The organism is Prevotella heparinolytica (genome assembly GCF_004342845.1).
In the GTDB taxonomy this organism is placed as follows: domain Bacteria; phylum Bacteroidota; class Bacteroidia; order Bacteroidales; family Bacteroidaceae; genus Bacteroides; species Bacteroides heparinolyticus.
In genome coordinates, this window is the sequence record NZ_SLXB01000018.1 from 1 (window position 1) to 57,671 (window position 57,671).

Consider the following 57,671-nt stretch of genomic DNA (forward strand, 5'->3'; position numbering starts at 1 on the left):
GTTCCACCTCTTTCCATTCCGAACAGAGAAGTTAAGCCCGGTCACGCCGATGGTACTGCGTAACAGTGGGAGAGTAGGTAGCCGCCGTCTTTTTTGAAGAGGCCCCCCGTCCGGAAACGGACGGGGGCTTTCCGCTTTTGTGCCTTTGGGTTTCTGGACTTTTTGCTGTTTTTTTAAAAAACGACAAACTTTTCATCCTTTCTTACCATCTAATATTGAATTGATTTTCGTATTTTTGGCAGCAATCTAATAAAAAGGAAAATATACGTATTTAATATTGTAATATAAATCAAATAATACTCCTGTAAATATGGAAAACAAGATTCAAGAGCTGACCGATAAAATCTACCGTGAAGGGGTAGAAAAAGGAAACGAAGAAGCTCAGAGGCTTATCGCGAAGGCTCAGGAAGAAGCAAAAAAAATAGTAGAGGATGCTCGTAAGGAAGCCGACTCTATTGTGACTGCCGCCCATAAGTCTGCCGACGAATTGGCAGAGAATACAAAATCAGAATTAAAATTGTTCGCCGGTCAGGCTGTTAATGCACTGAAATCCGAAATTGCTACTTTAGTGACGGATAAGATTGTGAATGCCGATGTAAAAGCATTTGCCGAGAATAAAGAATTCCTTCATTCTTTCATCGTTGCATTGGCCTCTAAATGGTCTGCAAATGAGGCGATTGTCATCTCTACTGCTGATGCAGAAGGTTTGACGAAGTATTTTGTGGCGAAAGCCAAAACCTTGCTGGGTAATGGAGTGAAGATTGAACAAGTGAACGGTATCAAGTCTTTGTTCTCCGTATCGCCTGCCGACGGTTCGTACAAAGTGAACTTCGGCGAAGAAGAATTTATGAACTACTTCAAGGAATTCCTGCGTCCGCAGTTAGTGGAAATGCTCTTTTAACCCCTGAATTATGAGTAAATACTATTACTTGGTAGCCGGTTTGCCCGAACTTTCTTTGGAAGATAGCAAGCTGAGCTATACAGTAGCAGATTTCAGGACGGAATTCTATCCCTATTTGTCGGGTGAGGATAAAAAACTGATGGATTTGTTTTATCTGAAATTCGACAATGCCAATGTCTTGAAGCTGTTGAAGGATAAGGATGCCTCCATTGATTTGCGTGGAAATTTTTCGGCAGAGGAATTGATGGGCTATATTTCCCGGATGAAAGAGGGAGATGAGGTGTCCGAAAGCGTATTCCCTTCTTATTTGTCTGCTTTTATCTCTGAATATTTCAGTATGTCTGCCGGCGATGATGTCTTATATGAGAACCGTTTGACAGCACTTTATTATGCTTATGCAATGAAGTGCAAGAATCGTTTTGTGTCTTCATGGTTTGCTTTCAATCTTACCGCGAACAATATATTGGCAGCGCTTACGGCGCGAAAGTTCAAGATGGAGGTTGCCCCGCTTATTGTGGGTGATACGGAGGTGTGCGAGATATTGAGAACATCTAATGCGCGTGATTTTGGCTTGGGCAGTGAGGTGGAATACTTGGAGCAGCTGGTGAAAATCAGTGAAACGAGTGAGTTGCTGGATCGGGAGAAGAAAATTGACCAACTTCGTTGGGAGTGGATGGAAGAAGCTACTTTTTTCGACTATTTCACGGTAGAACGTCTGTTTGTATTCCTGCAACAATTGGAGATGATTGAGCGATGGATTTCATTGGATAAAGAAAAGGGGAGCCAAATGTTTCGCAGCATGATCGCTGCTTTGAAAGACGAGGTGCAGATACCCGCAGAATTCAGATAAAACAAATAACATAATTATATGGCAACAAAAGGAACTGTAAGTGGCGTAATAGCCAACATGGTGACCCTCGTCGTTGACGGCCCGGTGGCGCAAAACGAGATTTGTTATATCTCGACCGGTGGAGACAAGTTGATGGCGGAGGTGATTAAGGTGGTAGGCACCCGGGTCTATGTACAGGTGTTTGAGAGCACCCGCGGACTGAAGGTGGGAGCCGAAGCCGAGTTTACCGGACACATGCTCGAAGTGACGCTGGGACCGGGTATGCTTTCAAAAAACTACGATGGTCTGCAAAACGACCTCGACAAGATGGATGGCGTTTTCTTGAAACGCGGACAATACACCTATCCGTTGGATAAGGGAAGCAAATGGCATTTTGCTCCTTTGGTGAAGGTGGGCGACAAGGTAGAAGCCGCTGCTTGGCTGGGACAAGTGGATGAGAATTTCCAGTCGTTGAAAATCATGGTGCCTTTTGTACAAAAAGGCGTATGTACCGTGAAGTCCATTGCAGCAGAAGGCGACTACACCATCGAAGATACTATTGCAGTGCTGACCGATGAAGAAGGCAACGACATCCATGTGAACATGATACAGAAATGGCCCGTGAAGCGTGCCATGACGAACTATAAGGAAAAGCCCCGTCCTTTCAAATTGCTGGAAACCGGAGTACGTGTCATCGATACGGTCAATCCGATTGTAGAAGGGGGCACGGGATTTATTCCCGGTCCGTTCGGTACAGGCAAGACGGTGCTTCAGCATGCCATTTCCAAGCAGGCGGAGGCAGATATCGTAATCATTGCAGCTTGCGGTGAGCGTGCCAACGAGGTGGTGGAAATCTTTACGGAGTTTCCCGAACTGGTAGACCCGCATACCGGACGTAAGCTGATGGAACGTACCATTATCATTGCCAATACTTCGAACATGCCGGTTGCCGCGCGTGAAGCGTCGGTCTACACGGCTATGACGATTGCCGAATATTATCGCAGCATGGGTTTGAAGGTGTTGCTGATGGCCGACTCCACTTCGCGTTGGGCACAGGCATTGCGCGAGATGTCCAACCGTATGGAAGAGCTTCCCGGACCGGATGCCTTCCCGATGGATTTGTCATCCATCATATCCAACTTCTACGGTCGTGCCGGCTATGTGAAGCTGAATAACGGTGAGACGGGCTCCATTACATTCATCGGTACGGTATCTCCCGCCGGTGGTAACTTGAAAGAGCCGGTAACCGAAAACACGAAGAAAGTGGCCCGTTGTTTCTATGCCCTTGAGCAAGATCGTGCCGACAAAAAACGCTATCCGGCCGTTAATCCGATTGATTCTTATTCCAAATACATCGAATATCCCGAATTTGCCGACTACATAGGCAAGCGCATCAACGGCGAGTGGATTGGAAAGGTAAATGAAGTCAAAACCCGTTTGCAGCGCGGTAAGGAGATTGCAGAGCAAATCAACATTCTGGGTGATGACGGTGTGCCCGTAGAGTATCACGTGACGTTCTGAAAATCAGAGCTGATAGACTTCGTTATCTTGCAGCAAGATGCTTTCGACGAGATTGATGCCGTGACTCCGATGGACCGCCAGGAAGAAATTCTGAACATGGTGATAAACATCTGTCATACAGAATTTAAGTTTGATAACTTCAATGAGGTGATGGAATATTTCAAGAGGATGATTAACATCTGCAAGCAGATGAACTACTCGAAGTTCAGGTCCGAAGCGTACGATGGCTTTTACAAACAGTTGTCGGAACTGATAGAGGAGCGTAGAGCCTGAAAGAGTTTGCTGTTTTGATGTTCATGACTTTCTGTCCGGGCTTTGCCGATGCAGGTTTGCGGCAGAAGAGGCGGACGGGGAAATAGCGAGAAGAACAACGAGAGATTTAAAATGGTAAATAGTAAATTGTCAAATAGAAAATAAATAGATGGCAACAAAAGCATTTCAGAAAATATATACCAAGATAACTCAGATTACGAAAGCCACGTGTTCGCTCAAGGCAACCGGGGTGGGGTATGACGAGTTGGCGACTGTGAACGGCAAATTGGCCCAAGTGGTAAAGATTGCCGGCGACGAAGTGACTTTGCAGGTGTTTGAGGGTACGGAAGGCATTCCTACCAATGCAGAGGTAGTATTCTTGGGCAAGGCTCCTACAATCAAAGTGAGCGAACAACTTGCCGGACGCTTCTTCAACGCATTTGGCGACCCCATCGACGGCGGTCCCGCCATTGAAGGCGAAGAGGTGGAAATCGGCGGTCCGTCCGTGAATCCGGTGCGCCGTAAACAGCCTTCGGAGCTGATTGCAACCGGTATTGCCGGCATCGACTTGAACAACACGCTGGTGTCCGGACAGAAGATTCCGTTTTTTGCCGACCCCGACCAACCTTTCAATCAGGTGATGGCCAATGTGGCGCTGCGTGCCGAGACAGACAAGATTATTCTGGGCGGAATGGGTATGACGAATGACGACTACCTCTACTTCAAGAACGTGTTCTCCAATGCGGGTGCGCTCGACCGTATCGTCAGTTTCATGAACACCACCGAGAATCCTCCGGTGGAACGTCTGCTGATTCCGGACATGGCTCTGACGGCTGCCGAATATTTCGCTGTGAACAACAACGAGAAGGTGCTGGTGCTGCTGACTGACATGACCTCTTATGCCGATGCCTTGGCCATCGTGTCTAACCGTATGGATCAGATTCCTTCCAAGGATTCCATGCCCGGCTCCCTCTATTCGGATTTGGCAAAGATATACGAGAAGGCGGTGCAGTTCCCAAGCGGCGGTTCCATAACGATTATTGCGGTGACTACCCTGTCGGGTGGCGATATCACGCACGCCGTGCCCGACAATACGGGGTATATCACGGAAGGGCAGTTGTTCCTCCGCCGCGACAGCGACATCGGTAAGGTGATTGTAGACCCGTTCCGTTCCTTGTCGCGTCTGAAGCAGTTGGTTACGGGCAAGAAGACGCGTAAAGACCATCCGCAGGTGATGAATGCCGCCGTGCGTCTGTATGCCGATGCCGCCAACGCCAAAACCAAGCTTGAAAACGGTTTCGACCTGACGAACTACGACGAACGTACGCTTGCTTTTGCGAAAGACTACTCCAACCAACTGTTGGCCATCGACGTCAACCTCGATACCACAGAGATGCTCGATGTGGCATGGAGTTTATTCGGCAAGTATTTCCGTCCGGAAGAGGTGAATATCAAGAAAGAACTGGTAGACGAATTCTGGCCGGAAACAAATAACTAATCGCTAATTAACTAATCACTAAAAGAAGTGGCTATCAAGTTTCAATATAACAAGACCTCCCTCCAGCAGTTGGAAAAGCAACTGAAGGTGCGCGTGCGTACACTCCCCATCATTAAGAACAAGGAGAGTGCCCTGCGCATGGAAGTGAAGCGCTGCAAAACCGATGCTGCCGCGCTGGATGCGAGGTTGGAAAAGGAAATCCAAGCTTACGAAGCCATGTTCGCCCTTTGGAATGAGTTCGATACTTCATTGATAAAGGTCAGCGATGTTCATCTTGGCGTGAAGAAGATTGCCGGCGTGAGAGTGCCGTTGCTCGAAAATGTGGATTTCGAGATACGCCCGTACAGCTTGTTCAGTGCTCCCAAATGGTATGCAGACGGGTTGCACTTGCTCAAGTTGCTGGCGCATACGGCCATCGAGCGCGAATTTACCGTTGCCAAGCTGAACTTGCTGGAACATGCGCGTAAAAAGACCACCCAGAAGGTGAATCTTTTTGAAAAAGTACAGATTCCGGGCTATCAGGATGCGCTGCGCAAAATCAAACGATTCATGGAGGACGAAGAAAACCTCTCCAAGTCGTCGCAGAAAATCATGAAGTCCCATCAAGACAACAGAAAGGAGGAAGAGTTATGATTACGAAGATGAAAAAACTCACTTTCTTGGTTTACCATAAGGAGTACGAACCGTTCTTGGATCGCTTGCGCGAACTCGGTGTGGTACACATCGTGGAGAAGCAACGGGGCGAACCTGACGAGGCGTTGCATGCCTCTTTGGCAAAGCGCACTGTTTATCGCAACCTGCTTGCCGATATGCGTAAACTTGCCGATATGTACCCCTCTCCCGAGAGTGGTGTGTCTGCCGGCAAGGAGCAAGCGGTGCAAGCTTCATCGGCAGTGCAACACATGTTCGGGGCCATGCAGCCGGCAGCCGATGCGGAAACGCTGCGTTCCTGCTACGAACGGTTGCAGGATAACATACAGAAGAGTGCGCAGCGTGTGCAGTCGCTCGAGCGCGATGCCGCCCAGCTGGAAGTGTGGGGCGATTTCGATTGGCAGGCGGTGCATCGTTTGCAGGAAGCCGGTTGGAATATGCTGTTCTACACTTGCCAGAACAAGGATTATGTTCCCGAATGGGAAGAACAGTACGACATAGTCAAAGTAGCAGAGCGAGGCGGTTATGTTTATTTCGTGGTAGTGGCGCAAGGTGCTGTCGAACTTTTTGCCGAGGCTGTTCGCCTGCCTTCCGTTCGCTTGTCGGAGTTGAAGGCTCGGAAAGTCGAGGCCGAAAGCCGGCTGGCACAAGCCAAGTATGAATTGTCGGCATTCTGTCGTACCCATTGCGAAGCGATGGAAGCACATTGCGACGCTTTGCAGGACGACATCGACTTGATGACCGTGAAGCTCAACGGTGAGCGCATTCTCGAAGGTGCTGCCGTGCTGCTTGAGGGGTGGATTCCTGTCGATAGCGAAGCCGAAGTGCGCAACGAGTTGGATGCTTCGGGTGTGTACTACGAGCTGAAGTCGGCTTCGAAAGCCGATCCGGCTCCCATCAAGTTGAAGAACAATGCGTTCACCCGTATGTACGAAGTGCTGACGCGCATGTATGGCATGCCCGAATATGCCGAATTCGACCCCACGCCGATGATTGCCCCGTTTTTCACCCTGTTCTTTGCTTACTGCATGGGCGATGCGGGTTACGGCATCATCCTCATTCTGCTGGGCTTCTACCTGAAACGCAAACTGTCTGCCTCGATGCGGGGAATGATGAACCTTGTCATTACCCTCGGTGTGGCCACCATGTTGCTCGGAGCGGTGTTCGGAACATTCTTCGGCGCGAATCTATTCGACATGAATCTGCCCGAAGAACTGAAACAATTCATGATTACAGGTAAGGTAGGAGCCACGAACTACGACAAAACCATGCTGCTGGCATTGATTATCGGCGTGGTGCACGTCATCGTGGGTATGACGGTGAAAGCTATCGTGTCAACCATACGTTTCGGCTTCAAGGATTCGCTCAGTGCATGGGCATGGCTGCTGTTGGTAGTGGGCTTCATTGCCACCGGTGCGCTGACTTCGTTGCAGCTCATTCCACAGCACGTGTCTACGTGGGCATTCCTGCTCATCGGCGGCGTTTCTGCCGTGGGCATATACTTGCTCAACAACTTGCGGCGCAATGTTTTTGTCAACATTGGTGCAGGATTGTGGGACACGTATAACATGGCTACGGGACTTATGGGCGACATTCTTTCCTACATCCGTCTCTATGCCCTTGGTCTGGCAGGTGGCATGCTGGGAGGCGTCTTCAACCAGCTTGCCTTTATGGTGAACGACGCGGCCGGGCCGGTTCTGGGCTGGTTTTTCTGCCTGTTGATTCTCGTCTTCGGTCATACCTTGAACATAGGCATGTCTTGCTTGAGTGCATTCGTGCATCCGCTGCGTCTGACTTTCGTCGAGTATTTCAAGAACTCCGGCTATGAGGGGCGTGGCGAGGCCTATAAACCGTTTGGTTTTGTAAAAAAGTAAACAATAAATAATCAATTATTAAATAACAAATAAAAAACAAGAACACTATGAATGAATTATTAGGTTACATCGGTTTGGGCTTGATGTTGGCTCTTGCCGGAATTGGAAGTTGCTACGGAACGACTATCGCAGGAAATGCAGCCGAAGGGGCTCTGAAGAAAGACCCCTCTAAGTCGTCGGGCTACATGATTTTGGCGGCTCTTCCCGCTACACAGGGATTGTACGGATTTGTTGCTTTCCTCATGTGGTTGGGCAAGGATTTTGCTACGGAAGGTCCTCTTATGCTAGGTGTAGGTGCTGCCGTAGGCTTCGTGTGTCTTATTTCGTCCATCCGTCAGGCGCAAGTTTGTGCAAACGGTATCGTGGGTATGTCTCAAGGACATGATGTGCAGACCAACACCATGATTTATGCTGCTCTTCCTGAGTTTTACGCCATCTTGGCATTGGTTGCCGCATTGATGGTATAAACCTTGATTTTAAGTAGGGCATAAGGGCGTCAAGAAACGCATGCTGCCTTTATCACATTTTTTTCAGGCGCAGATTACGCTTACCCTCACGGGTCTCGATTCTCCGAAACCGTGCTTGTCAGTGAAATCTGCGCCTGATGCTGTTTTCATGATCTGCTGCCTTTCTTGTTTCCCCACACTTCGTCCTCCTTATACAGCCACTTCGCCCTCTTTCTTCCCTCATTTCGTCAGGCTTCAAGTGCGGCATTGGGAGTGCTGAAGTGCGGCATCGGGAGTGCTGAAGTGTGGCATCGAATTCAAACAAACGGGGCGGGAGATAACCGTCGCTGCTTGCTTGGGCGGGCATAAAGGTGTGGACAGTATCCATGCGTCCTCTCCTTCTTTCGTCCCATGCAAACGTTTTTTATATTAGTTTTATCGATTAAAAGGCTTTTTTTCAAAGAATAATGCGTAATTTTGCCCTATATTATTTTTAGAAAAGAGATTGTAACGTAAATATGATTAAAGAACTACTTACCCCCGACTATATCTTCGAAGCAAGTTGGGAAGTATGTAATAAAGTAGGCGGTATCTATACAGTTTTGTCCACCAAAGCAAGTACTTTGCAGACAAAGTTTCGCGACAAGCTGTTTTATATCGGGCCGGATGTTTGGCAAGGAAAAGAAAACCCTTTGTTTATCGAGTCCGACACTCTTTGGGCAGCATGGAGAAAGCATGCAGCCGAGAAAGAAAACCTTTCTGTCCGTGTCGGGCGATGGAATATTCCGGGCGAGCCTATCGTTATCTTGGTTGATTTCAATTCGTTTTTTGCGCAGAAAAACGAAATCTATACCGATATGTGGAACCGCTATCAAGTGGATTCGTTGCATGCCTACGGCGATTATGACGAAGCGTCCATGTTTGCTTATGCCGCCGGAAGGGTGACTGAAAGCTTCTACCGTTATAATCTGCTGGAGACGGACAGCGTTGTGTTTCAGGCGCATGAGTGGATGACCGGTATGGCCGCGCTCTATCTTCAGGCCGCAGTGCCGGAAATAGCAACCATCTTTACTACCCACGCCACCTCCATAGGCCGTTCCATTGCAGGTAACGGCAAACCTTTGTACGACTATCTTTTTGCATACAACGGCGACCAGATGGCTCGGGAACTGAACATGGAGTCGAAGCACTCTATCGAGAAACAGACCGCCCATTATGCGGATTGCTTCACCACCGTGAGCGAAATTACGAACAACGAGTGCAAGGAGCTGCTCGACAAGTCGGCCGACGTGGTGCTGATGAACGGATTTGAGGACGATTTCGTGCCGAAGGGCGCTACTTTTACAGGCAAGCGCAAGCGTGCTCGTTCAGCCATGTTGCGGGTGGCAAACTGTCTGCTGGGCGAGGATTTGGATGATGACACGCTGATTGTAGGCACCAGCGGGCGATATGAGTTCAAGAACAAAGGCATCAATCTTTTCCTCGAAGCATTGAACCGGCTGAACCGCGACAGAAACCTGAAGAAAAAAGTGCTGGCTTTCGTCAATGTGCCCGGCTGGGTAGGGGAGCCCCGCGAAGATTTGCGGCAGCGCCTCAAGAGCAAAGACAAATTTTCCACTGCCTTGGAATGTCCTTTCATCACCCATTGGTTGCACAACATGACGCACGACCAAGTGCTCGACATGCTGAAGTATCTGGGCATGGGCAACACGCGCGAAGACAAGGTGAAGGTGGTTTTCGTGCCCTGCTACCTCGATGGCAAGGACGGCATCTTCAACAAACACTACTACGACATCATTTTAGGTCAAGACCTCAGCGTTTATCCATCCTATTATGAGCCGTGGGGATATACTCCGCTGGAAAGCGTGGCCTTTCGTGTGCCTACCATCACCACCGACCTTGCCGGCTTCGGGCTTTGGGTGAACAGCCTGAAAAACCGGCACGGCATAGACGATGGCGTAGAGGTGTTGCATCGCTCGGACTACAACGATTCTGAAGTGGCCGACGGCATCAAGGACACCATTTCCCTGTTCTCTGCCAAAACAGAAACAGAAGTCAAAGAAATACGCAAGCGTGCAGCCCGAGTGGCCGAGCAGGCTTTGTGGAAACATTTCATACAATATTATTATGAAGCGTATGACATTGCATTGCGCAATGCAATGAAGCGCCGGTTAATTTGAAAGATATATTAATCAATTAGTAAATCATACAATGAAGATTAAAGTTAGTAATGTAAACACTCCGAACTGGAAAGACGTGAATGTCAAGTCGCACATTCCTGCCGAATTGGAAAAACTGTCGGAACTTGCACGCAACATTTGGTGGGCATGGAATTATGAGGCCACCGAACTGTTCAGTGACCTTGACCCTGCTCTTTGGAAAGAAGTGGGACAGAATCCGGTACTTCTGTTGGAACGTATGAGTTTTGCCAAACTCGAAGCACTTGCCAAAGATAAAGTCATTCTGCGCAGAATGGAAGATGTTTATTCCAAATTCCGCACATACATGGATGTGGCTCCCGACAGCAAACGCCCTTCCGTGGCATATTTCAGTATGGAATATGGGTTGAACCATGTACTCAAAACATACTCCGGCGGCTTGGGTGTGCTTGCCGGCGACTACCTGAAAGAAGCATCCGACAGCAACGTCGATATGTGTGCGGTAGGTTTTCTGTATCGTTACGGCTATTTCACTCAAACATTGTCTATGGACGGGCAGCAGGTGGCCAACTACGAAGCGCAGAACTTCGGCCAGTTGCCCATCGACCGTGTGTTGGACGAGAACGGCCGGCAAGTGGTGGTGGATGTGCCTTATATGGACTACTACGTGCATGCCTATGTGTGGAGAGTGAACGTAGGACGCATCGCCCTCTATCTGCTCGACACGGATAACGAAATGAACAGCGAGTTCGACCGCCCCATCACGCATCAGCTTTATGGCGGCGACTGGGAAAACCGCTTGAAGCAAGAGATTCTGCTTGGCATCGGAGGTATGCTGACCTTGAAGAAACTGGGCATCAAGAAAGATATTTATCATTGCAACGAAGGGCATGCCGCCTTGATAAACGTGCAGCGCATTTGCGACTACGTGGCCGAAGGATTGACCTACGATCAGGCCATCGAGCTGGTGCGCGCCTCCTCGCTTTACACGGTACACACACCGGTGCCGGCAGGTCACGACTACTTTGACGAAGGCCTGTTCGGGAAGTACATGGGAGGCTATCCTTCTAAGATGGGCATCAGTTGGGACGACTTGATGGACCTCGGACGTAATAATCCGGGCGACAAGAACGAACGTTTCTGCATGTCGGTGTTTGCATGCAACACTTCGCAGGAGGTGAACGGCGTGAGCTGGCTGCACGGAAAGGTTTCGCAGGAGATGTTCGCCTCCATCTGGAAGGGCTATTTCCCCGAAGAGAGTCACGTGGGCTATGTCACCAACGGCGTTCACTTCCCCACATGGAGCGCAACGGAGTGGAAGCATCTCTACGCCTCGCATTTCGATGAGAACTTCCGGTACGACCAGTCCAATCCCAAGATCTGGGAAGCTATATACAATGTTTCCGACGAAGAAATCTGGAAGACGCGCATGGTGATGAAGAATAAACTGATTGACTACGTGCGCAAGCAATACCGTGAAAGCTGGCTGAAGAATCAGGGCGATCCTTCGCGCATCGTTTCTTTGCTGGACAAGATTAATCCGAACGCGTTGATGATAGGTTTCGGCCGTCGTTTCGCCACCTATAAGCGTGCACACCTGCTGTTTACCGACTTGGAGCGTCTGTCCAAGATTGTGAACAACCCCGATTATCCGGTACAATTCCTGTTCACCGGCAAGGCTCATCCGCACGATGGCGCAGGCCAGGGATTGATTAAGCGCATCATTGAAATCTCCCGTCGTCCCGAATTCCTCGGCAAGATTATCTTCTTGGAGAACTACGATATGCAGCTGGCACGCCGCCTGGTTTCCGGTGTGGATATCTGGCTGAACACGCCGACCCGTCCGCTCGAAGCATCCGGAACTTCCGGCGAGAAAGCGCTGATGAACGGCGTGCTGAACTTCTCCGTACTCGATGGCTGGTGGCTGGAAGGCTACCGCGAAGGTGCAGGCTGGGCATTGACCGAGAAGCGCACTTATCAAAATCAGGAGCATCAGGACCAACTGGATGCCGCCACCATTTACAGCATCCTCGAACAGGAAATCCTGCCTCTGTATTATGCGCGCAACAAGAAAGGTTATTCCGAAGGATGGGTGAAAACCATCAAGAACTCCATCGCCCGGATTGCTCCTCATTACACCATGAAGCGCCAGTTGGACGATTACTTCAGCAAGTTCTACAACAAGCAGGCCGAGCGTTTCAGGACACTGGCCGCCGATGGTTATGCCAAAGCCAAAGAGATTGCGGCTTGGAAGGAAGAAGTGGCCGGGAAGTGGGACAGCATCGAAGTGGTGTCTTCCGAAATGACGGAAGATTTGATGAAGGGTTCCATCGAGAGCGGTAAGGAATATACCATTACTTACGTCATCGACGAGAAGGGATTGAACGATGCCATCGGCCTGGAACTGGTAACTACTTATATGGCTCACGACGGCCGGCAGCACGTTTACTCCGTAGAGCCGTTCGAGGTGGTGAAGAAGGAGGGCGACTTATATACCTTCAGGGTGAAGCACAAGCTGGAGAATGCCGGCAGCTTCAAGGTATCCTACCGTATGTTCCCGAAGAATGCCGACCTGCCTCACCGTCAGGATTTCTGCTACGTTCGCTGGTTCATTTGAGCTTGAGCACGCGATGCTGAAAGAAGAAGGCTGTCCTCGGATAGAAACGGGACAGCCTTCTTTCGCTTCTGTAAAGTTAACCCGAAAAACATCATTCACCTGTGTGATTCAAAAGAGAAACCGTTTTTCTGAACGTACTCTTCGGACGGTATGACAAAAGTGCTGATTACACGGTTTTGATGCGATGCCCTCAAACAAAGCCACAAAAATGTCTTTACGACATCCTTGCGGCTTCATTTTTTGTGCCGAAACGTTCGGGGAAATTATGCACTTGTCATACTCTTGTTTTTGCGTGCACAATAACGTTCGCACTGGGCACAGATATCATAACCCAACATGGCTCCGAGAATGAAGTCTTCTTCGGGTGTCAGTTGATTCAGCGGGCGGGTCACCATGCAACGGATAGCGTGTATGCACTCCGGTCTTCCGAAGAATAGGTTAATTTTATTTTTGTCTACCGGCTGTATAAGGTACTCTATCTTCTGATTTCTCAGACGGGCTGTGGCAAATTCTTCGTATTTGCGGTTGACAGTATAGAGCACCATCTGGCGAACTCCTTTCTTGAACTCATAGACGTGGTTCAGAAAGACTTTCAGGTCTGCGGGCAGAATGTCGGCGGATGATATCGTCATATAATAAACACATGCAAAGAAAAAATCAAAAGGATATTTTGAACAAGCCTTAAAGCTTGCTCTTCAGTTCGGCCGTCCAAGCATCGATACGCCCGGCGGTTTTGTGGCTTTCGTTCACTTCGTCGAGGGCAAGCCCTACGAAAGCGCCGTTCACCACAGCGATGGATGAAGAGAAAGAATAATCGTCCGGACTGACTTTATTGCCCAAGAACGTGCATCCGGAGTCTTTCAGGTCTTCATAAAGTATTCCGATACCGTCGCAGAATGTGTCGCAGTAGGATTCTGAATCTCCACATCCGAACAGAGCGACAAACTTCATGGAAAGATCTGCGCTTTTCAGCACTTTCATACCGTCGTACCAGTCGTCTTGCAATTCGCCGTCACCCCACGTCGAAGTTCCCAATACCAATACCTCGTATTCCTGAACCAGTTCGGCGGTCATCTTGTCCACACTGTGTACGTCAGCGGAGGAAACGCCTAATTTCCCGGCTATCTGAGTAGCCAACTCTTCGCAGGTTCCGGTGCTGGAACCATAAAAAACACCTGTTTTCTTCATCGTGAATAAAATAATTAATTTGTCTGCTGCAAAGTAAAGCCTTTGCCGGAGAATGTGAAATACCTACTTGTGGGGCTTTTCACGGTGTGCAGCTCCCTATTTTTGGTTAGCTTGTTTTGTGTAGAGATGTTTCTCGGCCTACCTATTAATGGGGATGCTGTATGCCCTTTACACATTTTCGGGTGACGGAGCGCAATGAGGAGGACGCGGGCTGATGGAAATAATTATTGCTGATAACAAGCGACTTACGCTTGTACAAGTGAGAGGCCACACTTGTACAAGCATCGCTTTTTATTTGTACAAGTGCAGCCTTTCACTTGTAGGAGTGTAAGCTATCACTTGTACAAGTGTGCGTTGTCGGTAGGTGCAAGTGTTGAAGAGGTATGGATTGTTCCGCTTTGCCCTTCCTGAAAGCAGAAAATAGACCGAAAATAAACTTAAAGCAAGCCGGGTAAAAAACTTTTCTGTGAGAATTTAAACAGGAACTAAGGTTATTTCAAGACAGCTTCTAAATCTTGGGATTATAGTTGTAGGTCACGGTTTCGTTCCTTTTCAGCGAAGCCTGCACGTCTATCAGACGCTGGTTGCGGCTTCCCCGGAAGTAGAGCTCTTCATCCCGCAGCTCTTCTTTGAATTTTCCGTCCACCAGCACGTCGATGTATTCCAGCAGCTTGGCTTGGCGCGGATTGTTCAGCAGCTTTTCAAAAGTATATCCCGTATAGCACCAGATGTTTTTCCGGCTCTGTTTTTTGATGGCGTATGCCAGTTGGGCGAAGCCTTCGGGCTGAAACATGGGGTCGCCGCCACTGAAGGTGACGTCTGCAAAATTGTCGGCAAGCACTTTTTCCAGAATCTCGTCGACGCTCATCCGGCGTCCTCGGTTGATGTCCCACGAACCGGGATTGTGGCATCCGGGACATCGGTTGGGGCATCCGGCGGCATAAATGGCGGTCCGGAATCCCGGACCGTCCACTGTGGTATCTTCTAATATATCAAGAATGGAAAGCATGGCTGTATTTACTCGTGTATCGTTCTATCGTTCAGTTCGGCCAGTTTGGCATTGTTCCACCTGTCGGTGGTGCCTACCAGATAGCCGGTGATGCGCTGCAGCTTGTCTATGTGCTTGCTTCCGCATTTGGGACATACTTCCAGATTCGGAACGGAGTTTTCGTAACCGCAATCCAGACAACGGTTGCGGTTGTGGTTCACCGAGCCGTACCCGATGTTGTAGCAGTCCATCATGTCCACCACGCGCATGATAACTTCCGGATTGTGGGTGGCGTCGCCGTCAATCTCCACATAGAAGATGTGGCCGCCCCGGGTGAGGTCGTGATAGGGGGCTTCGACTTCGGCCTTGTGGCGGGCGCTGCATTTGTAATACACGGGCACGTGATTGGAGTTGGTGTAATATTCGCGGTCGGTGATGCCCGGCAACATTCCGAACTTCTTGCGGTCTATGCGGGTGAACTTGCCCGACAATCCTTCGGCCGGGGTGGCCAGAATGCTGTAATTGTGCTGATATTGGTCGGAGAACTGATTGGCCCGGTCGCGCATGTAGGTCACGATTTTCAGTCCAAGTTCCTGTGCTTCCTCCGATTCGCCGTGGTGCTTTCCGAGGAGAGCCACGAGACACTCGGCCAATCCGATGAAGCCGATGCCCAGCGTTCCCTGATTGATGACGGGGGCAATGGTGTCATTGGGCTTCAGTTTGTCGCTGCCTATCCACAAGGCGGACATCAGCAACGGGAATTGCTTGGCGAAAGCTGTCTTTTGAAATTCCATGCGCTCGTGCAGTTGGCGTGCGGTGACTTCGAGCATGTAGTCCAGCCGGGAAAAGAAACGGGCGATGCGTTGTTCTTTATTTTCTATCTCTATGCACTCGATGCCCAGACGGACAATGTTGATGGTGGAGAAGGAGAGGTTTCCTCGTCCGATGGACGTCTTCGGGCCGAAACGGTTCTCGAAGACACGGGTGCGGCATCCCATTGTGGCAACCTCGTGCTGATAGCGCTTCGGGTCGTTGGCTTTCCACTCTTCGCTTTGGTTGAAGGTGGCGTCCAGATTCAGGAAGTTGGGGAAGAAACGGCGTGCCGTGACTTTGCAGGCCAACTGGTAGAGGTCGTGGTTGCGGTCTTCCGGCAGGTAGCTGATGCCCCGTTTTTTCTTCCATATCTGTATGGGGAAGATGGCGGTTTCGCCGTTTCCCACGCCCTGATAGGTGCTTTTCAGCAGTTCGCGGATGATGCAGCGCCCCTCTGCCGAAGTGTCCGTGCCGTAGTTGATGGAGCTGAACACCACCTGATTACCGCCGCGCGAGTGGATGGTGTTCATGTTGTGTATAAATGCTTCCATGGCCTGATGCACGCGTGCCACCGTGTTGTTGACGGCATGCTGCACGATGCGTTTCTCGTCAGTCAGCCCGTCCAGAGGCTGCTGCAAATAATCGGTCAGTTCCTTTTGGTAGAGGTGTGAATAATCCTTGCAGTTAAGCTCTTCCAGATTCTTGATTTCCTCGATGTAGCTGTTTCGGACGTAGGGCGCCAGATAGAAGTCGAATGCAGGAATGGCTTGTCCGCCGTGCATCTCGTTTTGGGCCGTTTCCAGCGAAATGCAGCCAAGGATGCTGGCGGTTTCGATGCGTTTGGCCGGGCGCGATTCTCCGTGTCCGGCAGAGAAACCGTATTTCAGAATATGGTCCAGCGGATGCTGCACGCAGGTCAGGCTCTTGGTGGGGTAGTAATCCTTGTCGTGGATGTGCAGGTAGTTGTGGCTGACGGCTTCCAGCGCTTCTTCGCTCAGCAAATAGTCGTCGACAAACGGTTTGGTGGTTTCGCTGGCAAACTTCATCATCATGCCGGCCGGGGTGTCGGCATTCATGTTGGCGTTCTCGCGCGTGATGTCGTTGGATTTGATATTGATGATTTCCAGAAACATGTCGCGCGTCTTTGCTTTGCGGGCGATGCTTCGCTGGTTGCGGTATGCTATGTACTTTTGGGCCACGTCTTTGCGGCTGCTCTTCATCAGTTCCAGTTCCACCATGTCCTGAATGGCTTCCACTGTCATCTGAGAGTCTCCTTTGAAGGAGATGTGGTCTGTAATCTGGTGTATCAGCTGTAAATCTTCACCCTTATCGGTGTGCAGCATGGCCTTACGGATGGCCGTGGCTATCTTTTCTTCGTTGAAGCCGACGATGCGTCCATCACGCTTTAGTACTGTTTGTATCATAACTTTTTATGCTTAAAACGGGATTGGTTATTTAGAGTAATTGTGGAAACAAAGTTATCATTCTTATTTGTAAGTTTATGTTTTTGGGAAACTTTTATCACTTTAAAAAGTGTTAATCGGTTGATTGTTAATTGTTTTCGTTTAGAAATGTGGAAACTTCTGGCGAAATAAAGTTTTCTAAAATGTTTGTTGTTGTGCGCCGAACTCTTTTTTGACGGCTGATGAATTTCGAAATGTCAAATGAAGATAAATATTTTGATGAGATGGTGTATTTTCAAATTCTTTGGTTATATTTGCGGCTAATCGGTTTTTTTTGAGAGTTCTCTTTCACGGATGTGTGGCTTTGCTTCCTGTGAAATCCGGGCAAAGCGCCGTTCGTTTTTTACAATAATCAAAAAAAGGATGAATATGGCCAATGTGTCTCTTCCACTCAAGATTGATATAGCCGGGGCGTTCTGTGTGCCCTCTGTGCTGAAGGATGCCCGCAAACAGTATTACGAAGGAAAAATGGGCCGGCAAACTTTGCAGGCGGTTGAGGACGCGGAAGTGCGTCGTCTCGTGGAGCGTCTGAAGCAGGGAGGCATGAAAGTGGTGTCTGATGGCGGTTTTCGCACCCGCGATTTTTTGGAAAGTTGGGAAGGCATCCGCTCAAAGGACAATCGTCTTTTCTCCGAAGGCTCTCTTTTGGAGATTACAGGAAGGCTCGGCCTGCTTCGGCATCCCGTTCTGGAGGAATTTGCCTTTTTGGTGTCCGTAGCGGGAGAGGATGTGATGAAGAAGCAGCACGTTCCTTCGCCGGCCGAAGTCATGACACAGATTCTTCAACGGGTGGAGCGGTCTCAATTGGAAATGGTATATCCCGACATCCGGCTGCTGACGGACGACATTGCTTCTTGCTACAAAAGTCTGCTCACCTTGCTTTATGATGCCGGTTGCCGCTATATTCAGTTCGACGGCGTGCATTCCGTCATCATGGAGGAGACCGTCCGGCTGAACAACCGTGTGTTGCGCGAACGGCCTGCCGGAATGTATGTTGCTTTTCATGCACCCACCGACATGCTGGTGCAGTTGCATGGCGCCGATGCTTATTTTTTGAACTACGACTGCGGAGCCTGCGACCGCAACCGCCTGCTTTGGTTCATACACGAGAAAGAGGCCGTCTTCGGTTTTGTCCTCTCTCATTATCCGCATGAAGACGAATTGGACGAATTGCAGGCCAAGACGGAAAGCGTGTTGAATTATATTCCCCTGAAACGTTTCACATTGTGTCTGCCGGACGCCAATGCGCTTCTTTCCCCGTCGCTTGCCGATGAAGAGAAGCAGTGGGAAACCGTGCGGCTTGGGATGATAATGGTAGAACGTATTTTTTCTTGAAACCGGAGGCAAGACGGAGGGTGGGGCATGGTGAACTCCTTCCTCCGCACTTCATCGGTCGCAATACCTCACTTCATCGGTCGCAATACCTCACTTCATCGGTCGCAATACCTCACTTCATCGGTCGTAATACCTCACTTTGTCGGTCGTAATCCCACACTTTACGGACTTCAATCCCGCACTTTGTTGGCTGTAACCCAGCACTTTACGGCTTGCAATCCCGCACATTTCATCCGTCGCGTTGCGTCATGATGTACAACAGGCGCAGATTTCGCGAATCGACACGGTTTTTATGAATTGAAAAATCCGTGAAATCCGCGCAATCCGCGCCTGAAAATATCTGTCCAAACCGCAGTCCTTATTCTCGGACAGCGGAGTGGGAGGGGCTTTTATTTCAATACCTCGGCCAGTTTTTTCTGAATTTCGTCGCCATGCAGTCCGCGTGCAAGGATGGTTCCTTCACCGTCAATCAGTACGGTGTGGGGGATGCTGCTTACGGCATAGAGTTGAGCGCCTTCGCAGTTCCAGTATTTCAGGTCGGACATTTGCGGCCAAGTGATGTTCAGCTTCTTGATAGCGTCTTTCCATGCATCGGCGCTTTGGTCCAAAGACACGCCCACGATTTCGAAGTTCTTCTTCTTGTATTTGGCATAAGCGTCTACCAGGTTGGGCATTTCGCGGCGGCATGGTCCGCACCAGCTTGCCCAGAAATCAACGAGCACTACTTTGCCTTTGCCCACGTAGTCGGACAGCTTCACGGTTTTGCCTTCCGGAGTCTGCATTTCGAAGTCCGTAAACTTCTGGCCTACGGCCGTGGCTTTCATTTTCTTTACGTTATTCTTGATTTTGACGATGGTTTCGTCGTTGTCGAAAGCGGCGGGAATCTGCGGCATAAGCGGGTCAAGCTCTTCCACGCTCATGTAGTAATAGTTCTGCTTGAGCATCTGCACGCCTACGGGGTTGGCGATATTCTTGTTGATTCCGGCTTTGATGGCTTCTATCATCTTCTCCTCCAAGCTTTCCATCTCCTTGTTGTTGGCTTCGCGCTGTTCATCGGTCAGGGTGGTGTCCGACATGGATTCGTAGATGGTCATCATCTGTTTGCTCAGCCCGTTGACTTGCGTCCTGATTTCCTGATAGGTGTCATTGTTTACCGTACCCGTGGCCGAGTTGTTTCCTTCGGACAGCTTGATGTTGATTTTGCCGTTTTCGAGGAAGAAGTCGATGGTTGCTCCTTCTTTGCCTTCTGCCTTATAAGAGATGTAGCGGTTTACGGCAGTGTCTTGCTTACCTTTGAAGGTAAACGTTCCGCCTTTGATGGTGGTAGAGTCCAGTTTCACGAATTGGCGTCCTTCCACACTTCCCAGATACACGGTGTCGCCGTCGGCTGCACCATCTACGGTTCCGGTTACGGTGTAACCTTTGTTTTCGCCGTTACAAGCTGCAAACACAGCGGCAGCAGCCAGTAGATAAGTAAACTTTTTCATGCTATTCTTTTTTTGAAAAATAATATAGCGACAAAGATAATAAATAAAAATCCTCTCCGACATGAACCGGAGAGGATTTTATCGTTTTAATCCTATTTTAGAATAAACTTTTGCTTATTATTCAGCAGCAGTTTCTTCAGCAGCAGTTTCTTCAGCAGGGGCTTCTTCGGCTGCGGGAGCCTCTTCTGCGGGTGCTTCGGCTGCGGCTTTGGCAGCTTCTTCGGCAGCTTTCTTTTCGGCCAATGCTTTGGCTTTTTCTTCGTTTATTTTCTTCTCGGCTGCCAGACGGGCTTTTGCATCAGCTTTCTTGGCTTCGTCTTCTTTTGCTTTCAGGGCAGCCAGACCGCTTTGTTTGTTGTTCTTCCAAGCTTCGAATTTAGCTTCGGCTTCGGCTTCGCCGAATGCGCCTTTAGCCACACCGCCAAGGAGGTGTTTCTTCATGTAGACGCCTTCACGGGACAGGATGTTGCGAACGGTGTCGGTGGGTTGTGCACCTTTCAGCACCCAGTCGAGTGCGCGGTCGAATTTCAAATCTACTGTGGCAGGATTGGTGTTAGGATTATAAGTACCAATCTTTTCAATAAATTTACCATCACGTGGTGCTCTTACATCTGCAATCACGATGGAGTAGAAAGCGTAGCTTTTGCGTCCATGTCTTTGCAATCTGATTTTTGTTGCCATTTAATTAATAATGTTTTGGTTAATGATTTGAATTATGCTACTATCTCGTAATAGCGGCGCAAAGGTACGCTTTTTCTTTTGATTTGCAAAGGTATGCCTCCGTTTTTTTCTTCGGACTGTTTTCCGGAGTATTTTTACAACGTCACACCCGTCTTGAAAATGGCTATTTCCTTGTACCCGTTTTTTTCGTTGTTCACGAATTCGCCGCTTGCCACCCGGATGATGTAGTCGATGAAGTGTTCGCAGGTTTTCTCCATCGGCTCGTTTTCGACGATTACTCCGGCGTTGAAATCAATCCATCCCGGCTTGTTCTTTGCCAGTGTGGAGTTGGTGGAAATCTTCATGGTGGGCACGTAGGTTCCGAACGGTGTGCCTCGTCCGGTGGTGAACAGCACCATGTGGCAACCGCACGAGGCGAGGGCGGTGGCGGCCACCAAATCGTTGCCCGGAGCGGACAGCAGGTTCAACCCTCTGACCTTTAAGCGTTCGCCGTACGGAAGCACTCCTTCCACGTAACTTTTTCCGCATTTCTGCGTGCATCCCAGCGCTTTGTCCTCCAGCGTGGAGATGCCTCCCGCCTTATTGCCCGGCGAAGGGTTTTCGCCTACCGGTTCGCCGTGCGATAGAAAATATTCCTTGAAGTCGTTGATAAGCTTCACGGTCTCTTCAAATAATTCTTTGGTGCGGCAGCGATTCATCAGTATGGTTTCCGCGCCGAACATTTCGGGTACTTCCGTCAGCACGCTTGTACCGCCTTGAGCCACCAGAAAATCGGAGAACATGCCCAGTAGCGGATTGGCCGTGATGCCGGAGAACCCGTCCGACCCGCCGCACTTCAAACCCACCCGCAGCTCGCTCAACGAGATGTCTTCGCGTTGGTCCCGACAGGCTTTGGCATAGAGTTCGCGCAGCAGCTTCATACCTTCCTCGTACTCGTCGCCCACTTTTTGGGTCACCATGAATTTTACGCGCTCCGGGTCAAAATCTCCCAAAAACTCGCGGAACACGTCCGGCTGGTTGTTCTCGCATCCTAACCCCACCACGAGCACGGCTCCCGCATTGGGGTGCAACACCATGTCGCGCAGGATTTTCTTGGTGTTTTCGTGGTCTTCGCCCAACTGCGAACAGCCGTAGTTGTGCGGATAGACCATGATTGCGTCCACTCCTTTGCCACCCGTTTCGCGGCGCAAGCCTTCGGCAAGTCGGTTGATGATGCCGTTTACGCAACCCACCGTGGGGATAATCCATAGCTCGTTTCGCACGCCCACATCGCCGTTCTTGCGTCGGTAGCCTTTGAAAGTCAGGTGCTTCTTCGGGATGTCCAAATCCGCATTTACGGGTCGGTAGGTATATTCCAGCAGTCCGGCGAGATTGGTCTTGATGTTGTGCTCGTTCATCCAGTCGCCCTTTCTTTGCGCTTTCGTCGCATGTCCTATGGGATAACCGTATTTGATGATGTCTTCGCCTGCTGCAAAATCTTTCAATGCAAATTTGTGTCCGGCAGGAATGTCTTCGTTCAGTGCGATTGTCATACCGTCCACGGTGATTGCTTCGCCTGACGACAGGGCAGAGATGGCTACCGCCACATTGTCGGCCGGGTTGATTTTCAAGTACTTTGTTTCCAACATGTCAGTCATTTTCTTTTTTTGCGTTTCACCACTTACAACGTGCCGTTTGTCTGTGTGCTGTGCATCCGTTTTTTATTCGTGCGGCCGAATCGTACGTTGTCGGTTTGTAAATTCGGTTTATTTGTTATAGTAAAATTCGATATTCTCTTTGGTCAGCAGGTCGATGGGCATGAAGTGCTCTCTTGCAATTTCTTTTTTCAGGATGAGATGCTCGCACAGCGCCCTGATGCCGTCGAACCCTTGCAGCGTGGGCTGCTGTGCAATGAGGAAGAAGATGCTTCCCTGCTTCAGGCAGTCTACATTGCGTTGCAGCAAGTCATAACCCATGAGGTTGAAGTCCTGCTTGTGTTTCTTCAGCAGATATTCGCCGATGATGTAGGCTTTGGAGTTGAAAGTGATTCCGTTCTTCACGGTGGGATGCTTCACGAAAAACTCGTCCAGCATCTGCGTATCCTCGCTGTCGCGTTTGGCGTGCAGGTCCAGCTCCCGGATGCGGCAGGCGGGATGATGTTTCTGCATGTACTCTCTGAATCCTATCTCGCGGCGTTCCTGTTGGTTAGACCCCACGATACCTTCGTTGATCTTGCGGAAAATGACCACCTCCCCCGCATCTTCGCCGGCCAATAGCATCAGCATGCGGGCTGCGAAATAGCCGCTTTGGTGCGAGTCTTGCCCGAAGAAAGAGAGGGCTGGCTCTTCCTTGATATTGGAGTCTATATATATATAAGGTATACCTTGCAGGTTCAAATCCTCGGTGAAGGGCTTTGTATATTGCGGAATGGTGGGGGCAAACATCACACCGTCCGGTTTCTGTTCCATGATTCGTCCCGATGCTTCTGCAAACGAATGATAGTCATACGGGTCGTAGTAGGATATCTGCACGGCAACGTTGAAGTCCGAATAAGTCTCCACCGCATTGTATATTCCGGTTTCCACATCCGTCCAGTACTCTCCTTTTTCGTGCTGTGGCAGCAGGCAGGCGAAGGCATACTTCTTGTTCGAGGCCAATGCGCTGGCATACATGTTGGGCTGATAATCCTGCTGCTTCAATATTTCCTCCACCCGTTTGCGGCTGGCTTCGGAAACGCCGCTACGCCCGTGAATCACACGGTCTACGGTTCCCACCGATACGTCCGCCAGTTTGGCTATATCTTTTATTCTGATTCTTTCCATCTGTTTCCTCGTTTTCTGTTTGATGGTTTGGTATTTGTGTCCGCGCACAATAATAATTTTGATATTTTGGAGACAAATATATGATAATTTTTTGTATTTCAAAAATTGTTGTATCTTTGTGCTCGCACACGAAAGGCGTGTGCGGCAAGTCTTACTCTTGGTTTATTCTTCATGTTTACAGTAGTTTAAGGCATTATATGGCTTTGGAATGATAATTTGAAAGGAAATGAAATAAATTCATATTAAAATAAAAACATAAAAAGATTATGGGAAAGAAAGTAGTTACATTGGGTGAAATCATGTTGAGACTGTCTACTCCGGGCAACACCCGTTTCGTGCAGTCCGATTCTTTTGATGTGGTATATGGCGGAGGTGAGGCCAACGTGGCTGTCAGTTGTGCCAACTACGGACATGACGCTTATTTTGTAACCAAGTTGCCGAAACATGAAATCGGTCAGTCGGCCGTGAATGCGTTGCGCAAGTATGGCGTGAAGACGGACTTCATTGCACGCGGCGGCGACCGTGTGGGCATCTATTATCTTGAAACCGGAGCTTCCATGCGTCCCAGCAAGGTGATATACGACCGTGCCCACTCTGCCATTGCCGAAGCCGAGGCGACGGATTTTGATTTCGACGCCATCATGGAAGGCGCCGACTGGTTTCACTGGTCGGGCATCACACCCGCCATTTCCGACAAAGCAGCCGAACTGACCCGTTTGGCTTGCGAAGCCGCCAAGCGCCACGGTGTCACGGTTTCTGTCGACCTCAATTTCCGCAAAAAACTCTGGACGAAAGAAAAGGCTCAATCCATCATGAGACCCCTGATGCGATATGTAGACGTTTGCATCGGTAATGAAGAAGATGCCGAACTCTGCCTCGGTTTCAAGCCCGATGCCGATGTAGAGGGTGGAAAGACGGACGCCGAAGGCTATAAAGGCATCTTCAAGGCGATGGCCAAGGAGTTTGGTTTCAAGTATGTCATCTCCACCTTGCGTGAGTCGTTCTCGGCCACACACAACGGTTGGAAAGCAATGATATATAATGGCGAAGAATTTTATGAATCGAAACGGTATGATATCGACCCCATTATCGACCGTGTGGGCGGCGGCGACTCTTTCTCCGGCGGAATCATCCACGGGCTGCTGACGAAGTCCAATCAGGGTGAGGCCCTCGAATTTGCTGTGGCCGCTTCGGCCTTGAAGCATACCATCAACGGAGACTTCAACCTTGTTTCCGTAGAGGAGGTAGAGGCGTTGGCCGGTGGCGATGCAAGCGGGCGCGTACAGAGATAAAATGCCGGCAGTCAGACAGTTTGCTGTTTGATTGCCGGGAAAATCGTCACTCGGAAATCAAGCACACAGTAAAAAGTTTGAAGAACGCATACCCCGAACATTTAAAATATAGAAAGTTGTAAATTCGTCAAATAGTAAATAAAGTAAGATGGCAAAATTTGATAAAATAGCAGTGTTGAATAAAATCGACTCTACCGGAATGGTACCCGTTTTCTATCATAAAGACGCGGAAGTTGCAAAGAAAGTGGTGAAGGCTTGCTACGATGGCGGCGTTCGTGCTTTCGAGTTCACCAATCGCGGCGATTTTGCTCACGAAGTCTTTGCAGAAGTTGTGAAGTTCGCGGCAAAAGAGTGTCCCGAAATGGCCATGGGGGTAGGTTCCATTGTCGATCCGGCAACGGCAGCCTTGTATTTGCAGTTAGGAGCATGCTTCGTTGTAGGCCCGTTGTTCAATCCGGAGATAGCCAAGGTTTGCAACCGTCGTCTGGTGGCCTACACTCCGGGATGTGGCAGCGTATCCGAAGTGGGTTTTGCTCAAGAAGCGGGCTGCGACCTTTGCAAGGTCTTTCCCGGCGATGTGCTCGGCGCCAAACTGGTGAAAGGTCTGCTGGCCCCGATGCCGTGGAGCAAACTGATGGTGACCGGCGGTGTAGAGCCCACACAGGAAAACCTCACTTCATGGGTGAAGGCCGGCGTGTTCTGTGTAGGTATGGGCTCTAAACTCTTCCCGAACGATAAGGTGGCTGCCGAAGACTGGGCCTACGTCACAGACAAATGCAAGGAAGCGTTGGGATATATTGCGGAAGCAAGAAAATAATCCGGAGATGCGAAATCTTCGGGATTAGATGAGAAATCATTTTGTTTAAAGGTGTTTAAAGGAGACAACCATCGAGGTGCTTCGGCATTGCGGTGGTTCGTCTTTTTTTTGGGGGGTGAGAGGAAGTATTATTCAAGCCGGAAATGTTTATAAGTGTAAACCGTACTCCTCATGCGTAAAACAATGTTATAAAAAGGGCGGAAAATACACTTGTTGTTTTTGCACACGAAAAATAATCTTACTTTTGCAATGCGGTTGAGAAACTGTATTTGGATTTGAAGAAAAAGCCTGTTGAGGTTTCATTCGGCATTCAATGCTCCAAAGAGGGGTGCTGATAAGAAAAAATGGATAGGCTTTTTAGAATAAGATAAGTTTTTGTAATAGGTAAAAAGATTTGTAGATATTTTCCTTTCATAAGGAATGTTTTTAAGTTTGTGACAAACGAGTTTTGGTTTTGTAATAGGTTGATTAGTTAAGGTAAAAAGATAGTGACTTTTGTTTTTTTAATAGGTTGATTAGTTTGTTTTTTAGGTAGAAAGAAAGATTGATTTTAGGTAACAATTTTTTTGATGCAATTAAAAAAGAAAAGCCTTTAAGGCTTTTCTTACAGTGGCGAGGGATTCGTGAGAATTTTCTCGTTTTTTTTATTATATAGATGAAGTTTTTTTTGATTGTTTGAGTAGTATTTACGTTCTTTTCCCTATATTTGTTTCTTGATATATGGGCAAGGAGCCTTAATCTCCTCTAAAAAGTTTAACTGGTATATAAATTGACTTACATTCTGCATACAATAGATTGGCTTCTATACATAGTTTTTGGAATAAACATATTGTATTTATTAGTCTACAGCGTGGCTTCTTGCCGTCGCCCCCTTCCTTTATCTTCCAAAGCATCGCTACGGAAACGTTTTGCCATCCTCATTCCCGCTTATCGCGAAGACGCTGTGATACACGATTGTGTTCATTCCTGCCTGGAGCAAGACTATCCCCTTGAGAGTTACGATATCGTGGTTATTTCCGACCGCATGCAGCCCGAAACCAATGCCTCTCTCGCTTCGATGCCCATTCGTTTGGTTGAAGTCGATTTCGAGCATAGCACCAAGTCCAAGGCCTTGAATGCCGGTATGGCTGCCATTGGCAATGAATATGACATTGCCCTTGTGCTCGATGCCGACAATGTAATCCCTTACAACTATTTGAGCGACATCAACGATTTTTTCGCCCAACCGGGTGTGGAAGTGGTGCAGACCCACCGTGTCGCCAAGAACTTGAATAGCGACATGGCTTTTTTGGATGCTATCAGTGAAGAGATAAATAACTCCATCTTCCGTCTCGGACACGTCAATTTGGGGCTCTCTGCTGCTCTGATAGGGTCGGGCATGGCTTTCCGTTACGACTTATTTTGCGACACCATGACCCGAATTAAGGCGGTGGGTGGCTTTGACCGTGAACTGGAGCTGACTTTGCTCTATGGTGGCAAGCGTTTTCACTATTTGCCCGATACGTTTGTGTTCGACGAAAAGATTCAGAACGTTGACGACTTTTCTCGCCAGCGTCGCCGTTGGCTTTCGGCCCAATGGTATTATTGTCGGAAATTTTCCGGTCATCTGGGCAGGGCCATCATCGACCGTAACTGGGACTTTTGCGATAAATTCTTCCAACAGCTTTCCATCCCCCGCTTATTGTTGTTGGGCTTCACATTTCTTTTGTCCCTACTTGTCACTTTTTTCTGCTGGCAATGGGGGATGAAGTGGTGGCTGCTGTTGACGTTGCTGTTTGTGGCATTGATGCTGGCCGTTCCCCGCAGGCTGTGTACCAGTCGTTTGGCCATGGCTCTTCAGAAACTACCCCACACCTTTTGGTTGATGGCGGGCAATCTCTTCAAACTACGTGGGGCCAACAAAAATTTTATCCATACCAAGCATGGCATGACGGGGAAATAGAGACCGAATTTGTATATTGAGAATCATGATATACGGAAAAATTACTTTAGAAAATTGGCGTACAGCCCTCGTAGAGGGCGAAGAGCCGGAATCTTCCTTTGAGAGTTATAATCTGAAAGTTTACTTCTATGGCACGCTGCTTAACCGGGATATGCTTCAGGCAACCCCCGACGATACCAATGCCAAGCTTGCCGCCGATGTCTTTTTGCGCGATCCAATATCGGGTTTTTCTCTTTTAGACGGTTCGTTTACCATCGTCTACTACTCCGAAAACGAATGCGGAGTGGTGCGCGACCGTCATGGCACACATTATCCTATATATTGTATGGGTAATGGAGACTTTTCCTCTTCCTGGCAGGATTTGAAAAAGCGTTGGAGGGAGAAAACCAAAGAATACTTATGCTATGATGAATCGGCCTTGATTGGTTTTCTTCAGCGGGGCATTTTGAGATATGGAGAAAGCTGTTGGCATAGAATGTTCTCTTTGCCTGCCGGCCAGAAAGTCTGCGTGATGACAGAGGTCGGACTTATAAGGTCTATTATAATACCGGTTAAAATCGAAGGGGTCAAAAGCTCTCCTCTTCCCACTTTGGAGAAGCTGAAGAAAAGCTTCCCTAATCTGTATAAAGACACGAAAGAAAAGATCGGCCGGCTGATGGCGAAGCCTGTCTCTCCCGATACTTACGTCATTCCGGATATGGATTCGGATTTGGAATCCTTCTCCAGACGCTATGGCGAATTGCATGCAAAGGCCATCAAGCGCCGCATCGGAGACAGTCGCCGGGTGGGCGTCCTTTTAAGCGGGGGTTACGATTCGGGAGCCAACCTTGCCGCCCTGCGCAGTATTTACGACGGGCAGATAGACTCCTATTCGGTAGGCTTCAAAGGCGACACGTTGACGGAGTTGCCCATGGCCCGCCTGATGTCCGAAACCTTTGGCACCCGCCATCACGAGTACGAGATTGACGGCACGGAAATCACCGCCTTGCCCGATATTGTCCGTTTCTTGGGCGAGCCTTTTGTTGAAGGCGGGCTGATGGTGAACTATTGCGCCATGCGCATGATAGGCGATGACAAGCCCGACGTCGTTCTGGGTGGCGATGGCAACGACCAATATTTCGGCACTTCGGGTCGCGAAGTGGCGCTGCACTATCTTGCCGCACGTGCAGGCATGCTTCCATTGATGAAAGGAATAGCGCGTTTGCTCGACCGTGAATTATTCGATACGGGAGGCAAGCTTTCGCGCATCCGTTTCCACTTGGACAAGATAGTGCATGTGTTGGAGGGCGAGCGTTTCGGCTTTTCCAATTCGGCATTGCGTGCTTTTATGCAATGTCCCGCAGATTTTCATCCGGCAGTACCTCCCCGATCGGACATCCACAGTTTCAGGCATCTGTACACGCAACATGCCAGAATCTCCGATTTGGAGATTGACATCAACCGCATCATCCTCTTCAAGGCTTCCCGCATGGCCCGTATGTTCAATAATAACCTGACGTTTCCTTTTATGGACTTGGAACTTTACCGTTTCTTGCAAGAGTTGCCGGTAGGGTTGAAGTGTAAGGGCGACAGTGTGTTGGATATTGCGCGAGGGCGTTGCACGTCTAAGTTTCTGCTGAAGCATCACTACAAACCCTTGTTGCCCGAAGCCATCACTTCGCGCAAGAAGCAAGGTGGTTTTGCTCCCATGCCTTTGTTCTTCCGCAACGATGCGCTGCGTGCCCGTTTCAAGGAGTTCATCCTATCTTCCGGCATATACTGCGAATACCTTCGTCAAGACACCGTGGAGAAGTTCCTTACAGGCTACGACCGCGAGGCCGGACAGGAAAACAGTTGGTTCTGGCATCGTCAAAACAAGGCATTGCAATATTTCAATCTGCTGACGCTTGTCACGTGGTGGGAAGAGTTTATAGAAAAGAAAGAGGTGAAATTATGAAAGTATCTGTCATCATTCCCGTTTACAATGTTTCCAAATACATAGAACGTTGTTTGCTCTCCGTCTTGAACCAAACCTGGCAGGATTTGGAGGTGATTCTGGTGAATGATTGCACGCCCGATGACTCGATGGAGGTTATTGCGAACGTATTGTCGGAGCATATTCGGAGTTGGGTAGTTAAAATCGTTGTTCACGAAAAGAATAGAGGGATAGCCGGTGCGCGTAATTCCGGTATCCGGTATGCGACGGGAGATTATTTATATTTCTTGGATAGTGATGATTACCTTACTCCACAAGGCATAGAGCAGATGGCCTCTGTTGCCTTGCAATATAATGTGGATGTAGTTGCAGCTGAGTATGAGTTGGTGGGTAATGCACACGTTGTTACTTCCGAACTGAGATTCTCAGGATTTTTGGAAAATAATGAGAAAGTTATTCGTTCGTATGCCAAAGACCAATGGGCGGTGATGCCTTGGAATAAATTGGTGCGGCATGAGCTGATAAAGAAAGAGCTGTTGTTTTTTGAGGAAACGATTGTGCATGAAGACGATTTGTGGTCCTTCAAATTGGCTTGTTGTGCCCAAAGTGCCTACGGACTGCCTGAAAAGACCTATTATTATGTGCTTCACGCAAACTCTTTCATGGGAAAAACCTCCCCCAAAAAATTGCAGAGCCGGGTGCGTATCATAGAAATGGTTTACGATTACATCACCTCTTCCGAGCGATTGAGAAACGCTCCCTATATTTATTTCTTTTATGAGACGATGAAAGCTCGTTATTTTGACGTGATTATGTATAATTCAAGTGATTATGCTTTTTGGCGTCATGCTTATCAAGTGATTCGGCAAAAAAAATATATTTCTGCTTTCAAGGCCTTGTTCACGATGCATGTCTCTTTGAAAATGGCTTTGCGCAATTTGCATTATCTTTTTCCCGTGAAGGCCGGCTATTGGTATTATGCCGCTTTTGTGAAGTTTTCATATTATTTATTGGTTCTTCCGGTCAAAATTAAACAACTGTTTTTTATAAAGTGAGCCTATGGATAAGAAAGTAAAAATTTTGGTTTGTGCCCATAAAGAAGTGGATTTGCCGCCACATCCGTATTTTTTCCCCATTCATGGGGGGGCGGCATTGTCATCAGTGGATTTGCCGTATATTCGCGATGATACGGGTGATAATATATCAGACAAGAATAAGAACTATTGCGAGTTGACGGCGCATTATTGGTTCTGGAAAAATAGCAAGTCCGATATTGTCGGATTAAATCATTATAGGAGATTCTTTGATTTTGGGTATATGAATGCTTTGTTCCTGCCTGAAAGGAAGTTTATGGAAATCAATGAGTTCTTGAACCAGCCCTATCGTTTCCCTGACAATTTGACTTCTTTGTTGGATAAATATGACATCATCCTTCCTCCAAAGCGCAACTGGCCGTACAAGATTGTGACCCAATATGCCATCTTTCATATCATCAATGATATGAATATCCTACGAGATGTGATGCGCGATGTGCATCCCGATTATTTATCGGCTTTTGATAGTTTGCTATACCATCAGAATGCCTATTCTCAATTCAATATGTTTATCACCAAGTGGGAAGTGTTCGACGCGTATTCCAAGTGGTTGTTCGAACTTCTGTTTGAAGTGGAAAAGCGCGTCAAGCTCTCTTCTTACGTGGATCAGGCGCGTGTTTTCGGTTACATGTCGGAACGGCTGTTGAATGTTTATGTGATGAAAAATGGATTGAAAGCACTTCATGTGCCCGTGGTGACGGCTGTTACCGAAAGCGAGATGGGCGAAAGAATCACAGGACTCCGATACCGCTTGCGATATGTAAAAAACTATCTTATTTTTAAATTGTTTAAGATATAAAGTAACCATGGAAAACACAGCCCCTATCATTTCGGTCATTGTTCCGGTTTACAAGGTAGAGAAATATCTCGGAAAATGCTTGGAAAGTATCTTGGACCAGTCATTCGAGGACATTGAGGTCTTGTTAATAGACGATGGGAGTCCGGACAGTAGTGGTGTGTTGTGCGATCATTTTTCTTTGATAGACTCTCGCGTCAAGGTGTTCCATAAAGAAAACGGAGGTGTGGGTAGCGCACGTAATTATGGCATAGAGCGGGCTTTGGGCAAATACTTGGCATTTATCGATTCGGACGATTGGATAGAGCCTGATATGCTGGAGACACTGTACACGCAGCAGTTGCGCTACAATGCGGAACTTTCCGTTTGTGGGATGCAAAAAGACGATGAGGAGGGAAATGTGTTGTTTCGCATAGACAACGATGTGACCTATCTTGAAAATCAGCATTATGCCATCCTTACTTTGTTCAATCAAGATAAGTATTATAAGTATCAGGGGTGGGTGTATAATAAGTTATATTTAAAGGAATTGGTGAATAAGTATCATATTCGTTTTCACGAAGAGATTGCTTATAGCGAAGACCGCCTGTTTAATTTCGATTATTTAAAGCATGTTGTTTCCGCCGTATTTTCCACACAACCCAAATATCATTATTTGATTAGAGCAAACAGTGCCATGACATCTTCTAATGCCGGGAAAGTATACGAGGATAAATTTTCCAGCTTTATTCCTGCTTTCGAAGAGATGTTTCAATACAGTTGTGTCAATTACCCGTCCGAAATACAGCGTGCCGTAGCTTCAAATTATACGTTGGATGTAGTGAATCTCTATCTGAAATACAGAAAAGAGATGAGGGATATGGAAATAGGGTGCCGGATAAGACAGATTGTGATGCGAATGCTTCCTTCTATGTCCAGTAGTGAAAGAATTATATATAGGATTTTCCTTGTCCATCCGCTACTATATTATTGGTTTATCAAGCTCAGATATTATGGATCTTTACTAAAAACGTTTATTAAATGAGAAAGTCTGATTATCTCATTCTCGGTGGTGGCTTGTACGGAGCTTTGTTTGTCCATAAAACCGCATAAAGAGGGAAAAGCCAGGTAACAGACAAGTGTCCGTATTTGGGTGGAAACATTTATTGAGAAAACGTGGAAAGCATCCATGTGCATAAATATGGAGTGCATATGGTAAACTATAAGACTTTTTCCTTGAATAACAGAGATAATAACAGTGGGCTTATGAACATTTTATTTATGTATAACGGAATGTTCCATCCTCTTCGCGGAGGCTTGGAACGGGTGTCCGATTTGCTTTGTCGCGAGTTTGTCCGGAGGGGGCATTGCGTATTTTACTTGCATCATACATACGATGAAAAGATGTCAGGCTATTCCTATCCTGCATCCATGTCTTTCTTTCCCAATTCTTCGGTTACGGAGTTAAAAGAAAACGGTGCTTTTTATCGGAATTTCTTGATTCAAAATAAGATCGATATTGTTATTGTTCAAAATCCCATGGATTACCATAAACTGTGTGCCTTTTCTAAAGATTTGAGACATGTAAAGGTTGTTTCCGTGATACATTGCAACCCTTTGTATATGTATCACCATATGCATCTGCTCATGTGGCGGTTGAGGAATGACACGTTTATCGAGAAAATCAAAAGAGTGGCGCGTGTCATCAAAATGCCGAAGCGCAAACGCACATATCTGGAGTGGCTTAGAGGATGTTATGACGGTGCTTTTGCCAATACGGATTTGGTGTGTTTGCTGTCAGAAAAGTTTATTCCGGAGTTGAGGAGCATTCGCATTAAGCATTTCGATATAAACAAGACAATTGCCATAGGTAATCCCAATACGTATCCTCTGCAAGATATTTCCATCAATCGGAAAAAGAAACAGATTTTGTATGTAGGCCGGATAGAGTGGTATCAGAAACGTGTAGATAGGATGGTGGTCATTTGGAAGAAACTTTACAAACAGTTTCCTGATTGGGAGTTGGTGATTGTGGGTGACGGATCTTTCAAGCAGGAGCTCGAGCAGAAGGCTGTGGGACTGGAACGCATTGCTTTTGTAGGGTGGAAAGACCCGGAGTCTTATTATAGAGATGCGGCTATTTTATGTTTGACCAGCGACTTTGAAGGTTGGGGGATGGTACTGACGGAGGCGATGACTTTTGGCACGGTTCCTGTGGCTTTTAATACGTATGCTGCCGTGACGGAGATCATAGAAAATGGTTGTACTGGGATATTAGTAAAGCCGTTTTCTTACAGTAGGTTTGCTGGCAAGTTGGCCATGTTGATGCGTGACGACGCTTTGCGTACCAAAATGGCTGCGAGCGGCAAGGCATATGTGCGGCGTTTTGACATACAACGGGTGGCCGATCGATGGGAATCTGTTTTTCGTAACCTGAAGGACGGAAGCCATTGTTAGCATTTCCGTTTTATAATGCGATGAGTTAACGAGCGCATGCCGGGAGTTAGTAAATAGAGTAATATATAGACAGTTGTAGCATAAATAGAGGTGATGGTGGCACCGTATGCCATCCAATTGCCAAACGAACGTTGTGGGGCGAATATACGTTCTGGAAGCAAGTTGTGATAAGCAATGAGCGGCAGTAAGGCTATGAGCAGGTACTTGGTGTAGTCCACCCAATAATGCGTCACTGGCATTTTGAACCCTTTTGCATAGAGGAAGCAGGGTTTCCAGATAACGATGAGTAGTAACTGGCTGGTAATGTTTCCCAAAAGGATTCCGGGTAACCCCAAAAAATATCCTCCCGTTATGGCAACAATCAGATTGATGCAGATTTCTGCAACAGGTGCCCATGTATCTTGAAACAATCCATATCCGTAGATAAACTGGTCGGTGGCGCCGCGCGTATAGCCGATGAAGGAGTTCAGGATTATCAGGTACAGTATATGCCTTGATATGATATATTCGTCTCCTAACCAGAGTGAGATAAAGGCGTCGGTCAGTTGGAGCAGGGCAAACGAAATCGTCCCGGCTATCAAAAAACGTATTCCCATCAGTTCCCAGAAAACCTGCAAGATGCGTTTGGTGTTGCCTTCTGCAATAAGGTTGCCCACACCGGCGTTGGTGCTTCCCAGCAGGTTGCTTATGAAGATACTGATTTTATCAATGATGAGCGTATAGTTCCCGTAGTAGGCCACTGTCTTCAACGAGACGAAAGCGTACACTAAAAAAGGGGTGGTTTGAAACTGTACGAAACCGCCTATCCGGTGTACAAACAGTTGCTTGGTATATTTTATGACTTCCGGATATTTCTTGAAGAGGAGCTTTCCTTGCTTTATTTCACTCCGCAGCCAAGGATATACCTGATTCACCTTCCAATTTAGAATGACGGAGTAGGTGATTCCCAATAGCAGTTCCATGCTTATCCACAGGTAATAATTGCCTGTATAATACACCAGTGTCATTTGTAGGAGTGTTTTTATGATTATGGCGCTTTGGTAATAGGCTGTCACCACATAGTTTCTTTGGTCTGCTCCCAAGAGCGTTTGTTTGTAGTTGGCAAAATAGCCTATCAACGAGGTGGTGAGGTAAGAAAAGAAAGCAAAGCAGACAACTCCCAACTCGAAGACATTGTTGGGGAAGATAAGAGGCAGGAAACATGCAAGCACGCAGCCGGCACTTAGAATAATGAATCCGATGCGGCGGTATAAGAATCCGAAAACGGAGATTATCTCGTTGATTTTCGGCTCGTTGTGTTCAAAAAGAGGTTTGTACAGCACATAGCCTATCGCTGTGCTGATGCCCAGTTCGGCAAGATTAAGGAAGCCCAGCAGGTTGTTCATGGTGCCTATCAGTCCCATGAAATCGGCGCCCAGCGCATCCAGAAAAATCTTTCTTGAGAAGAAGGACAGGGCCAGATTCAGGAAGTAGAAGATGAGGTTGACCCGGGCATTGAGCAATGATTTTTTTAGTCGCGAGGCTTCAGGCATAATAGGATTGGGATTATCTGAGTTCCCGCAAAGATAGAAATTTTTACTGATATTTTATCTATATTGTTGTGAGGGGAAAGAAATTCTGCCTTTTAAATTATACGCAGGAGAGAGGCGGAAACAAAAGTCGGTCGTGCGATGCCATAATGGCAGGCGCGGATTTTGCGGCATTTGACACGGTTTGTTTTGACGAGAGCCGTGAAATATGCGAAATTCCGCGTCTGAGGGAGGCCCATGAAGACGTTTTGTTTGTGTTTCACCATCTTTCTTTCTTCACCTCGAAGCAAGGGCACTGCTTGGTCCATTCCATCGGTTCGATTTCGCCGTTGTGGTTCAGGTCGGGGCTGAGGTCGCGGTGTCCTACGACTTTTGCACCCGGATGGTCGGCCAGCAGCACCCTGACGAGGACGCGTAGCGAGTGGCGTTGCCATTCGGTTCGCGTGTCTTTGGGGTTGCCGTAGTGGTCCAGACCGCCTTCATAGCACACGCCGATGGAGTGGGCATTGTGCCCACGGGCGTGGATGCCGACCCTCTCGACCGGGCGTGTGGTAAGGATGCGGCCGTCGCGACGGATGTAGAAGTGATAGCCTGTGCCGTCAAATCCGCGTCGACGATGTGCCGCCTCCAGAGCCTGCTCGGTAAAGGGACGGTCCTCGCACGTGGCGCTGCAATGTATCACGATCAGGTCAATGCGTCTCATTGCCGTCACAGATTGCCGCCGGTCATGGCATGTGCGCTGAAAGCACCCAGCAAGGCCGATGCCACAGCGATGATCAGTTTCAGTACTTTGTCCCAAGTCGATGATTTCTGTTTCATGTTTCTTTTAGATAATCGGTTAGTAATTAGTTGGTTAGTGGTGGTTGATTAGCGGTTGGCGGCTTGTTGAGCACTAACCGCCAATCGTTCGCCGCTCCTCATCATCCCAGCGGATTTTCGCTCTGTCCGCCTTCCGAGCCGGGGGTGCCGGAATGTTCGCCGGGGGTGCCGCTACCGGCGGACGGTTTATTCCCGGCAGGTTTGGAGGGCTCTTCGGACACGAGTTCGAAGACGATGTTGTTGGGCGCGCCTTTGGTGGTGGCGTTGCTGTCGTTTACCAGGCGGAAAGCGTTGGCCACGCGGAAGCGGATGTTGACGCGTTCGATGTTTTTCACCGTGCAATCTTTGGCCGCTTCGCTGGCGCGGCATCTGAAGGTGGTGTGGAAGATGCCGAAGCCGTCCAGCTGGACACTGTTGCCGTCGGTCAGGGTCTGACGCATCTGGCGGATGATGGCCTTGCCCACGTGCTCCACGTCTTCGGCCGACATGCCGCCGAGGGCTTCGATGTCTTGTGCCAGGCGGCTGAGGTTGAAGATTTTCGCATCTTTGGGCTTGCGTTTCAGGATATAGACCATGGGCGACTGGGTATTTCCGATTTTCTTGCGGCGCATGCTGCGTACTACTAATGCTGTTGACATGATGATTGAGTGTTTTTTTTAATGTTTTGTTATAAAAAGTTTCTCTGTGCGAAACGGCGGGGCGGGGGAGATGTCTCTGCAGCGAATCTGTCCGCTTCGTTTCGTTGATGCAAAGATAGGAAGCCGCCGGGGGAGGGACGGAGGTTCTGGGAGGTTGGCGGAGGTTAGGAGAGGATATGGGAGGATAAAAAGGAGGATACGGTTGCATCCTAACCACTACACACATCATGTGGCGGTTAATAGTTGAACAGAAAAAGGAAGAATAAGTCCTTTTAGTGTCCGGAATATCGCTGTTCCTATCGGCATCGGGAGTTCTGTGCCAAACTTCAGGCGGCTCCTTGCCCCTCTTCACGGTTCGCCCAGCGCGTCGACGATGAGCTTCACTTGTGCCGGGGTGTAGTGCCTGCTTGTGGGGCGCAAGCCGGTGGCCATAAGGCGTTGTTCCAGTCCGGGGGAGGTGCGTATCCATTTGTTGAAGCGGTTGACGGCCGTCTGCTGGCACACGTTGGGGAGGTAGAGCGAGGCGAGTTCGCCCTTCCCGTAGCTGTGTATCGGGAAGGGGGACTCGGGCAGTAGTTCTGCGGTTTTTCCGGTTTGCATGTCTGTTGTTTTATTTTGTATTTATTACTGATACAAATGTAGTGATTATTCGTTGAATAACCTACCGTTTTCGGCACTATTTTTCAGCCAATTTTCGTTGTCGAAACGTGTGTTCACGGGGCCCGGACGGTCGCCGTCGGGGGTGTGGACGATGTCTTCCTCGCAGGGCCAGTAGCGGCCGTTCAGCAGGTTGTAGACGAAGGAGGCCGAGGTGTGTGCCCTGCCCAGGTGCTTGAAGCGCACCTTGTCGATGTAGACGGTGACCATCTGCTTGTCGTCGTTGCGGTCTACGGCCAGGCAGTAGTCGGCCATGTTGCCGAAGTCGGCCGAGCCGTTGATGTCGTTCATCTCCACGCGGCGCAGCTGGCCGGTGTCGGTGCGGTTCACCTTGCGGGGGTGCACCACGAGGATGACGAGGCATTTGTTTTGCGTGGCAAACCGCCCTATCTTGCGCAGCGTGGAGCGGATGTTGAGCAGCTCGGATTCGCCCGCGGAGGCGGGAGGCGTTTCGAGGCGGTTCATGGGGTCGATGACGACGATGCGCACGCCCCTGCGGCGCACCACCTGGCGGGCTTTTTCAAGCACGTGGTCGATGGTGTAGCTTTCGTCGCCGGGCAGTATGTGCACGATGTTGTCCGTCAGCCAGCGTTCGGCGTGGTCGAAGAGGGCTTCGGTGAGACCTCCGTCGATGTGGAAGCGCTTGCCCGTGAGCTTTTCTATCAGTTTGGACTGGTGGTAGACGATGGGCATGTTTTCGGGGCTGAAGTAGGCCACTTTCCACTCGTGGCGCAGGCAGAGGCGCAGGGCCAGTTCGTCGATGAACTCCGACTTGCCGTCGCCGGGGCGTCCGGTGACGATCATGAGGCGTCCCGGCTCGAAGGTGCAGTTGCGGTCGAGGTTGTCCCAGCCCGTGCCGGCGCCTTGTTGCAGGCCGTTTTCGTAGAGGGTGCGGAGGTCGTCGTGGCACTCTTGCGCGGTGAATATGCCCTCCAGAGGCACTTCTTCGGCTTGTTCGAGGCAGATGCGCAGGCTCTCGGCGCCGTACTTCACGAGGTGTTCGTTGGCGTCCTTGCAGCCGGGGCCGAAGTGCACCGTGCGGCAGCGTTCGGCGCCGAGCCGGCGGATGAGTTCTTGGCGCAGCAGCATTCCGGCGGCGTCTTCGTCCACGGCGATGCAGATGCTCTGCTTGTCCTCGAAGTGGGTGTCGATGAAGCGGTCGAGCCACGTCAGGTTGGTGTTTGCGCCCGATGGCACGGAGATGACGTCGTTGCGCCCGGCGGCCATGCACGCGGCGGCGTCGAACTCGCCCTCGGTGATGATGCACTGCGGGGTGCCCAGTATGCCGTCGATGTTGTAGGGGATGAGTTCGGCTCCGCTCACCATCATGAAGTGCTTCTGCGCGCTGCGGTACTTGGTGTTGACCAGCGTGCCGTTCTCGAAGTAGTTGAAGCAGATGCAGTTTTCCTCGCGGTTGTCGGCCGGCATGCGCCGGCGCTCTTCGGTGATGCGCAGCCGGGCCAGCAAGCCCTGGGGCAGGCAGCGGGTCTCGGTCCAGTAGCGTTCCAGCCGTTCGCTGAGCTGCATCTTCGAGGGGTCGAAGACGGGGCGGCGGAAGTGCTGCGGCGGGCGGGCGGCCTGCGTGCGCTGCTGCAACCGGAGGCTGTGCTCGCGGCGGGCGCGCTCTTCGGCTTCGTCGGGCACGTAGAAGCTCCAGCCGCAGTGGTGGCATTTGCACAGTCCGAGGTCTAAGTTCACGGAGAGCGATTTGTCTCCTTTGTGTCTGCGCGTGTCGTTGCATTGCGGGCAGACGGTTTTCACTTTGCCGCTGTTGCGGCCGCGGGTGTCGATTCCATACTTGTGATAGTTTCTCATAATAATTTCGTTTTATTTTTACAAAAAAAAAGATTTGGTTCGTAGGTGTGCGGGGCGGACTCCGGGGGAGGAGCGTCGTCTGCAAGCCCGCATTTGGCGGCCTGCATGCCCGCACCCGGTTGTCCGCAAGCCCGCACTTCGTCTCCTGCAAGGCGGCACTTCACTGCTTGCTGAGTGGCACTTTGAGGCCTGCAAGGCGGCACTTCATGGTTGTTGCGCCCTCGGCCTGCGGGGCACATGGGGGGTGCGGTCAGCTGTTCCATGCCGCCGTGGTCTCGTCCCAGTAGGACGTGGCCGAGGGGCGCGGTGGTGCGTTCGCCGGTATGGGGCAGCCCAGATAGGTGCGTTTCCCGTCGATGCGCTGCTCGTAGCGGTAGGGGTCGGGAGGGGCGACGGCCGCTCTTCCGGGTGCGGCTTCCAGCTTGAGCAGGGTTTGCCGCAAGGCCTGCGAGGTGTTTCGTCCTGCCATGGTGAAGTAGGCGAAGTAGCGCTTCACGTCGCTGAGTTTCAGCAGTTCACCGCCTTTCCCAAGGTAGATGATGTGCTGTTCGAACAGCTTTACGGCCTCCTTCAGGTGGCGGCTCAGCAGGTCGCCGTAGCCGCTTTTCATGAAGACCACTTCGAGCCACGAGCAGTCGTTTTGCATTTCGTCGAGGTAATGCTTCCAGTGTAGGATGGCTTTGTTTTCCTCCACCTCCACCTCCACCGGTGAGGGGGATATATGGGGGAGGTATTTTCTGTTCTTCTCTTCTCTGTTCTTTTCTTCTCTTACGCGCGCGAGGCTTTTGCGGTGCGTTAAGTTGCTGTTGCATAGTGGTTTATAGGTACTTTGGGGTGTCGTCCTGTTGCTTGCCGGTTCGGAGCCGGCTCGGAGTTGGCTCCGGGTCGGCACGGGGTTGGCGGGTAGTCCGCGCGAAGAAGAAACGATGACCGTTTGCCCGTTTTCCGGGGTGCCTCCGCTTGTGGGTTTCGTTGCCTTTTGGGACATCGTTTTTGTGATTTCACGGTTTGTCACCGGGGCGGCGGCTTCTTGGTCTGCCGGTTTTGTCACCGGGGCGTTGGAGGTTGCTTTCCCGTCGCGGGGCATGGTTTGTGCCGTTTCCGGTTTTGTTTCCGCGGCGTGGTTCCCGTTCTTTTTCCGTTTTTCGGTGGTATTTTTCTTTGACACAGATTGTTCCTTCCGCCACGGCTCGCAGAAGTCGATGGCCGACGAGAACATGTCTCCTTCGATGACGAACAGGCCGTAGTTCCTGACTATTTTTTCGAGATAGGCTTGTGGGAAGCCTTTCTGCTGTATGAGTTTCAGTTGCCCGAGGAAAAGGCGGTTGGAACTCTGGCCGTAAAGGTGTTCGATGATGAAGAGGTAGCTGCCATATCCGCGTGCTCCTTCTTCGTCGATGAGCTTGAAGAGCCTGCTGTCTTCGCTCATGTTGAAGCGGTGTTTAAACCAACTATAGTTTTCCATTTTCTTTTTTGTTTTGTTTCTGAGTTATGCTGTCATTGGCTGCAAAGTTAAGGCCTGCGAAGACAAAATGCAAATGCACCAAAAGCCGGGTTCGCGGCATTTTATCGGCCTCAGAACATGCTGTGAGGGCTATAAAATGCCGCAAACCCGGCTTTTCATAAAATTATCGATAAATTGATATTTTTTTTGATGGTTTTTATAAATGTCTTGTTAGTCAGTGGGTTATGGAAGCGCTTCGCCGGGGAGGGGAGGAGGTTCTGCTTCATCCGCGGCTTCTCGTATTAGCATGAACACACGTTGATTAGTATGTTCTTATCAGTTGTTTATAAGTAATGAAATTTTTAAACCGATGTATTTCGTCTTTTTTCTATTTTTTGCTATAATTTGACTTTGCGTATTGTTATTATGGGTTTTATTTGTAAATTCGCACATTGAATTTGCTATAATTTGTCGATTGTATGATATTAAGAGTAACAATAGGTAATCTGTATTCTTTTATGGAAGAAACTGCAATCAGTTTTGTTGCAGGAAAGAGTACAATGCATGGAGAACAGGTAAGCAGGGCAGAAAAGCGTGATGATATTTCTGTCTTGAAAGCCGGTGTTATCTATGGTGCTAATGCTTCCGGCAAAAGCAATATTATCAAAGCCGTTTCCGTGATACAAAAGATTGCTTTGTCTGGTGTGCCCAAGAAATATGTGGAACCGTTCAAATTAACTACCCCGAACAGCAAGCCCTCAAAGGTGGAAATGGAATTTAAAGTAGGGAAAAAGTTCTTTGCATATGGAGTTGAATTTTCCTTTAAAGGTATAGTGGAAGAATGGCTTTATGAAATTAACAGTCGTACGGACAAGAAGATTTATGCACGCAAAATTACAGCAGATGGAAATGAATTTACATTTGGTGCAGTTAATGGTGATGCGGAAACGCTACAATTATTGAAATTTATAAGCCAGAGTACTCCTGTGACAGATAGTTTTCTCGCAGAGTACATTAAGCGAAATGGTAAGGGATTGCCTCTAATCAATGACGTATATCGTTGGATGAAAGAAAATTTGAAGATAATTTTCCCGGATTCACGTTATGACGGTATATTCATTCGTGCAGAGAAAGATGAGGATTTTGCAGCAGCAACTAAGTCTTTATTAGAGTATTTCAATACAGGCATTGTAGATATACGCCGTACTAAGGTGAATAAAGAAGATGTCGATTTACCTAAAAACTTAATAAATGAACTTTTGGCAGATGCAAAACCCGATAACATTTATGTAATTGCATCACCGTCGGACTCTACTATTTATTTCTTTGAAACAGATTCAGAGGGAATAACGATTATATATAAGCAAAACGCAATCCATAAGGCTGCCGGCAACAATGAAGTTCCATTTGAGATGAGTGAAGAATCCGATGGTTCCATCCGCCTGTTGGACTTCATTCCTATGCTGATTGACCTTCGGCTGAATGAATCGGTTTATTTGGTTGATGAAATAGATCGCAGTATGCACCCTATGTTGTCACAAAAGTTATTAGAATATTATTTCAATCATCTTTCTAACGAGCGTGATACGCAATTGATATTCTCTACGCACGAATCCAACTTGTTGAATTTGGAGTTAATTCGGGCTGATGAAGTTTGGTTTGTGGAAAAATGTCAACAAGGAGCATCGCATCTTACTTCTTTGGCAGAATATAAGCCAAGGGAAGATATACGCAAGGGTTATCTGCAGGGAAGATATGGTGCGATTCCTTTCTTTGCTCCTATCAAAAGTTTAAAATGGTAAGCAGCCATGAGAAAAAGAAAAGACTTTGAACGACCGGAAGGGATAAAATCCGCAAGATTGGTTGTCATTGCAGCTGAAGGCAGAAATTCTGAAAACATCTACTTTGAGGCGATGAAAACCGAACGGTGTGCTTCGGATGTTCATGTGGAAATTCTGCATCGCGACTCAAATGATTCAAGCCCTGAGAGTGTTTACAAGCAAATTCGTGGATTTATAGCCGAATATAACATTGAAGATGACGACCAACTGTGGGTTGTGGTAGATAGGGATAAATGGAAAAACAAAATGCTTTCCTCGGTGGCGCAGCATTGTGCACAGAATGGCAATTTACACTTCTGTGTAAGTAACCCGTGCTTTGAATTATGGTTGCTGCTTCATGTGGAAGATATTGCTTCATATGATAAGGAGCAGATGGAAGCTCTTTCCTTGAACCGGAAAGTGAACTGTCAGGATACGTGGCTGAAGAAACGCATGAAAGATTTGACCGGACATTATCATGAATCGGATTATGATGCAGCTGCTCTTTTACAGCATATTGTTACTGCAATGGAAAGAGCGGAAAAATTGGATGTATCACCAAAAGACAGATGGCCTCAAAGTGTCGGAACAAGGGTTTATTTGTTGGCGAAGAGTATAATGAATTTATAATCAAGAACACCCATCCTCCTCCCGAACCGTCAAGAAAAAAGAAAATAATCTCTCTATAAATTATCAAGAAAACGGAAAGGATAAAGCGGGGGCAGGGCAGCCTGATGCGCGGATGTGCCGTGCGTGCGTTGTTGTCACTCATCGTCCTTTCAGTGCTTGCGGGTGTGCTTGTACTTCCGGGTCACTTTCCTCATGGACGCCATTGCGCGCTCCATGCCTTTGGTGATTTCGGGCTGCTGCTCCATGTAGGTGCTCAGCACCTCCTTCAAGGTTTCCAACACGACGAGCGTTTCCGCTCTGTGAACTGTTTCGAACGAATAATTAAGAATCTCTCTTTCGTCGAATGCGATTCGGATGTCTACTTTTTATTCATAATTTTAAGTAAAATGGCGCAAAGATAGCAAAATTCCCTTTCCTTGTATAAAAGAAAACAGCCGATTGCAGATGCGCAAGAGCGCAAAAGGAGGAAAAGCGTTTTTCTTCGCCGGACACGCCGGTTTTACCACAAAAAAACGGCCATGAAATTTGGATACGGGCATGAAATGCCGTACCTTTACGGCATGCAAGATTCTTGCGGAAACGTGAAAAGAAACATTCCCTCAAAACAAAACGCCATCATTACGATAAGCAGGAAACGTAACCACCCTAAAATGGAGCAGAACAACCACCCTTTGATATCGTTCGGAATACCCGTGTACAATGCCGCCGGCCTGATAGAGCGCACCCTGCTGTCTGCCTTGGACCAAACCTACCCGAACATCGAATACCTTTTTGTGGACGACAAGGGCAACAGCATGGACATCGTGCGCCGTGTGGTGAACGGGCATCCGCGCGGCCATGCCGTGCGCATCATCGACCAGCAGCGCAATCAAGGGATAGCCGTGGCCCGCAACGCCATTCTGGACCATGCGCAAGGTGAGTATCTCTTTACGATGGACTGCGACGACGTGATTGTGCCCGACTGCATAGAAATTCTTTACAACCAAATGCGGAGCCATCCCGTGGACTTCGTGGCCGCCTCGTTTGTGCGCATGGACATGAACGGAAATACCTACAAAGGCTGCCGCTACGACGACACCATCGTGGAAGGCGGCACCTATCCCGTGGCGCGCTACCGCTACGGCGAAGGCAAAGAACTGTTTGTGGCCTCGTGGAATAAGCTGTACCGGCTCGACTTCCTGAAAAAACACGACATACGCTGCCGGCCCGGACACTACAACGAAGACCCGTGGTTCACCTATCAAGTCATCCTGAACGCCCGTTCCTGTCACCTCATTCCCCACTGTACGCTGTACTACACCTGCAACCCCGAATCCGTGTCGGGCCTCTCCGCCTCGCGAGGATATACGGAGAAAATAGCACGCCAATACGTTGAGATACAGCAGTTGAAGAGCAACTACATTCGCCCCCTCACTGCCGAGACATTCTATCGCAACCTGTTGGCGGACATCATGCAGATGAGCCTCTACCATGCCTACCGCATCGCCGACTCACGCCTGCTGCCTGCCGCCTTGAGGAAAGAGCTGATGCGGCAGATCCTGTCGGTATGTTTTACCGCCCCCGCCCGCGGCCACGGAGGAAAGCGAACGGCCAAATACCTGCTTCTCCGCGTTTTCTTCTCCCTGCCCATGACACTGAAGTGCGGCATGGTCGGTTTAGGCAGGACATTGCAAGTGAAAAAGCGGATAAGCAGGTGGGTGCATTTTAAACATTAGAATAAGAGCGTGTTTGTTATCCTATTCCTTTCCCGTCATGCGCCGGATGTAATTGCGGATATCTAAAAGGAAGTTGCGCACCCGTGGCAGGCTTTGTCCCGACTTCAGGTTGTAGAGCAAAGACTTGGAGTCGTAAATCATCCGGAAATTCTCGGTGCAGAGCACCGGTTTCTTGGTGAGACGGTTTATCTCGATGGCCTGCGAAAGGTTGCTTTCCACAAACAGCATATAGTTCATGGACGAGGCAAACTCTTTCGCCTTGAACGAGGCGTGGCAGTTGGCACGCCGGCGGGCATCCATGTCGGGCAAATCGAGCATCACAAGTTTATTGTACTTCACGTGGTGCTTGGCCAGCCATGCTTCCGTTTCAGGACGGTACTTCTCTAACCGTGAAGTCACCAGTGTGCCGATGGGAGCGCCGGGAATGAACAAGGGCTTGGCATTGAGCAGGAATTGACGGTAGCGCTCGCCGTCGTCATTCTCTTCGGGAGTAGGGTCTACGCACAACACACCATCGATGTCGAAACAAGCTTTCCGGATGCCGGTATGGTTCATGATGTTCCACTGAAAATAGCGCGGAAGGGGCACTGCCTCGAAATAGTAATCCACCAGATTCGTCTTCTCCGGAGCGGCATACACCACACAGTAGCTGATATCAAAGTCGCCTTGCAGTTCTTTCAGCAACTCTTTGCACTTGTTCAGGGCCGAGCCGGTTGCCACACTGTCGTCTACCACCAGAATCTTCTTGAACCGGTGCATGTCGAAAAATTGGCCGCGTTCGCCCGATTTGTAGATATGCCCGTTTCGGAAAGAATCCAGATCCGTCACCGGACGGTTCAGGTAAAGTGCCAGCAAATTGGCCGGAAACATGCCGCTGCGCGGGATGCCCACAATGAGGTCGAAATCGCGCGGCAGGATGTAGAGCCGCTTCAGAATGATTTCGTTCAGGTCGTTTATGTTGCGATAGTTCATTTTTTCTCCTCCTGATAGTCTTTGATGATTCCATAAATTTTCTGTACGCTGTGCCCCCAACTGTGCGTCTCGGCAAAGGCCACGCGTTCCTGTTCCAGTTGTTTGTCGCCGATTTCTTTCACGGCGGCATCTATGGCAGACAGCCACTCTTCCTGATTGGCGGCAAGATGTGTGTGGGCCGAGAAGACGTCGCGCATGGTGTGGGTGCTGGTGGCTACCGTGGGCTTCCCCATAGCCAGATACTCGTCGATCTTCAAAGGATAGTTACCGTCGGTCATCGGGTTGACCATTTGCGGATTGATGCACACATCGTAGGCACGTAGATAAGCCGGCAGTTCGTTCACCGTCTTCTTTCCGAGAAAATACACGTTGGGCACACTGTGGATGGGGTGTGCTTGAAAGCCTGCGTCTTCGGGTCCGGTGAACACAAAGCTGTACCGGGGACGCTGCTTAGCCAAGGTCAGCAGCAGGTCTCCGTCCAGACGCGTACTGTTCACTGTTCCCAAGTATCCGATGATGGGATGGGGGATGTTTTGTATGTCTTCCGGCGTCTCATATTTTTTTGAGGCGTCGTAGAGTGACAGGTTTACTCCGGTTTCAATCGGGTAGGTCTTGGGATTGTAAACTTGCAGTTCGGCCGCAAAATTGGTGGAATTGGCCAATACGATATCGGCAGATGCCGCCAGCGCATATTCCGAGCGTGCACCGTGCTTGTGCCAATAGCGCTCGCCGATGACGTAGTCTCGCCGATAGTAGATGCTGATGGCGGGCCGGATGTACTCCTTCAGATAGCGGCTGCGGAAAAGGTCTGTGTCAATCAGGTGGATATAGTTTTTAAAGCCCAGTTCGCCGGCCATTTTCACTATCCAGCGGCCCAGCTTTTTGTTGTTCACCCGGTTGAAGAGGTTGAACAACGGGGTAGGGAGCTGTCCCACGGGAAGCAGCGTAAAGGGGCAATCCAAAACCCACATGTTTTCATTGATTCTTCGCAAGGCGGACGTTTCTCCTTTAAGCACCTTTATCCGGTGGCGGTAAGCGGCCGATTGCTTGTCGCCTTTCAGGCGGGAGGTAATGTCGAGTGGCGTGCTGACGTAGAGTACCCGGTTCTGCTTTGAAATCTCCAGAGCGGTATTTTTGATGGTACTGCCTATCTCGATGTCCCATGATTGCAGGCTGGTGATGATGAAGTCTTTCATGGTCCTTTGAAGTTAAAGTATGCATGCTTGGTTGCATACGGGTTTGCTATTTTGATGATATCTCGCTGTAAATCTTCACATACTCCTCGGCTGTGTTTTTCCAAGAAAATTGTTCCACGCGTTTCAGGCCGTAGTGCACTTGCTGCTCGTAGAAAAGGTTGTCGGTCTCTAAGCGCAGCAGCGCGTCTGCTATCTCCTGCGGTTTTTGCGGATTGACAAGGAGGGCGCCTGTTCCTGCCACTTCGGGCATGGCGGAAGTGTTGCCGGTGATGACCGGCGTGCCGCATGCCATAGCTTCGAGTATGGGAATGCCGAATCCTTCCTTTATCGAAGGGAAAAGAAAGGCGTAGGCTCTGTTGTACAGGGCCGGTAAATCTTCACCGGGCACATAGCCTGTATAAACGATATGGGCTGCACAGCTATCGATGCCCATATCGGCCAACAGGCTTTCTACGTAAGTTTGTTCCAGCCCGGTTACGATAAGTCTCAGTTTTCTTTTCGACCGGTTCAGGTACTCATGGTAGGAGCGTAATACGCCTCTTGTGTTCTTGCGCGGGTCGGTGTTTCCCAAAAACAGAAGGTACTCGTTTTCCGCTATGTATTTGCGGGTGACGGAAATCGTCTCGTCTTCTGGCAACAAGTGATATTGATTGCCGTATCCATTATAGACTACACTGAGCCGGTTTTCCAACGTGGGGAATCTCTTTAGAATATTGGTGCGCTCTGTCTCGGACACTGTAATGACATGATGGCAGTGGCCTATAATTCTTGGAACATTCCAACGGCGGTAGTACCAGCCTAATTGTTGATAGCGCGACATCCCATCGGACTTCTCTTCGCCCAAAAAGATAATATCATGAAGTGTCAGCACAGTGGGTATACCCGAATACAATGGTGCCGTGTTGGAGGTGCAATGCAACATGTCGACCTTTAAACGGCTGACGGCTAAGGGCAGAGCTATCTGTTCCCATAGCGGATAGGTGGGGCATTTCAGATCGATGATATGGAGATTGGCCGATTCGTGCAGGCAACGATCTTCTCCGGGTGCGACAAACACAAAATATTCGTTGTCGTCTTTTCGGCTCTGAAGCTGTCTTAGAACCTCTAAAATAACAAAGTCCATCCCGTGTTTGTCGCATCGGAAGATGCGTTGTGCTTCAATGGCTATTCTCATTGTTTTTCTGTTTTTGTCTCTGTTGAAACATTATTCTTTTTTTTCTTCTTCTTAAACTGTTTGATGTGACTGGATAGAGAAGCAAAAATAAGGACAGGTAATGCCCAAAGAGCTTTTTTGAAGCGTCGGGCTATTTCACCTTCGGGCAAGGCCATGATAAATGTTAATGTGATGCCGGCTAATAGCATATACCACTTGGGGCTCATGGTCCAATCGAGTATGGTCACGATGAAAGTACAGAAAGTAATAAGGGCTATGAGCAGGAAGCGGGAAGGAAGCAACCACTGGAACAGTTTGTTCACATAATCCCACTCTCCTTTCAGTAAAGCCAAAGGAAGTTGCTTTATGGCATGGAAAGTTGTGCTGTATTGAGTCTCGATCCATTCCTGCCTGCGTGCCTCATAACTGTCGGCATTATCTTCTTTCTTGCTGTAACACACCACGTCTTCCATGTATTCGGTATAGATGTTCTGCTTCAGCAGGGCTGTTTCTATGGATTTTGTCAAGTCCGAACCGGATAGGGTGGGCGCAATTCCATGAAACATCTGGAAATCGAATGCCATGGCCGAACCGATCAAAGCGGAAGAGAACCCCATACGGGTATGTGCCTTACGGAAAAGATTGTTGTTGATTTCTTCACTGGCGGCACTGAGAATGGCAATGCTGGTGGTGAGGTTTTCCGTCATGCGGTGTGCCTGAATAGCGTCGCAACCGGAATAATATGCGTTGTTGAACAAATTGAGTGCATTGGGCACGATACGGTTATCGGAATTGAATATCACCACCATGTCATATTCATTCGGAGAATAGCGTTCCATCACTTGCTGGATGGCATAGACCTTACTGCATTGCTCGCGATCGGGCACAACGATGTTGACCGGCATTTGCAGTATGGTGATGAAATCCTCTTCGGGCAACTGTGTGGCAGCCACGGCAATGTCGTATTTCTCGCGCGGATAGTTTTGCGTATCCAGAAAATGGTTGATGGATTCAATCACTTCCTTACCGTTGCGCAATACACTGAACAATACCAGAAAACGTTGTTCTACTGCGGCTTTAGGATAGGGATTCTTATACTTGCCCAAGGAAAAAAGAGAACATATAAACAAATAAATTACCGGAATAGATAAAAATAGAAACAGCACAGCGTCGGCAATTTGCAGTGCATTGTTGTTCTCGTCCATCCACCAGTCGGGATTGAATATGGAAAAAATGTCCATCATACGGATATTGTTTTTAGGGTTTTAACTGATTGTTTTTTTTGCCTGCTTTCCAAGAAATCGCACTCTATGTAGGAGCCGTTAAGGATGCAGGCCATGAAAGTGAACAAGAGGAACTGCGTGTTGGGCTGACCGAAAAACTGGTTGCCGTAGGCGCTCAGCATCAGTCCGAACAGAGAGCAGATCATGGCCGAAAGGATGTATCGTATCTTTGCGGTTTTCACTCTGAACATGATGACATAACAGCCCCACAGAATGAGCAATACGAATATGCCTACGTGTAGCAGTATGCCCACGATGCCGGTCTGCACCCATATTTTCACGTAGTAAGAGTCCACAGGGATTTCAGTGATGTAGCGTTCGCCGTATTTCCGCGATTCTACGCCGGCCAGTCCCATGCCCTCGCCGAAAGGCTTGTCCTTGAGGTATTCGGCTATGAGCTTCTGGTTTTCGAGTCGCACGTTGAGCGAAGCGTCTTCCGAAGGCTTAAAAGCTGTGCGCATGCGGCGCACATACTGGTTGCCCTCACCTATGTAGGTATGGGCAAAAAAGAGGTAGATGACGATGGCGCATGCGCCGACAATGGCCGTCATCTTTATGTTTTTGGCAATGATGGTGAAGAGTATCATCCCTCCCAACGGTACAATCATGGCTCCGCGGGTGCCCGACATGAACATGCCCACGATGGCAAGAACGGACACAAATGAATAAAACAGCTTGAACTTCTTGCTGCCGGTGTAGATCGCCAGAATGGCGTACATCAGCCCGAAGCCCCCCATGTTCGACCCGAAGTTGCCCGCATCGGAAAAAGTAGAGAAATAGCGCGTGCCCGATGAGAGCAGATGGGTGCGGTAGCTGCCGGCCATCAGCCACCTGATTTCGTATTCGTCGAAACCGAGCTCTTTCTGTATCATCATCTTGATGAAGGTGAGTATCACGAATATGGCCAGTCCGTTTATCAGATATTTCAGGTAGTTGTATTTGGTGAACAACACAGAGCAGAATATGGCCAGAAGCACCATGTTGGGATAGAAACTGCGCGAGTTTATCCAAGCCTCGGTCAATGCACTGGGATTGATGAGTTCGATGAAACAATATACGAACCATACGAAAAAGCCCACCGTGAGCGGATTGAACGCCCGCTTCCACTGAAAATCGCGTGTAGTGAGGGCATGAAACAACATGCAGGCGAAAAAATAGATCAACGTCACCTCAAGCAGCGCGCTGATGTTGGTGAAGCGTTCTAACCGGCGGGCTATGGCTCCCCAGAAACATGCCGTGGCCCCATAGGTGAAAAGGCTGATGATGGGATAACGAACCGACACGCTGAACCATAGCGCGGCAAGAGGAATGCCTGCTACGGCAAAAGCGCCGATGGCCTGACCGCGCATGCAATAGTAGGCTATGGCAAACAATCCGGCCGCCACGACGGCGGAACTGATTGTTCCTATGGGTATGTCTCGGTTCGACGTCAACATGCTTTGTTTATTTTACGGCGGCACGTTTCGAAGTCAGACCCAATTGAGCCAGACGGGTGAAGAAACTGTGAAGCAGGGTTCTTGGCGGAAGTTCGCCCGTGAAGCTCTCAACCACATCGCGGTCGGCATTGTTCAGATACAGTGCCATGGGGGTATCGCCCAATACTTCGCGCATGGACTTGAGGCGGACGTCATCATCCTTACCCCATAGTCGGGCGGCATTGGCTATCAGCAGATTGAAGTCGGCCTGCTTTATCACTGCCAGTGGAAGAGTGGCGACACTGGGTGCGGGATATTCCACAAGGATAATGTCGGGCATCTGCTCCGCACTGTTGAGTTGCCAGAAATCGGATAACTGGCGAGCCTGTACGTAGGTCTGTGTGTCGGTCTCGAAGTCTATTCCGGCTTTCACCAACCGCACGTTAAGGTTTTCTGTCCGCCAATAATCGATGAAGTATTTGGCGAGGAAAGATTTTCCTTCTCTCTCTTCCATACTGAGCAGGTTGATGACCGTGGGACGACCGACCGCCAGATATTTATTGAGCTGACGACACGAATAGGCCGCCGCACGTCGGTTGCAAGCCTTGAGGAAGCCACGGAACTTGAGGTTGCTGATGCCGTTGAAGGCTGCGATGACCGGAAGCCCCGTGAGCCGATGACTGCGTTCGGCGTCGCGCAACGTACGATCCAGCAACTCTATGATAAGGAAATAGGCACTGATGAACACAAGGCTGCTCACAAAGGCCACGATGATGTAGAACATACGTTTGCGCCCGTTGTCCTCAAGCGGGAAATCGGGTGGGGCGATGACTTGAAGGTTGGCGGTGGTCATCTTGATGTTCTGCAGGCGAAGGTGAGCCTCTGACAGACCGTGAAGTTGCTGACGGTAGGTATCTTCAGCTATGCCTACGGCGCGCTCTTTGCGCTTCACTTGGGTGCCTATGGGAGAAAAAGTCTGAAATTGGCTGAAAATATCGTCTCGTCTGTCTTTCAATACCTTCAGTTCGGATTTGGCCTTGGCTTCGTTGATGCAAGCCAGAAGCCATTCGTTCACCATGTTTTCTATGCCTACCCCCTCTTTGGTGAAATTGTACTCGTTCAGGTTGTCGGACAGGTGGCTGATGGCTTGTTCCGTTTTCTTTAACTCGGTTTTATTTTTCGTTAACTTCTCGTTGTTGGCATAATTCTTGTCGGAGGTGAATATTTCTTCTTCCAAGATGTTTTGATTCAGGTTGGTAATCTTCTCCAATTGCTGTAACAGGTTTGTGTTGTCACGGATTATTTTGGCTCGTATATCCATTTTATCCTCTAACATTTTCCTCAAAGCCATGGCGCTCTCATAGGTGCGTGTAGCTTGTTCCTCACGGTCGTCTACCTCATATTTGGTTATGGCTAGGGCCTTGGTTTGTTCATCGTAGTTTATCACTTGCTTGGCTACGTTGTAGTTCATCAGGTCGTCCTCTTCCTGCGTCAGCTTTTCTTTGGCAAGCCTCACCTGTTCCTCAAAATAGGCTATCACGTTGTTGGTGGCGCTGAAGCGAAGAATCTCGTAAGCTTTCAACAGCTCGTCTTCTACAAGTTTCACCGTATTCTGGGCAATTCCCGGGTCTCCGCAGGTATAAGATATGTTCAGCAGGTCGCTGTTGTCCAACCTCTTTATGTCGATGGATTTAAGTGCGTTGTGCCCGTAGAAGGGTACGGGACGGCTGAACATGGCATAGACAAAATTCCTGCCATTTTCTTTACGGTATTTTTGCAGATTTTCCGTGGTTTTTTCCACCGAGTTGCGGTCTACCAGTGCCAATACCTCTTTCGGGGTAGAGCGCAGCAACTGACGGTAGTGTTTGGCCTTGATGTACTGGTTGTCGTTCCACTCCTCGCCGTGCACTAAGTTGGTGGCAAGCAGTCGCAACGATACTTTCTCCAAGGTGCTTTTGGACTTGGCTATGTTGATAAGGTTGTCGAAAGTGCTTCCCACGTTCACCACTCTGCTGCCGTCAAGATTGGTTTCGTTGGTTACGCCTGCATAGATCTGACTGTTCACTGTGTAGGTGAAAGGCAGAAACTGTGTGAAGTAAATCACGACGATGGTTACGAGAAGACTGCCCCATACCAGCCAGTAGCGTATGCGGTAGAAGAACTGTGAAATGAACTGTACGATATCCATAACTGTTTGAACCTTATTTTTCTTTTACTATTTTCACATTGGTAAGCATTTCGAGCAGGGTGATGGCGTTGTGTAGAGACACGCGCGCTTCGGCGTATGTGGTTACGGCTCCCGATCGGCGGGCACGTTCCAAAGAAAGCGTGATGATGTCTATCTTTCCTTGCACGAAGTTGTTTTCCGAAATCTTCATCTGCGCATTGTACAAAGCGGCGTTCTCGGCCTTGGCCTTGATGGTGGCCAACTGTGCGGTGACGCTGTTGTAGGCATCCATTACCTTCAGCCTCCGTTCTTCCATCACTTGCTCCTGTGCATATTTCAATTGTTCGATGTTGTATCGGTAATTTTTCAGTTTGAGGGGACGGTTGATGAGGTCGCCCAAGCCGACGCTGATGCTGGCACCCACATTGAAAGTGCTGCGCGTCCCCGTCGAGGTGGCTTGATACCAATCCACATACGTGTCGCTGTTTTGATTCAAGGTGTTGAATCGCCCGTATGAGTAGTTTCCGTTCAGGCGGATATAGTTCCACCAGTTTCTTTTTTCCAAGCGAAGTGCATTTTCTTGCTGTGCCACTTGCGACTGCGCGCTCTTCACCATCGCGTTTTCCAATACCGCATCCAGAAATACGGAAAGAGGAGGAAGTTCCATCGAGTTGATTTCTTCCGGCACGTCTTGGTCAATGCGTCCGAGGGTGTTTGCTTCCAAAGCGGCATCACCTTCTTTCAATGCTTGCAGAATTTTGATGCGGTCTTCGCGCGACATCTCTTGCGCGGCACTTTCGGAGGGAAAGAGGAGCAATGCAAAAAGAGTTATGCTGCAAAGGGCAAACGGAATATATCTGTTTCGTTTCATACGTTTTCTTTTTGAATAAATGCCGTAAAAGTTTTTAAAAGTATCTTCATATCCAATGCAAAGGAGAATTCTTTTGCATATTTGATGTCCAGTTGTTTGCGCTCGTCGGCAGACATGCGACCGGAATCACCGCGTTTTTCTACCTGCCAAAGTCCTGTCAGCCCGGCGGGACCCATGAAGCGGTCGATGGCGTCGTCACTGGTCAGCAGTTCGGCTTCGTAGAGGGGGAGGGGGCGGTTGCCTATGATGCTCATGTCTCCCTTCAGCACATTGATGAGCTGTGGAAGTTCGTCGATGCTGTATTTACGGATGATGCGACCTACACGTGTGACGCGCGGATCGTTTTCTATCTTGACAAAGGCGTTCTTTTTTTTCTTCTCTTTCTGTTTGAGGAAGTCCTGTTCTGCCAGGACGAAGTCGTCGGAGATGATTAAGTCATCGGAAATGGGAATGTCGGTATCGTCGCCGATGAGGTCTTTCGCCTCTCCGGCCGACGGTTGTTCCGGTTCTTCGGATTGGTATTGGTTGAGGCTGCTCAACTCTCTCAGGCGTTTGTCGGCATCGGTGTACATGGAGCGGAACTTCAGAAAGCCGAAGATGTTGTAGTTGGTGCCTACGCGCTTTGACTTGTAGATGACGTTGCCTTTACTCTCCAGACGGATGGCAAGGGCTGTGATAATCAGTAGGGGGGAGAGCACAATAAGGGCTAAACTTGCAAAAAACAGGTCGAAAAGTCGCTTCCATAACGGAAGGTGAAAGATGTCGTCCCGGCTTCGGCTCTCTTTGAATTCTTGCAGTTTATTGGCCTCGCGTTTCTTGAGGTAGTCGCACATCTGCCGGATACTTTCTTCGGACGTTTCAGGTGGAAGAGTGTTTTGCACCCCGGCTTTGATGTAAAGCGGGCGTTCTTCGGGGGTTATCTTGTCGGTAACCAATGTGATGTATACTCTTGGAAAGCGTTGGTGAAGACGGGTGATGGCGGGAGCGTCTGCTTCTGCCGAAGTTTTCTCATAAAGGATAGTCGTGCTGTATCGTTCGCGGATGCCATCGAGAATTTTTGGAGCTTTGGCAGCCTCGGATACAACGATGAACATGCCATTGGTCATTTGTTGCAAATGATCGATGGTAGTGCGATTCTTACCTATATAGATGTAATAGAACATTCCTTTATGTAATGACTATCTTAAATGAACTTCTTGATTCTTACTTTCAGCTCCATCGGGTTGAAAGGTTTCAGGATATAATCGGCCGCTCCGTCTTCGAGCAGTTTGATGCGGTTGCTGCTGCTGTCTTCACTGGAAAGCATGATGACAGGTATCTGTTTGAACAATTCGTTGCTTTTGAGGTAGTGTAGAAATTCGTCCCCGGTCATGTGGGGCATGCGGATGTCCGAAATGATCAAAGCAGGTTCGTTGCCTTCGTGCAGCCACTCGATGGCTTTCAAAGGGTCTTCAACATAAGTAAAGTCGTACTCTTTCTCTAAATATGTCGAAAGTATCTTTCCGATGGTGGCTTTATCGTCTACTAACAATATCTTTTTCATACTCTTTCTTAATCGTGCGATAGGTTAAACATTGATTACATTTTCTTTCTTATCTATATACATTGTTTTCGTTGGGGGACAGATACCAGTTTGTATTGACATTACGGTTTCTTGCCCAATCGAGGAACAACGGATAGTCCCCGGCCGACGGGTTGGAAGTAATGGAAATATTGACTAATTCTTTCGGATAACGGAAATTGGGTACGCAGATAGCCCAAGTGTTGTTCCCTGCCAAATCGAGGTTGGTTTCCATGGTCATGCCGGCGGCGGTGGCTTTGTACTTCCAGAATTCATAGAGATGCACTTCCACGCGTTTCTGCATATACTGGTATTGATAGCAGATGAAGAAGTCCAAGTTGTCTTTGGAGAAGAGCGGAGTCTGCTTGGTTTGGTCGGCCAACTCGATGATGATTTCGTAAGTATAGCTCTTTCTCCCTTCGGCATGCAGGCCGGCTGTGCTGGCTGTATTGACATGGGTGCCTTGTTCTACCCCGAACACTTGATGCTCGTCGTTGAACAGGGGAATGACGATGTCGTTGTCTCCGTCTTCCATTTGGGTGGAGGAATTATAAGAGAAAAAACGTTTGCCCGTGCGTGGAGAGGTCAGTGTTTCTTGGAAACGGCGGTCGTCTCCACCGGTCCGGATGCTTCGGATGGCGGATTTGGGGATGTTGACAATACGCAACCCCGCACCTACGGTATGGCTGGCGCCTGCGGCTGCCAGAGTCACGTCGATTTGTATGGCTTTTATCGCATTGGTTTGCTTTTCGCGTTTATAAGAGGTCTTCACGTCGAGCACGATGTCGTTGAAGTCGTAGTCGCCCACCATGGGGAAGTTATCTTCAAAGGCATAGGTGTAGGTGATGGCTTCGTCTGTTGCGGAAGTCCCGCTGCCCGAAGCCGGAGTGTTTCCATTGCCGGTGCATTCGCCGGCGGGAATATGGATGGGGGCTTCTCCCCATTTGGACAGTGTGCCGTTTGTGTTGAGAAGGTAGCGCAGAAAAGTGTTACGCTTCCATACATCGGTTATTTCGTCTTTTTGGACTTCATAGTAAATATGCCCGCTCTTGTGTGCGAAACCATTCACGTCGGTCAGTGTGCCTATCTTTATCAGGGCGCTGCCGTTTTGCGGGCCGTTCGCGGTGATACCGCCCCAATTGACCGTGCCGTTGATGGTGAGCATGGAGTTGCTGCCCATGCTGATTGTTTTTCCCCAGCTCCCGTTCGGGGCGTAGTTGCCTATGGTTGCAGAGCAGTTGCTGCCCATGGTCAGACTCCCGTAAAAGTCTTGGGAAACGGTGAGGCGGCAACCATTCTCGATGAGGCTGTTGGAGTGGGAAACCGTCACCAGATTGACTTCACCTTGGTTCACCAGCTTGCAGCCGGCATTGGAAAGTAGCAGCGTGTTTAGTTCTGTTTTTCCACTATTATAGAAGAGGCCGACTCCGTCTATCTCAATGGTATGGACTTGAATGGAGCCCGCATTATAATTTAACCGACCGCCGGAAGCATTGGATAGGTAGATGTAGCCCGTTCCGCCGGTTTCACCCGCGATAGAGCCTCCCGGAAAGACGATGAATCGGCTGCTGCCGACAAGAAATAAGGATTTATCTTGGTTTCCGTCCTTCGGAAGAATAATCTTGCCGCTACCGGTCACAATCAAATCTATGCCGGATTCTATTTTGGCGATATTGTTCCCGGGGTTCCAAGTGCCGTCGACAATCACGGTGGCCGTTCCGTCGTTGATTCCGTAAGTGGTTATCTTTCCTTGATAAGTGGTGCCTTTAGGAATCTTATAAACGTCGTTTTTTACGATGACGGTATTTTCTTTCAGCTCTTTGGCCGTTGTAAGAAGTGTATTGATTTCGGCTTCCGTGCGGTCGGGGGAGTAAGTGGCAATGCCGTTGTTGGCGGCGCGGGTTGCGGCACGGGTGGACGGAGATACGCCGAATGATGCCTGCAAGCTTCCGTTCTCGATGGAGCAGAATTTCACTACACTGCGGTTGGCAGCATCGGTGAGGCAGACATATACCGCCGTCACGTCGATGGGGCAGTCCATCGTTGAAAGGAAGGCCATCTTATTGTTGGCTGTTCCTTCGGCAAGCAGTTGGGCTTTGGAGTTTTCCGTCAAAGGATTGTCATCGTAAATGCGGAGGGAGTAATCTGTTCCGGCATCCATATTGACGGTTACATTGATTTGGATGGAGC

46 protein-coding genes, 1 rRNA gene and 1 pseudogene (1 of these 48 running past the window's edge) are annotated in these 57,671 nt (G+C 49.0%); 22 read left to right on the forward strand and 26 right to left on the reverse strand.

Annotated elements, in window-relative coordinates; all coding sequences use genetic code 11:
- The 10 genes and pseudogenes from rrf to EV202_RS09630 all read left to right on the forward strand — a co-directional run.
- A 5S ribosomal RNA gene (gene rrf, locus EV202_RS09585) occupies positions 1–90 on the forward strand; the annotation flags it as partial.
- Between the two features lie 220 nt (positions 91–310).
- Complete coding sequence (locus EV202_RS09590; RefSeq protein WP_131926916.1) at positions 311–901, forward strand: V-type ATP synthase subunit E family protein; 591 nt, start codon at positions 311–313, stop codon at positions 899–901.
- Between the two features lie 10 nt (positions 902–911).
- On the forward strand, positions 912–1,751 hold the full coding sequence (locus tag EV202_RS09595) for a DUF2764 family protein (RefSeq protein ID WP_131926917.1): 840 nt from the start codon (positions 912–914) through the stop codon (positions 1,749–1,751).
- A gap of 18 nt (positions 1,752–1,769) precedes the next feature.
- Positions 1,770–3,524, forward strand: a pseudogene (locus EV202_RS09600) (V-type ATP synthase subunit A).
- Positions 3,525–3,672: 148 nt separating this feature from the next.
- Positions 3,673–5,001: a V-type ATP synthase subunit B gene (locus tag EV202_RS09605; protein ID WP_106068459.1), complete on the forward strand. Its 1,329-nt coding sequence runs from the start codon at positions 3,673–3,675 to the stop codon at positions 4,999–5,001.
- A 27-nt stretch (positions 5,002–5,028) separates the two neighbouring features.
- Positions 5,029–5,634, forward strand: a complete 606-nt coding sequence (locus EV202_RS09610; protein WP_131926918.1) for a V-type ATP synthase subunit D — start codon at positions 5,029–5,031, stop codon at positions 5,632–5,634.
- Positions 5,631–7,526: a V-type ATP synthase subunit I gene (locus EV202_RS09615; protein WP_131926919.1), complete on the forward strand. Its 1,896-nt coding sequence runs from the start codon at positions 5,631–5,633 to the stop codon at positions 7,524–7,526. The genes EV202_RS09610 and EV202_RS09615 overlap by 4 nt, the downstream gene beginning before the upstream one ends.
- A 47-nt stretch (positions 7,527–7,573) precedes the next feature.
- A complete protein-coding gene (locus EV202_RS09620; protein ID WP_106068462.1) occupies positions 7,574–7,993 on the forward strand; it encodes an ATPase in 420 nt (139 codons plus the stop codon).
- 497 nt (positions 7,994–8,490) lie between these two features.
- Positions 8,491–10,152 carry a glycogen/starch synthase gene (locus EV202_RS09625; protein WP_131926920.1) on the forward strand — a complete coding sequence of 554 codons (1,662 nt, stop codon included), beginning with the start codon at positions 8,491–8,493 and terminating at the stop codon, positions 10,150–10,152.
- A 31-nt stretch (positions 10,153–10,183) separates the two neighbouring features.
- Positions 10,184–12,748, forward strand: a complete 2,565-nt coding sequence (locus EV202_RS09630; RefSeq protein WP_131926921.1) for a glycosyltransferase family 1 protein — start codon at positions 10,184–10,186, stop codon at positions 12,746–12,748.
- A 263-nt stretch (positions 12,749–13,011) separates the two neighbouring features.
- Here the strand turns inward: EV202_RS09630 and EV202_RS09635 are convergent, their stop codons facing one another.
- The 4 genes from EV202_RS09635 to EV202_RS09650 all read right to left on the reverse strand — a co-directional run bounded on the left by EV202_RS09635 (position 13,012) and on the right by EV202_RS09650 (position 17,161).
- Positions 13,012–13,380, reverse strand: coding sequence for a DUF2023 family protein (locus tag EV202_RS09635; RefSeq protein ID WP_106040447.1), 369 nt, complete (start codon positions 13,378–13,380; stop codon positions 13,012–13,014).
- A 49-nt stretch (positions 13,381–13,429) separates the two neighbouring features.
- Positions 13,430–13,936, reverse strand: coding sequence for a flavodoxin FldA (fldA, locus tag EV202_RS09640; protein ID WP_131752716.1), 507 nt, complete (start codon positions 13,934–13,936; stop codon positions 13,430–13,432).
- 508 nt (positions 13,937–14,444) lie between these two features.
- Positions 14,445–14,945 carry an anaerobic ribonucleoside-triphosphate reductase activating protein gene (nrdG, locus tag EV202_RS09645; protein WP_125239392.1) on the reverse strand — a complete coding sequence of 167 codons (501 nt, stop codon included), beginning with the start codon at positions 14,943–14,945 and terminating at the stop codon, positions 14,445–14,447.
- Positions 14,946–14,953: 8 nt separating this feature from the next.
- Positions 14,954–17,161: an anaerobic ribonucleoside triphosphate reductase gene (locus EV202_RS09650; RefSeq protein WP_131926922.1), complete on the reverse strand. Its 2,208-nt coding sequence runs from the start codon at positions 17,159–17,161 to the stop codon at positions 14,954–14,956.
- A gap of 402 nt (positions 17,162–17,563) precedes the next feature.
- On the opposite strand from EV202_RS09650, the gene EV202_RS09655 reads away from it, so the two are divergent.
- Positions 17,564–18,535, forward strand: coding sequence for a uroporphyrinogen decarboxylase/cobalamine-independent methonine synthase family protein (locus EV202_RS09655; RefSeq protein ID WP_131926923.1), 972 nt, complete (start codon positions 17,564–17,566; stop codon positions 18,533–18,535).
- A 389-nt stretch (positions 18,536–18,924) separates the two neighbouring features.
- On the opposite strand, the gene EV202_RS09660 is transcribed toward EV202_RS09655, so the two are convergent.
- The 4 genes from EV202_RS09660 to EV202_RS09675 all read right to left on the reverse strand — a co-directional run bounded on the left by EV202_RS09660 (position 18,925) and on the right by EV202_RS09675 (position 23,504).
- Positions 18,925–20,022, reverse strand: a complete 1,098-nt coding sequence (locus tag EV202_RS09660) for a TlpA disulfide reductase family protein (RefSeq protein ID WP_106068469.1) — start codon at positions 20,020–20,022, stop codon at positions 18,925–18,927.
- 117 nt (positions 20,023–20,139) lie between these two features.
- Entirely contained in the window at positions 20,140–20,703 is a 564-nt protein-coding gene (locus EV202_RS09665; RefSeq protein WP_131926924.1) for a 30S ribosomal protein S16, read from the reverse strand.
- 134 nt (positions 20,704–20,837) lie between these two features.
- Complete coding sequence (locus tag EV202_RS09670) at positions 20,838–22,328, reverse strand: UxaA family hydrolase (protein WP_131926964.1); 1,491 nt, start codon at positions 22,326–22,328, stop codon at positions 20,838–20,840.
- Positions 22,329–22,448: 120 nt separating this feature from the next.
- Positions 22,449–23,504 (reverse strand): LacI family DNA-binding transcriptional regulator, encoded by a 1,056-nt coding sequence (locus EV202_RS09675; RefSeq protein ID WP_131926925.1) that lies wholly within the window; start codon positions 23,502–23,504, stop codon positions 22,449–22,451.
- Positions 23,505–23,770: 266 nt separating this feature from the next.
- On the opposite strand from EV202_RS09675, the gene EV202_RS09680 reads away from it, so the two are divergent.
- From EV202_RS09680 to EV202_RS09715, 8 genes are all read left to right on the forward strand, one after another.
- On the forward strand, positions 23,771–24,796 hold the full coding sequence (locus EV202_RS09680; RefSeq protein WP_106068471.1) for a sugar kinase: 1,026 nt from the start codon (positions 23,771–23,773) through the stop codon (positions 24,794–24,796).
- A gap of 148 nt (positions 24,797–24,944) precedes the next feature.
- Positions 24,945–25,613, forward strand: a complete 669-nt coding sequence (locus tag EV202_RS09685; RefSeq protein WP_131926926.1) for a bifunctional 4-hydroxy-2-oxoglutarate aldolase/2-dehydro-3-deoxy-phosphogluconate aldolase — start codon at positions 24,945–24,947, stop codon at positions 25,611–25,613.
- Positions 25,614–26,442: 829 nt separating this feature from the next.
- Entirely contained in the window at positions 26,443–27,555 is a 1,113-nt protein-coding gene (locus tag EV202_RS09690) for a glycosyltransferase (RefSeq protein ID WP_394364518.1), read from the forward strand.
- Between the two features lie 25 nt (positions 27,556–27,580).
- The gene (locus tag EV202_RS09695; RefSeq protein ID WP_131926928.1) at positions 27,581–29,491 is read left to right on the forward strand and encodes an asparagine synthase-related protein; all 1,911 of its coding nucleotides are present in this window, start codon (positions 27,581–27,583) and stop codon (positions 29,489–29,491) included.
- Positions 29,488–30,525, forward strand: a complete 1,038-nt coding sequence (locus EV202_RS09700) for a glycosyltransferase family 2 protein (RefSeq protein WP_131926929.1) — start codon at positions 29,488–29,490, stop codon at positions 30,523–30,525. The genes EV202_RS09695 and EV202_RS09700 overlap by 4 nt, the downstream gene beginning before the upstream one ends.
- Before the next feature lie 4 nt (positions 30,526–30,529).
- Positions 30,530–31,363 carry a DUF4422 domain-containing protein gene (locus tag EV202_RS09705; RefSeq protein ID WP_131926930.1) on the forward strand — a complete coding sequence of 278 codons (834 nt, stop codon included), beginning with the start codon at positions 30,530–30,532 and terminating at the stop codon, positions 31,361–31,363.
- Between the two features lie 7 nt (positions 31,364–31,370).
- On the forward strand, positions 31,371–32,384 hold the full coding sequence (locus EV202_RS09710; RefSeq protein WP_131926931.1) for a glycosyltransferase family 2 protein: 1,014 nt from the start codon (positions 31,371–31,373) through the stop codon (positions 32,382–32,384).
- Between the two features lie 221 nt (positions 32,385–32,605).
- On the forward strand, positions 32,606–33,796 hold the full coding sequence (locus tag EV202_RS09715; RefSeq protein ID WP_131926932.1) for a glycosyltransferase: 1,191 nt from the start codon (positions 32,606–32,608) through the stop codon (positions 33,794–33,796).
- Here the strand turns inward: EV202_RS09715 and EV202_RS09720 are convergent.
- The 7 genes from EV202_RS09720 to EV202_RS09745 all read right to left on the reverse strand — a co-directional run bounded on the left by EV202_RS09720 (position 33,793) and on the right by EV202_RS09745 (position 40,719).
- Positions 33,793–35,328, reverse strand: a complete 1,536-nt coding sequence (locus tag EV202_RS09720; RefSeq protein ID WP_131926933.1) for a lipopolysaccharide biosynthesis protein — start codon at positions 35,326–35,328, stop codon at positions 33,793–33,795. The two genes, EV202_RS09715 and EV202_RS09720, sit on opposite strands and share 4 nt — an antisense overlap.
- Before the next feature lie 256 nt (positions 35,329–35,584).
- Positions 35,585–36,028, reverse strand: coding sequence for an N-acetylmuramoyl-L-alanine amidase (locus EV202_RS09725; protein ID WP_131926934.1), 444 nt, complete (start codon positions 36,026–36,028; stop codon positions 35,585–35,587).
- 5 nt (positions 36,029–36,033) lie between these two features.
- Entirely contained in the window at positions 36,034–36,144 is a 111-nt protein-coding gene (locus tag EV202_RS15070) for a smalltalk protein (protein ID WP_165899417.1), read from the reverse strand.
- Positions 36,145–36,245: 101 nt separating this feature from the next.
- Positions 36,246–36,782 carry an HU family DNA-binding protein gene (locus EV202_RS09730; protein WP_131926935.1) on the reverse strand — a complete coding sequence of 179 codons (537 nt, stop codon included), beginning with the start codon at positions 36,780–36,782 and terminating at the stop codon, positions 36,246–36,248.
- A 348-nt stretch (positions 36,783–37,130) separates the two neighbouring features.
- Positions 37,131–37,382, reverse strand: a complete 252-nt coding sequence (locus EV202_RS09735) for a DUF4248 domain-containing protein (RefSeq protein ID WP_131926936.1) — start codon at positions 37,380–37,382, stop codon at positions 37,131–37,133.
- Positions 37,383–37,427: 45 nt separating this feature from the next.
- Positions 37,428–39,254, reverse strand: coding sequence for a bifunctional DNA primase/helicase (locus tag EV202_RS09740; protein WP_131926937.1), 1,827 nt, complete (start codon positions 39,252–39,254; stop codon positions 37,428–37,430).
- A gap of 250 nt (positions 39,255–39,504) precedes the next feature.
- On the reverse strand, positions 39,505–40,719 hold the full coding sequence (locus EV202_RS09745; RefSeq protein ID WP_131926938.1) for a DUF7833 domain-containing protein: 1,215 nt from the start codon (positions 40,717–40,719) through the stop codon (positions 39,505–39,507).
- A gap of 497 nt (positions 40,720–41,216) precedes the next feature.
- Between EV202_RS09745 and EV202_RS09750 the strand changes: the two genes are divergently transcribed.
- On the forward strand, positions 41,217–42,500 hold the full coding sequence (locus tag EV202_RS09750; protein ID WP_234878279.1) for an AAA family ATPase: 1,284 nt from the start codon (positions 41,217–41,219) through the stop codon (positions 42,498–42,500).
- Between the two features lie 6 nt (positions 42,501–42,506).
- Positions 42,507–43,148, forward strand: coding sequence for an RloB family protein (locus tag EV202_RS09755; protein WP_131926940.1), 642 nt, complete (start codon positions 42,507–42,509; stop codon positions 43,146–43,148).
- Positions 43,149–43,297: 149 nt separating this feature from the next.
- On the opposite strand, the gene EV202_RS15415 is transcribed toward EV202_RS09755, so the two are convergent.
- On the reverse strand, positions 43,298–43,426 hold the full coding sequence (locus EV202_RS15415; protein ID WP_262709395.1) for a hypothetical protein: 129 nt from the start codon (positions 43,424–43,426) through the stop codon (positions 43,298–43,300).
- 240 nt (positions 43,427–43,666) lie between these two features.
- Here EV202_RS15415 and EV202_RS09760 point away from each other — a divergent pair, with 240 nt between their 5' ends.
- A complete protein-coding gene (locus tag EV202_RS09760; RefSeq protein WP_234878280.1) occupies positions 43,667–44,863 on the forward strand; it encodes a glycosyltransferase family 2 protein in 1,197 nt (398 codons plus the stop codon).
- Between the two features lie 21 nt (positions 44,864–44,884).
- On the opposite strand, the gene EV202_RS09765 is transcribed toward EV202_RS09760, so the two are convergent.
- The 10 genes in view from EV202_RS09765 to EV202_RS09810 are tightly spaced (at most 49 nt apart) and all read right to left on the reverse strand, a layout consistent with a single transcriptional unit that may run on beyond the window.
- A complete protein-coding gene (locus EV202_RS09765; protein ID WP_131926941.1) occupies positions 44,885–45,835 on the reverse strand; it encodes a phosphoribosyltransferase family protein in 951 nt (316 codons plus the stop codon).
- Positions 45,832–47,031: a glycosyltransferase gene (locus EV202_RS09770; protein WP_131926942.1), complete on the reverse strand. Its 1,200-nt coding sequence runs from the start codon at positions 47,029–47,031 to the stop codon at positions 45,832–45,834. The genes EV202_RS09765 and EV202_RS09770 overlap by 4 nt, the downstream gene beginning before the upstream one ends.
- Positions 47,032–47,077: 46 nt before the next feature.
- A complete protein-coding gene (locus EV202_RS09775) occupies positions 47,078–48,205 on the reverse strand; it encodes a glycosyltransferase family 4 protein (RefSeq protein ID WP_131926943.1) in 1,128 nt (375 codons plus the stop codon).
- Positions 48,202–49,428, reverse strand: a complete 1,227-nt coding sequence (locus EV202_RS09780; RefSeq protein WP_131926944.1) for a glycosyltransferase family 2 protein — start codon at positions 49,426–49,428, stop codon at positions 48,202–48,204. Before EV202_RS09780 ends, EV202_RS09775 begins: the two co-directional genes overlap by 4 nt.
- On the reverse strand, positions 49,425–50,903 hold the full coding sequence (locus EV202_RS09785; protein ID WP_131926945.1) for an O-antigen ligase family protein: 1,479 nt from the start codon (positions 50,901–50,903) through the stop codon (positions 49,425–49,427). Before EV202_RS09785 ends, EV202_RS09780 begins: the two co-directional genes overlap by 4 nt.
- 7 nt (positions 50,904–50,910) lie before the next feature.
- Complete coding sequence (locus tag EV202_RS09790) at positions 50,911–53,070, reverse strand: GumC family protein (RefSeq protein ID WP_131926946.1); 2,160 nt, start codon at positions 53,068–53,070, stop codon at positions 50,911–50,913.
- A gap of 13 nt (positions 53,071–53,083) precedes the next feature.
- On the reverse strand, positions 53,084–53,920 hold the full coding sequence (locus EV202_RS09795) for a TolC family protein (protein WP_131752695.1): 837 nt from the start codon (positions 53,918–53,920) through the stop codon (positions 53,084–53,086).
- The gene (locus EV202_RS09800) at positions 53,917–55,083 is read right to left on the reverse strand and encodes a sugar transferase (protein WP_131926947.1); all 1,167 of its coding nucleotides are present in this window, start codon (positions 55,081–55,083) and stop codon (positions 53,917–53,919) included. Before EV202_RS09800 ends, EV202_RS09795 begins: the two co-directional genes overlap by 4 nt.
- Before the next feature lie 20 nt (positions 55,084–55,103).
- Positions 55,104–55,463, reverse strand: a complete 360-nt coding sequence (locus tag EV202_RS09805; protein ID WP_106068496.1) for a response regulator — start codon at positions 55,461–55,463, stop codon at positions 55,104–55,106.
- Between the two features lie 49 nt (positions 55,464–55,512).
- Positions 55,513–57,671, reverse strand: partial view of an LruC domain-containing protein gene (locus EV202_RS09810; protein WP_131926948.1) — the 3' portion only. 172 nt of this gene lie beyond the right edge of the window; the window shows 2,159 of its 2,331 coding nt (coding positions 173–2,331); the start codon falls outside the window, past its right edge; the stop codon is at positions 55,513–55,515.

Bases quoted from the DNA above. Each gene is read 5' to 3' on its own strand.
- EV202_RS09590 (WP_131926916.1), top strand. From the start codon at position 311: ATGGAAAACAAGATTCAAGAGCTGACCGATAAAATCTACCGTGAAGGG.
- EV202_RS09595 (WP_131926917.1), top strand. From the start codon at position 912: ATGAGTAAATACTATTACTTGGTAGCCGGTTTGCCCGAACTTTCTTTG.
- EV202_RS09605 (WP_106068459.1), top strand. From the start codon at position 3,673: ATGGCAACAAAAGCATTTCAGAAAATATATACCAAGATAACTCAGATT.
- EV202_RS09615 (WP_131926919.1), top strand. From the start codon at position 5,631: ATGATTACGAAGATGAAAAAACTCACTTTCTTGGTTTACCATAAGGAG.
- EV202_RS09620 (WP_106068462.1), top strand. From the start codon at position 7,574: ATGAATGAATTATTAGGTTACATCGGTTTGGGCTTGATGTTGGCTCTT.
- EV202_RS09625 (WP_131926920.1), top strand. From the start codon at position 8,491: ATGATTAAAGAACTACTTACCCCCGACTATATCTTCGAAGCAAGTTGG.
- EV202_RS09630 (WP_131926921.1), top strand. From the start codon at position 10,184: ATGAAGATTAAAGTTAGTAATGTAAACACTCCGAACTGGAAAGACGTG.
- EV202_RS09635 (WP_106040447.1), bottom strand. From the start codon at position 13,380: ATGACGATATCATCCGCCGACATTCTGCCCGCAGACCTGAAAGTCTTT.
- fldA (WP_131752716.1), bottom strand. From the start codon at position 13,936: ATGAAGAAAACAGGTGTTTTTTATGGTTCCAGCACCGGAACCTGCGAA.
- nrdG (WP_125239392.1), bottom strand. From the start codon at position 14,945: ATGCTTTCCATTCTTGATATATTAGAAGATACCACAGTGGACGGTCCG.
- EV202_RS09650 (WP_131926922.1), bottom strand. From the start codon at position 17,161: ATGATACAAACAGTACTAAAGCGTGATGGACGCATCGTCGGCTTCAAC.
- EV202_RS09655 (WP_131926923.1), top strand. From the start codon at position 17,564: ATGAATATGGCCAATGTGTCTCTTCCACTCAAGATTGATATAGCCGGG.
- EV202_RS09660 (WP_106068469.1), bottom strand. From the start codon at position 20,022: ATGAAAAAGTTTACTTATCTACTGGCTGCTGCCGCTGTGTTTGCAGCT.
- EV202_RS09665 (WP_131926924.1), bottom strand. From the start codon at position 20,703: ATGGCAACAAAAATCAGATTGCAAAGACATGGACGCAAAAGCTACGCT.
- EV202_RS09675 (WP_131926925.1), bottom strand. From the start codon at position 23,504: ATGGAAAGAATCAGAATAAAAGATATAGCCAAACTGGCGGACGTATCG.
- EV202_RS09680 (WP_106068471.1), top strand. From the start codon at position 23,771: ATGGGAAAGAAAGTAGTTACATTGGGTGAAATCATGTTGAGACTGTCT.
- EV202_RS09685 (WP_131926926.1), top strand. From the start codon at position 24,945: ATGGCAAAATTTGATAAAATAGCAGTGTTGAATAAAATCGACTCTACC.
- EV202_RS09695 (WP_131926928.1), top strand. From the start codon at position 27,581: ATGATATACGGAAAAATTACTTTAGAAAATTGGCGTACAGCCCTCGTA.
- EV202_RS09700 (WP_131926929.1), top strand. From the start codon at position 29,488: ATGAAAGTATCTGTCATCATTCCCGTTTACAATGTTTCCAAATACATA.
- EV202_RS09705 (WP_131926930.1), top strand. From the start codon at position 30,530: ATGGATAAGAAAGTAAAAATTTTGGTTTGTGCCCATAAAGAAGTGGAT.
- EV202_RS09710 (WP_131926931.1), top strand. From the start codon at position 31,371: ATGGAAAACACAGCCCCTATCATTTCGGTCATTGTTCCGGTTTACAAG.
- EV202_RS09715 (WP_131926932.1), top strand. From the start codon at position 32,606: ATGAACATTTTATTTATGTATAACGGAATGTTCCATCCTCTTCGCGGA.
- EV202_RS09720 (WP_131926933.1), bottom strand. From the start codon at position 35,328: ATGCCTGAAGCCTCGCGACTAAAAAAATCATTGCTCAATGCCCGGGTC.
- EV202_RS09725 (WP_131926934.1), bottom strand. From the start codon at position 36,028: ATGAGACGCATTGACCTGATCGTGATACATTGCAGCGCCACGTGCGAG.
- EV202_RS15070 (WP_165899417.1), bottom strand. From the start codon at position 36,144: ATGAAACAGAAATCATCGACTTGGGACAAAGTACTGAAACTGATCATC.
- EV202_RS09730 (WP_131926935.1), bottom strand. From the start codon at position 36,782: ATGTCAACAGCATTAGTAGTACGCAGCATGCGCCGCAAGAAAATCGGA.
- EV202_RS09735 (WP_131926936.1), bottom strand. From the start codon at position 37,382: ATGCAAACCGGAAAAACCGCAGAACTACTGCCCGAGTCCCCCTTCCCG.
- EV202_RS09740 (WP_131926937.1), bottom strand. From the start codon at position 39,254: ATGAGAAACTATCACAAGTATGGAATCGACACCCGCGGCCGCAACAGC.
- EV202_RS09745 (WP_131926938.1), bottom strand. From the start codon at position 40,719: ATGGAAAACTATAGTTGGTTTAAACACCGCTTCAACATGAGCGAAGAC.
- EV202_RS09750 (WP_234878279.1), top strand. From the start codon at position 41,217: ATGGAAGAAACTGCAATCAGTTTTGTTGCAGGAAAGAGTACAATGCAT.
- EV202_RS09755 (WP_131926940.1), top strand. From the start codon at position 42,507: ATGAGAAAAAGAAAAGACTTTGAACGACCGGAAGGGATAAAATCCGCA.
- EV202_RS09760 (WP_234878280.1), top strand. From the start codon at position 43,667: ATGAAATTTGGATACGGGCATGAAATGCCGTACCTTTACGGCATGCAA.
- EV202_RS09765 (WP_131926941.1), bottom strand. From the start codon at position 45,835: ATGAACTATCGCAACATAAACGACCTGAACGAAATCATTCTGAAGCGG.
- EV202_RS09770 (WP_131926942.1), bottom strand. From the start codon at position 47,031: ATGAAAGACTTCATCATCACCAGCCTGCAATCATGGGACATCGAGATA.
- EV202_RS09775 (WP_131926943.1), bottom strand. From the start codon at position 48,205: ATGAGAATAGCCATTGAAGCACAACGCATCTTCCGATGCGACAAACAC.
- EV202_RS09780 (WP_131926944.1), bottom strand. From the start codon at position 49,428: ATGATGGACATTTTTTCCATATTCAATCCCGACTGGTGGATGGACGAG.
- EV202_RS09785 (WP_131926945.1), bottom strand. From the start codon at position 50,903: ATGTTGACGTCGAACCGAGACATACCCATAGGAACAATCAGTTCCGCC.
- EV202_RS09790 (WP_131926946.1), bottom strand. From the start codon at position 53,070: ATGGATATCGTACAGTTCATTTCACAGTTCTTCTACCGCATACGCTAC.
- EV202_RS09795 (WP_131752695.1), bottom strand. From the start codon at position 53,920: ATGAAACGAAACAGATATATTCCGTTTGCCCTTTGCAGCATAACTCTT.
- EV202_RS09800 (WP_131926947.1), bottom strand. From the start codon at position 55,083: ATGTTCTATTACATCTATATAGGTAAGAATCGCACTACCATCGATCAT.
- EV202_RS09805 (WP_106068496.1), bottom strand. From the start codon at position 55,463: ATGAAAAAGATATTGTTAGTAGACGATAAAGCCACCATCGGAAAGATA.